The organism is Pseudomonas phytophila, assembly GCF_025643095.1.
Lineage (GTDB): Bacteria > Pseudomonadota > Gammaproteobacteria > Pseudomonadales > Pseudomonadaceae > Aquipseudomonas > Aquipseudomonas quasicaspiana.
On the sequence record NZ_CP081201.1, the window covers coordinates 4,015,839 to 4,073,509 of the forward strand.

Annotated in this window: 43 protein-coding genes and 1 pseudogene (2 of these 44 cut by a window edge); 24 read left to right on the top strand and 20 right to left on the bottom strand. The window is 56.0% G+C overall.

The window, feature by feature from the left end; genetic code table 11:
• Positions 1–725: the 5' portion of a LysR family transcriptional regulator gene (locus tag K3169_RS18120; protein WP_263267313.1), read on the bottom strand. Its footprint begins 181 nt before the window's first position; 725 of the gene's 906 nt are visible here — the first part of the coding sequence; its start codon is at positions 723–725; its stop codon lies off the left edge, out of view.
• Between the two features lie 117 nt (positions 726–842).
• Here K3169_RS18120 and K3169_RS18125 point away from each other — a divergent pair, with 117 nt between their 5' ends.
• Positions 843–2,273 (top strand): mechanosensitive ion channel family protein, encoded by a 1,431-nt coding sequence (locus K3169_RS18125; protein ID WP_122396778.1) that lies wholly within the window; start codon positions 843–845, stop codon positions 2,271–2,273.
• A 149-nt stretch (positions 2,274–2,422) separates the two neighbouring features.
• On the opposite strand, the gene K3169_RS18130 is transcribed toward K3169_RS18125, so the two are convergent.
• Together K3169_RS18130 and K3169_RS18135 are read right to left on the bottom strand one after the other, a co-directional pair.
• Positions 2,423–3,460, bottom strand: coding sequence for a histone deacetylase family protein (locus tag K3169_RS18130; RefSeq protein ID WP_255885356.1), 1,038 nt, complete (start codon positions 3,458–3,460; stop codon positions 2,423–2,425).
• A gap of 30 nt (positions 3,461–3,490) precedes the next feature.
• Positions 3,491–4,816, bottom strand: a complete 1,326-nt coding sequence (locus K3169_RS18135; RefSeq protein ID WP_122706370.1) for an MFS transporter — start codon at positions 4,814–4,816, stop codon at positions 3,491–3,493.
• 157 nt (positions 4,817–4,973) lie between these two features.
• Here K3169_RS18135 and K3169_RS18140 point away from each other — a divergent pair, with 157 nt between their 5' ends.
• The gene (locus K3169_RS18140; RefSeq protein WP_099268264.1) at positions 4,974–5,915 is read left to right on the top strand and encodes a LysR family transcriptional regulator; all 942 of its coding nucleotides are present in this window, start codon (positions 4,974–4,976) and stop codon (positions 5,913–5,915) included.
• Between the two features lie 63 nt (positions 5,916–5,978).
• Here K3169_RS18140 and K3169_RS18145 read toward each other — a convergent pair whose 3' ends face one another.
• A complete protein-coding gene (locus K3169_RS18145) occupies positions 5,979–6,308 on the bottom strand; it encodes a DUF2790 domain-containing protein (RefSeq protein ID WP_099268263.1) in 330 nt (109 codons plus the stop codon).
• Positions 6,309–6,561: 253 nt separating this feature from the next.
• Between K3169_RS18145 and K3169_RS18150 the strand changes: the two genes are divergently transcribed.
• Positions 6,562–6,771 carry a hypothetical protein gene (locus tag K3169_RS18150; protein ID WP_027902780.1) on the top strand — a complete coding sequence of 70 codons (210 nt, stop codon included), beginning with the start codon at positions 6,562–6,564 and terminating at the stop codon, positions 6,769–6,771.
• Between the two features lie 316 nt (positions 6,772–7,087).
• Here K3169_RS18150 and K3169_RS18155 read toward each other — a convergent pair whose 3' ends face one another.
• The 3 genes from K3169_RS18155 to K3169_RS18165 all read right to left on the bottom strand — a co-directional run bounded on the left by K3169_RS18155 (position 7,088) and on the right by K3169_RS18165 (position 12,983).
• The gene (locus tag K3169_RS18155; protein ID WP_263267314.1) at positions 7,088–10,231 is read right to left on the bottom strand and encodes a CusA/CzcA family heavy metal efflux RND transporter; all 3,144 of its coding nucleotides are present in this window, start codon (positions 10,229–10,231) and stop codon (positions 7,088–7,090) included.
• Positions 10,232–10,255: 24 nt separating this feature from the next.
• The gene (locus K3169_RS18160) at positions 10,256–11,611 is read right to left on the bottom strand and encodes an efflux RND transporter periplasmic adaptor subunit (protein ID WP_263267315.1); all 1,356 of its coding nucleotides are present in this window, start codon (positions 11,609–11,611) and stop codon (positions 10,256–10,258) included.
• Between the two features lie 67 nt (positions 11,612–11,678).
• Positions 11,679–12,983, bottom strand: a complete 1,305-nt coding sequence (locus tag K3169_RS18165) for a TolC family protein (RefSeq protein ID WP_411567007.1) — start codon at positions 12,981–12,983, stop codon at positions 11,679–11,681.
• A gap of 458 nt (positions 12,984–13,441) precedes the next feature.
• Here K3169_RS18165 and K3169_RS18170 point away from each other — a divergent pair, with 458 nt between their 5' ends.
• Positions 13,442–14,116, top strand: coding sequence for a heavy metal response regulator transcription factor (locus K3169_RS18170; RefSeq protein ID WP_122706379.1), 675 nt, complete (start codon positions 13,442–13,444; stop codon positions 14,114–14,116).
• Positions 14,113–15,504: a heavy metal sensor histidine kinase gene (locus tag K3169_RS18175; protein ID WP_263267317.1), complete on the top strand. Its 1,392-nt coding sequence runs from the start codon at positions 14,113–14,115 to the stop codon at positions 15,502–15,504. The genes K3169_RS18170 and K3169_RS18175 overlap by 4 nt, the downstream gene beginning before the upstream one ends.
• 27 nt (positions 15,505–15,531) lie before the next feature.
• Here K3169_RS18175 and K3169_RS18180 read toward each other — a convergent pair whose 3' ends face one another.
• Positions 15,532–16,341, bottom strand: a complete 810-nt coding sequence (locus K3169_RS18180; RefSeq protein ID WP_263267318.1) for an NADPH-dependent oxidoreductase — start codon at positions 16,339–16,341, stop codon at positions 15,532–15,534.
• A 623-nt stretch (positions 16,342–16,964) separates the two neighbouring features.
• On the opposite strand from K3169_RS18180, the gene K3169_RS18185 reads away from it, so the two are divergent.
• Positions 16,965–19,628, top strand: a complete 2,664-nt coding sequence (locus tag K3169_RS18185) for a TrlF family AAA-like ATPase (protein ID WP_263267319.1) — start codon at positions 16,965–16,967, stop codon at positions 19,626–19,628.
• Between the two features lie 287 nt (positions 19,629–19,915).
• Here K3169_RS18185 and K3169_RS18190 read toward each other — a convergent pair whose 3' ends face one another.
• Together K3169_RS18190 and K3169_RS18195 are read right to left on the bottom strand one after the other, a co-directional pair.
• Complete coding sequence (locus tag K3169_RS18190; RefSeq protein WP_263267320.1) at positions 19,916–20,809, bottom strand: hypothetical protein; 894 nt, start codon at positions 20,807–20,809, stop codon at positions 19,916–19,918.
• A gap of 138 nt (positions 20,810–20,947) precedes the next feature.
• Complete coding sequence (locus K3169_RS18195) at positions 20,948–21,877, bottom strand: hypothetical protein (protein ID WP_263267321.1); 930 nt, start codon at positions 21,875–21,877, stop codon at positions 20,948–20,950.
• Positions 21,878–22,443: 566 nt separating this feature from the next.
• Here K3169_RS18195 and K3169_RS18200 point away from each other — a divergent pair.
• The 7 genes from K3169_RS18200 to K3169_RS18230 all read left to right on the top strand — a co-directional run bounded on the left by K3169_RS18200 (position 22,444) and on the right by K3169_RS18230 (position 30,761).
• Positions 22,444–23,373 carry a helix-turn-helix domain-containing protein gene (locus tag K3169_RS18200; protein ID WP_263267322.1) on the top strand — a complete coding sequence of 310 codons (930 nt, stop codon included), beginning with the start codon at positions 22,444–22,446 and terminating at the stop codon, positions 23,371–23,373.
• Positions 23,374–23,519: 146 nt separating this feature from the next.
• Entirely contained in the window at positions 23,520–24,416 is an 897-nt protein-coding gene (locus tag K3169_RS18205; protein WP_263267323.1) for an arginase family protein, read from the top strand.
• Positions 24,417–24,855: 439 nt separating this feature from the next.
• On the top strand, positions 24,856–25,275 hold the full coding sequence (locus tag K3169_RS18210) for a GFA family protein (RefSeq protein ID WP_027902769.1): 420 nt from the start codon (positions 24,856–24,858) through the stop codon (positions 25,273–25,275).
• 284 nt (positions 25,276–25,559) lie between these two features.
• The gene (locus tag K3169_RS18215) at positions 25,560–26,867 is read left to right on the top strand and encodes an OprD family porin (RefSeq protein ID WP_411567054.1); all 1,308 of its coding nucleotides are present in this window, start codon (positions 25,560–25,562) and stop codon (positions 26,865–26,867) included.
• A gap of 351 nt (positions 26,868–27,218) precedes the next feature.
• Positions 27,219–28,505, top strand: coding sequence for an MFS transporter (locus K3169_RS18220; protein ID WP_263267325.1), 1,287 nt, complete (start codon positions 27,219–27,221; stop codon positions 28,503–28,505).
• Between the two features lie 141 nt (positions 28,506–28,646).
• Positions 28,647–29,600: a 2-hydroxyacid dehydrogenase gene (locus K3169_RS18225; protein WP_263267326.1), complete on the top strand. Its 954-nt coding sequence runs from the start codon at positions 28,647–28,649 to the stop codon at positions 29,598–29,600.
• A gap of 336 nt (positions 29,601–29,936) precedes the next feature.
• Entirely contained in the window at positions 29,937–30,761 is an 825-nt protein-coding gene (locus K3169_RS18230) for an HDOD domain-containing protein (protein WP_095098957.1), read from the top strand.
• A gap of 369 nt (positions 30,762–31,130) precedes the next feature.
• Here K3169_RS18230 and K3169_RS29810 read toward each other — a convergent pair whose 3' ends face one another.
• The 4 genes and pseudogenes from K3169_RS29810 to mrdA all read right to left on the bottom strand — a co-directional run bounded on the left by K3169_RS29810 (position 31,131) and on the right by mrdA (position 38,081).
• Positions 31,131–31,925, bottom strand: a complete 795-nt coding sequence (locus K3169_RS29810; protein ID WP_411567055.1) for a methyl-accepting chemotaxis protein — start codon at positions 31,923–31,925, stop codon at positions 31,131–31,133.
• 63 nt (positions 31,926–31,988) lie between these two features.
• Positions 31,989–33,038: pseudogene (locus K3169_RS29815) on the bottom strand (cache domain-containing protein); the annotation flags it as partial.
• A gap of 448 nt (positions 33,039–33,486) precedes the next feature.
• Positions 33,487–35,205 (bottom strand): ubiquinone-dependent pyruvate dehydrogenase, encoded by a 1,719-nt coding sequence (gene poxB / locus K3169_RS18240; RefSeq protein ID WP_263267328.1) that lies wholly within the window; start codon positions 35,203–35,205, stop codon positions 33,487–33,489.
• Positions 35,206–36,191: 986 nt separating this feature from the next.
• On the bottom strand, positions 36,192–38,081 hold the full coding sequence (gene mrdA / locus K3169_RS18245) for a penicillin-binding protein 2 (RefSeq protein ID WP_027900207.1): 1,890 nt from the start codon (positions 38,079–38,081) through the stop codon (positions 36,192–36,194).
• Positions 38,082–38,529: 448 nt separating this feature from the next.
• On the opposite strand from mrdA, the gene K3169_RS18250 reads away from it, so the two are divergent.
• Genes K3169_RS18250 through K3169_RS18260 form a run of 3 tightly spaced genes read left to right on the top strand, consistent with a single transcriptional unit; the run spans position 38,530 to position 42,271 of the window.
• Entirely contained in the window at positions 38,530–39,279 is a 750-nt protein-coding gene (locus tag K3169_RS18250) for a gluconate 2-dehydrogenase subunit 3 family protein (protein ID WP_231677847.1), read from the top strand.
• Between the two features lie 5 nt (positions 39,280–39,284).
• Positions 39,285–41,048, top strand: coding sequence for a GMC family oxidoreductase (locus tag K3169_RS18255; protein ID WP_263267329.1), 1,764 nt, complete (start codon positions 39,285–39,287; stop codon positions 41,046–41,048).
• Positions 41,045–42,271: a c-type cytochrome gene (locus K3169_RS18260; protein WP_099269965.1), complete on the top strand. Its 1,227-nt coding sequence runs from the start codon at positions 41,045–41,047 to the stop codon at positions 42,269–42,271. The genes K3169_RS18255 and K3169_RS18260 overlap by 4 nt, the downstream gene beginning before the upstream one ends.
• Before the next feature lie 416 nt (positions 42,272–42,687).
• Here the strand turns inward: K3169_RS18260 and K3169_RS18265 are convergent, their stop codons facing one another.
• The gene (locus K3169_RS18265; RefSeq protein WP_231677844.1) at positions 42,688–43,104 is read right to left on the bottom strand and encodes a winged helix-turn-helix transcriptional regulator; all 417 of its coding nucleotides are present in this window, start codon (positions 43,102–43,104) and stop codon (positions 42,688–42,690) included.
• Between the two features lie 85 nt (positions 43,105–43,189).
• Here K3169_RS18265 and K3169_RS18270 point away from each other — a divergent pair, with 85 nt between their 5' ends.
• The 4 genes from K3169_RS18270 to K3169_RS18285 all read left to right on the top strand — a co-directional run bounded on the left by K3169_RS18270 (position 43,190) and on the right by K3169_RS18285 (position 47,411).
• Positions 43,190–44,047 (top strand): SDR family oxidoreductase, encoded by an 858-nt coding sequence (locus tag K3169_RS18270; RefSeq protein ID WP_231677843.1) that lies wholly within the window; start codon positions 43,190–43,192, stop codon positions 44,045–44,047.
• A 157-nt stretch (positions 44,048–44,204) separates the two neighbouring features.
• Complete coding sequence (locus K3169_RS18275; protein WP_027900212.1) at positions 44,205–44,516, top strand: RcnB family protein; 312 nt, start codon at positions 44,205–44,207, stop codon at positions 44,514–44,516.
• A gap of 425 nt (positions 44,517–44,941) precedes the next feature.
• Positions 44,942–46,372 carry a PLP-dependent aminotransferase family protein gene (locus K3169_RS18280; protein ID WP_263267330.1) on the top strand — a complete coding sequence of 477 codons (1,431 nt, stop codon included), beginning with the start codon at positions 44,942–44,944 and terminating at the stop codon, positions 46,370–46,372.
• A gap of 217 nt (positions 46,373–46,589) precedes the next feature.
• Positions 46,590–47,411 carry an AraC family transcriptional regulator gene (locus K3169_RS18285; protein WP_263267331.1) on the top strand — a complete coding sequence of 274 codons (822 nt, stop codon included), beginning with the start codon at positions 46,590–46,592 and terminating at the stop codon, positions 47,409–47,411.
• A 4-nt stretch (positions 47,412–47,415) separates the two neighbouring features.
• Here K3169_RS18285 and K3169_RS18290 read toward each other — a convergent pair whose 3' ends face one another.
• On the bottom strand, positions 47,416–48,003 hold the full coding sequence (locus K3169_RS18290) for a LysE family translocator (protein ID WP_164581481.1): 588 nt from the start codon (positions 48,001–48,003) through the stop codon (positions 47,416–47,418).
• A gap of 191 nt (positions 48,004–48,194) precedes the next feature.
• On the opposite strand from K3169_RS18290, the gene K3169_RS18295 reads away from it, so the two are divergent.
• Together K3169_RS18295 and K3169_RS18300 are read left to right on the top strand one after the other, a co-directional pair.
• Positions 48,195–48,395 (top strand): hypothetical protein, encoded by a 201-nt coding sequence (locus K3169_RS18295; RefSeq protein WP_027900216.1) that lies wholly within the window; start codon positions 48,195–48,197, stop codon positions 48,393–48,395.
• A 116-nt stretch (positions 48,396–48,511) separates the two neighbouring features.
• Complete coding sequence (locus K3169_RS18300) at positions 48,512–48,724, top strand: hypothetical protein (protein WP_231667230.1); 213 nt, start codon at positions 48,512–48,514, stop codon at positions 48,722–48,724.
• Position 48,725: 1 nt separating this feature from the next.
• On the opposite strand, the gene K3169_RS18305 is transcribed toward K3169_RS18300, so the two are convergent.
• A complete protein-coding gene (locus tag K3169_RS18305) occupies positions 48,726–50,198 on the bottom strand; it encodes an MFS transporter (RefSeq protein ID WP_263267332.1) in 1,473 nt (490 codons plus the stop codon).
• 148 nt (positions 50,199–50,346) lie between these two features.
• Positions 50,347–51,654, bottom strand: coding sequence for an Nramp family divalent metal transporter (locus K3169_RS18310; RefSeq protein WP_231677850.1), 1,308 nt, complete (start codon positions 51,652–51,654; stop codon positions 50,347–50,349).
• Positions 51,655–52,581: 927 nt separating this feature from the next.
• Between K3169_RS18310 and K3169_RS18315 the strand changes: the two genes are divergently transcribed.
• Positions 52,582–54,021: an MFS transporter gene (locus tag K3169_RS18315; protein ID WP_122397773.1), complete on the top strand. Its 1,440-nt coding sequence runs from the start codon at positions 52,582–52,584 to the stop codon at positions 54,019–54,021.
• A gap of 76 nt (positions 54,022–54,097) precedes the next feature.
• On the opposite strand, the gene K3169_RS18320 is transcribed toward K3169_RS18315, so the two are convergent.
• Complete coding sequence (locus K3169_RS18320) at positions 54,098–54,322, bottom strand: DUF6555 family protein (RefSeq protein WP_027900221.1); 225 nt, start codon at positions 54,320–54,322, stop codon at positions 54,098–54,100.
• A 158-nt stretch (positions 54,323–54,480) separates the two neighbouring features.
• Entirely contained in the window at positions 54,481–56,037 is a 1,557-nt protein-coding gene (gene norR, locus K3169_RS18325; protein ID WP_263267333.1) for a nitric oxide reductase transcriptional regulator NorR, read from the bottom strand.
• A 512-nt stretch (positions 56,038–56,549) separates the two neighbouring features.
• On the opposite strand from norR, the gene K3169_RS18330 reads away from it, so the two are divergent.
• Positions 56,550–57,671: the 5' portion of a UbiA family prenyltransferase gene (locus K3169_RS18330; RefSeq protein ID WP_263267334.1), read on the top strand. Its footprint extends 342 nt past the window's final position; 1,122 of the gene's 1,464 nt are visible here — the first part of the coding sequence; its start codon is at positions 56,550–56,552; its stop codon lies beyond the right edge, outside the window.

The following is a 57,671-nucleotide window of genomic DNA, read 5'->3' on the forward strand; positions in this document are numbered from 1 at the left end:
ATGAATAGCGGCAAATAGGTGATCCCCAACCCGCCAATGGCAGCATCGCGCAACAGTTCGCCATTGTTGGCGCGCATCCTTCCGCACAGGCTGACCGCCAACGGCTTGCCATTTCGCTCGAAGCGCCACTGCACCTGACGGCTGTGACCATAAGGCAAGCAATCATGATGCTTGAGCGCTTCCGGTTCGGCAGGTGCGCCGCGTCGCTCAAGGTAGTCGGGACTGCAACAGAACACCCGTTCGATATTGGCAATATGACGGGCGATCAGCGTCGAGTCTTCCAGCACACCGATACGCAGCGCCAGGTCGTAACCTTCGCCCAGCAAGTCCACGGCGCGGTCACTCAGGTCCACTTCTACCGACACCTCGGGATAGCGCTGCAGGAAAACCGGCAACAAGGGCCCCAAATGCTCAATGGCAAACGACAACGGTGCAGTGATGCGAATGGTGCCCCGCGGCTGAGTGTTCTGCCCGGCTATGCTCTGTTCGGCCTGTTCGAGATCCGCTACCAGCCGCAACGCCGATTCGTAATAGGCCTGGCCCAGCGGTGTAACGTCCAGCCGACGGGTTGAACGGTTGAGCAAACGTACGCCAAGACGCTCTTCAAGCTGGATCAGACGGCGACTGATGAATTGCTTGGAAAGCCCCAACTGCTCGGCGGCAGCGGTGAAACTCCCGGATTCCATCACCTGGGTAAATATGCGCATATCTTCGAAAGGGTTCATTGTCGCTCACCGGTTGACAGTCCAACGCTTTCTACCAGCTTTATCGGCCCAATGCATGGGCTTAATCTGCGCTGACTGTATTCCCTTTGCTGAACCGACCTCCTACAGGATCAGATCATGCCCGCATTCATTCAAAGCTATCCGCTGATCTGCAGCCTGTTGCTGGTCTTGCTGGATCTGGCCAGCTGGAATCTGGTGCCGTACCCCTACCGATTGCAAAAAGTTGCAGTACGGCTGGCGTTGTTTCTGGTTTATAGCGTAGTGATTATCAGCGCTGGCCTGAGCCCACTGGACAGTGCCCCTTGGGAAGAAGACAGCGCCCGGCATCTGGCGGCTACCGCACTGGAAATCATCTGGTGGATTCTGGCGGCCAGGACCCTGACTGAAATCATCGGCACGTTATTGATGCGGCGCATCGGTCACAGCGGTCGCTTGTTGCAGGAAGTGATCGGCGCCGTGATCTTTCTGATCGCTATCGTGGCAGCCGCCGGTTATGTCATGCAGCTTCCCGTCAAAGGCTTGCTGGCGACGTCCGGAGCAATGGCCATCGTGGTCGGTCTGGCGTTGCAGAGCACGTTGGCCGACGTGTTCTCAGGGATCATCCTCAACACCACCAAGCCTTATCAGGTTGACGACTCGATCAGCATCGACGGGGTTGAAGGCAAGGTCGTCGACATCGACTGGCGCGCCACTCACTTGCTGACCGGCACGGGCAGCACGGCGGTCATCCCCAACTCGGTAGCGGCCAAGGCCAAAATCGTCAACCTCAGCCGGCCCAGAGACATGTTCGGCGTGTCGATCAACATCATGGTCTCACCGCACATCCGCCCGCGCCGCGTACTGGATGCACTGGACCGAGCCCTCCAAGGCAGCAGCGCCTTGCTGCCATTCCCCAAGGCCCGAGCGGTGGTCAAGGAAGCCAGCCCGACCACCATCGAATACACCGTCACTGGGTTTATCAGGGATCTGGACAAGAAAAGCGAAGTCCGCAACCTGCTGTTCGACCTCGCCTACCGTCACCTCGAAGCCGCGGGCATTGCGTGGCAGTCCGACGTTACGGCAGAACCGGTGTCCCGTGCCCGGACCTTGCTGGACGAAGTGAAGGTATTCCGCGCGCTGAACATCGAAGAGAAAAACCATCTGGCGCAGAGCATGTCTGCCAGGGAATACGCTGCGGGTCAGGTGATCATCGAAGCCAATGAAGTCACCGACAGCCTGCTGGTGATCGCCACCGGCGTGGTGTCGGCCGAAGTATCCGACGGCAAGGCCTTCATCGAAGCCGGGCGCATGGGTCCGAGCGAAGTAATGGGCGAACAGAGCATTCTCGACGACACACCGTCCGAAGCCCGTTTCACCGCCCTTACCTCGTGTGTGGTCTACAGCATCGACAAAAGCGTGGCCCGGGAAACCATGGAGCATGAAGGTCAGATCAAAAATGCCCTGACGAAACTCCAGGCCGTGCGCCAGCACAGCAGCCAGTCATTACTGACCGAGAAACCGGCAGCCATCAAGAAAGGCAGTTTTCTGGGGTGGTTGCAGAAGCGGTGATATATGACAACACTGTCAAGCAACACACATTTACCGAAATGTAATCTTTGTGGGAGCAGAGCTTGCTCGCGATAAGGCTGGATGCGATTTGCTCTAGATCACGTTCAGCCTTATCGCGAGCAAGCTCTGCTCCCACGGGGTTGGAGGTGTCAGCCCCTGACAGCATCCTTCCAGACCTGCGCCCCATCAAAAAACGCATGGGCATTGCTGACCAGTGTTTCCAGGTGGTAACCGCCCTCCTGCACGATCACGCACGGCAGCCCCAGGCTGCGAATCCGCTCGCCCAGTTTCGCGAATCCTTCCCGGGTGACCGCGACCTGGCTCTGCGGGTCATGCTCGTAGATATCGAAGCCCAAGGACAACACCAGCACCTGCGCGTCAAAAGATTTAACGGCATCCAGAGCCTGTTCAAGCTTGTCCATGAACACCGATTCAGGCGAACCGTGAGGCATCGGGAAGTTCACGTTGCAGCCAGCCCCGGCACCTTCACCCTGCTCGTCTTCGAACCCGGCAACGCCTGGATAAAAGTTCTCCGGATCGCCATGAATGGAGACGTACAGCACATCATCGCGATCGTAAAAAATCTCCTGGATACCCTGACCGTGGTGCATGTCAGTGTCCAGCACTGCGACCCGCTCAAAGCCGTCACGCAAAACCTGAGCAGCCACTGCGGCGCTGTTGACGTAGCAGAACCCACCTGCGGCTTCTTTGCGAGCGTGATGCCCGGGCGGACGGCATAGCGCATATGCTGCAGGCTCACCATCAAGCACAGCCTTGGCAGCCGCCACCGCGCTTTGAGCAGACCAGTACGCAGAGCGCCAGGTGTTCTCACCCACCGGGCAACTGCCATCGGCCAGATAGCGCGCGGCCTGGGCCAGAATCCCACGCAAGGCATTGGGCTCGCGGACGAAGATGTTCGACATCACTTCATCGCCCCAGTCTTCGGGCATCTTCTTCCATTCTGTATGTGCGCTTTTCAGGAACGTCAGATATGCATCGCTGTGGACCGCCAGCAAAGGAGCGAGGCCAAAATCAGCCGGTTGCTGAATATCGAACGCCAGCCCCTGAACCGCTTGCAGCAGATTCTGTGCCCGCTGCGGGACCTCCTGTGGCGTGCGCATCTGCCCACGGGAGTAATAGCTTTTGGGAAAGTGCAGAAGCTGTTCCGGATGAAAAAAACTGAGCATGGGTGTTCCTCATTCAGTAGGTCGCGCCAATCAGGCTTCGCGAGCGGTTTCCAGTTCGAATGCCGTGGCATGTCGCTTGGCGAGTGCCAGCACGCAGATCAGTGAGGTGCCTGCGATCAGGCTGTAGAACAACGCCATCGGCCACCATTGGCCGGGGTAGGAATGCGCCAGCCAGGTGCCGATCAAGGGCGTCAGACCGCCTGCCAGCGCACCGCACACCTGATAGGCCAGGGAAATCGCGGTGTAGCGAACCCGGGTTTCAAACATGCCGCTGACGTAACCGGCGATTACTGCGTAGAACGACGCCATGCAGACCACCGCCAGGGCGATGCCGAGAATGATCAACGGTGCCTGACCGCTGCTGACCAGGATGAACATCGGATACGGCGAGGCCATCGCCAAAATCGTCACGCCACACAGGAAGCGCGTGGCGCCGACCTTCTCCGCCACCCATGCCGCAATCGGCTGGATGCAGAACTGAATGATCGCCACCACGAACAGACATTCCAGAATCAGCGACCTTGGCAAATTCAATTGCTGAGTGGTGTAAGCAATCATGAAGGTGTTGGTGAAATACACCCCCGCGATGCCCAGCGTGTTTGCGCCGATGCACAGCAGCAAGGGCCGCCATGAAGTCTTGAGCACCTCGAATACCGGAGCCTGTGCCTTGCGGCCAGACTTGGCGACATCCAGCCGTGCCTGCTCTTTGTCATTGAGGAATTCAGGTGACTCGTTGACACCCAGGCGAATCGCCAGACCGACCACCAGCAACGCGGCGCTGGCCAGAAACGGCAGACGCCAGCCCCAGCTCATCAGGTCTTCTTCGGGCAGACGGGTTACCGCGCTGAACGCCAGCAGCGAAAGGATCAACCCCGCAGGGCTGCCCAACTGCGCAAATGAGGCGAAGAAATTACGTCGGCCTTTGGGCGCATGTTCACCCGCCATCAATACTGCACCGCCCCACTCGCCTCCAACAGCAATGCCCTGGACCACACGCAGGAGGATCAGCAACACCGGCGCCGCTGCGCCAATTTGCGCATAGGTCGGCAGCAAACCGATACAGACTGTGACCACGCCCATCATCACCAGGGTGATGACCAGCGATTTCTTGCGGCCGATACGGTCGCCGATGTGACCAAACACGATGCCGCCCAACGGTCGGGCAAAGAAGCCCACGGCAAAGGTGCCGAAGGCCGCCATGGTGCTGAACAATTTATCTTCGGAAGGGAAAAAGAGCTGACCGAATACCAGCGCAGCGGCGGTGGCATAGATATAAAAGTCGTACCACTCGATCATCGTACCGATGAACGCGGCGGCGGCAGCCCGGCGTGGCTGCGCAGAAGCAGTGGGCTTCATGAATCAACTCCATTGGTTAGTATTTTTGGCAGGAGAAAATGATCTTGCTGAGGCCGCTCTGTTGGCGACTATGGACGGATTTTTTGCTCGACAGGCATAATCAGTCAAATTTCTATTTATTATTCGAACTATAAGCCGCAATTATAGTGAGGTTGCCGTGACCGACTCTTCCCGCGATATATCTCCCTTGCTCAATGACCGCCTTGACTGGAATCTGCTGCGTACCTTCCGGGTGATTGGCCAGGAGCTGAGCATCAGCCGGGCCGCTGCCAGAATGCACCTGACCCAACCCGCGGTCAGTCAGGCCCTCAAGCGTCTGGAAGAACAACTGGGTTGTCAGCTTATCGCCCGTCGCGGGCCACGGTTCGACCTGACCGAAGCCGGTGTGAAAATCTTCGCCCTGGCGGGTGAGATTTACGGCCAGGTCTCGCAAGTGAGCAACACCTTGCAGATGCCGGGGGATGAAGTGATCGGCAAAGTCCGCTTGCTGATGATCAGCCGGATCGTGTCGAGCAACTTTGATAATTTCCTGACGGAGTTCCACCGCCAACACCCCCGGGTTGACCTGGAAGTGGACGTGATGCGCAGCTCCGACATCGTCAGCGCGCTGCTGGAGAAAACCGCCACCCTGGGCTTGAGCCTGAATCGCCGCCCACAACCCCGGCTGGAACAACGCCTGTTTCAACGTCAGCGTTACGTGTTTTTCTGCGGCCGGAACCATCCACTGTATGGTCGCACCGACCTCAGTCAGAGCGATCTGCAGTCGGAAAACTTCGTCAGTTTCACCAGTGACCAGATCGGCGGGATGCTTTCGCCCCTGACCATCTTTCGTGACCAGCAAGGTTTTGGCGGTAGGATTGTGGCGTCATCTTCAAGCCTCGAAGAAATCAGGCGCCTGGTCATTGCGGGGATTGGTCTGGGATGCCTGCCCGAGCATGTCGTGGTTGACGACGTTGAACAGGGGTTACTGTGGCGGGTGCCGCCGTTGGAGGGCGTTGCGGACGTCGATATTCATTTGCTGTGGAACCGTGAACAGCGCATGAGCCGTGCTGAAACGGTGTTTATCGAAGGATTGGCAGCGCGGCTGGAAAATACATGAAGTTTTTATCTTCATGATTAACCCGCCGCGCTTTAATACAGAACTGAAACAGGTAATTCCCAATCAGTTTTTATTTCGGCAATCATTCAATGCTTGATACTTAACAGTCTTCAACGCACCGTTGGAATCTTCGTAGGTCATTAGCTGCGGGTTGACGCCGCACACTTTGGAAGCCGAAGACATACGCACAACTTTCTCAACGTCAAGTTTCATACCGTACTCATACTTCACGATGCCGGGAAGAGCCTGATTTTTATCGGCGGCATAATCCGCAACAAACGCCTGGTGCTCTTTGATAATCTTGCTGGCGACCGGTTCATGATCGCTGGAAGCAAAAGAAGTAACAGGAACAAGTACGGCCAGCGCAAGCATCAACGATTTAGCGATTTTCATTTTCTCTGTCTCCGTTTAGTGGGTGATTGAAAGATACCAGTCCATCGCTAACAACGAGGTGGCGCAAACATGACGATTTGGAAATCTGGAAAAAGTCTTGAGATCTTCCCCGTGCACTTAATAACAACATTGTCATTATTCACTCACCGTCCTGTTAGCTTGGCTATTTATACTCATCGCTAACACTGAGGAGCACGACGCAGCTTGCTTCAAGACTCCGCAGTCACTGCCCTTAAACAGAATGGTAACTACGATGACTACAATCAAAGCAATCGCCTTCACACTCGTCGCCCTCTCATCCACCGCGGCAATGGCCCACGATGGAAGTGAACGCGCCAGCCCGGCCGCTGAAAAAATCAAGGTCGCTCAGGAGCAGCGCTTCAACGATCAAATCAATGGCGAATCATCGCGTCTTGTGAATACCGAGAAAAAGACCTCGGTTAATGAACCTGAAAAAGGTTAAGGATTAACTTCGGTTCCACTCTATTCACCTTTAGCAGCTGACAAGCTCCTTTGGTCAAGGTGAATCTTTAGCGCCCTTCGGGGCGCTTTTTTTATTTCTGATAAACACATAACCGTGACTCCCTCTCTCAACACAACTAATACGGTAGTTGTAGGAGTGAGCTTGCTCGCGATAGCAATCTATCCGTAAAGAAAGTATCGCCAGAAGAAATGCATCGCGAGCAAGCTCACTCCTACAGGAACCGCGTGCTACACTTGACACATAAAAAAACCCGCAACAGTTACCTGTCGCGGGCTATTTATTTACAACAATGACGTTATGTCTGCTCTTCTTCCCGACGGTGCGCCCATTGATAGAGCGCAGGCAGAACCAACAAGGTCAGCGCGGTGGACGACAATATCCCGCCAATCACCACGGTGGCCAGCGGACGCTGAACTTCTGCCCCCGTACCGGTCGCCAGCGCCATCGGAATAAAGCCTAACGACGCGACCAACGCAGTCATCAACACCGGGCGCAAGCGGGTCAGCGCACCTTCGTTGATCGCATCGCCCAGCGAACGCCCTTCCTCGCGCAGGTTACGAATGAACGAGATCATCACCAGGCCGTTAAGCACCGCCACACCCGACAAGGCGATAAACCCTACCCCCGCCGAGATGGACAGCGGAATGTCCCTCAACCACAGCGCCATGACGCCGCCGGTCAAGGCAAAGGGAATACCAGTGAAAACCAGTAAGCCGTCCTTCAGGTTATTGAACATCATGAACAGCAGCGCCAGCACCATCAGCAGCGCCACTGGAACCACGATCTGCAAGCGCTTGGCAGCGGACTGCAACTGTTCAAACTGGCCGCCCCAATTAGTCCAATATCCCGCCGGAATCTGCACGTCGCGTTCGATGGTCTCGCCCGCCTCTTGCACAAACGAGCCGAGGTCGCGACCGCGTACGTTAGCGCTGACGATGACCAGACGTTTGCCGTTTTCCCGGCTGATCTGGTTCGGCCCCAGTACGAGATCCAGGCTTGCCACCTGGGACAGCGAAATGAAGCTGATCTGCTGATTGACGCTGCTCGCCGTCGCAGGCACGGGGATCAGCAGGCTCGACAGTCCGGCCACGTCTGTACGCAAGGTTTCCGACAGTCGCACTACCATGTCAAAGCGACGATCACCTTCATAGAGAGTACCCGCCTGGCGCCCGCCTACTGCGATGGCAATGGCGTCCTGAACATCGCCTACATTGAGGCCATAACGCGCAGCCTTGTCGCGGTCAATGTTGATGGTCAGCACAGGTAAGCCGGTAGTTTGTTCAACCTTGACCTCAGACGATCCCGGCACCTTCTGCAAGGTCGCAGCGATTTTCGCGGCAGTCTGGTTCAGTACCGCCATGTCATCGCCAAACACCTTCACCGCAACGTCGCTGCGCACACCTGAAACCAGCTCGTTGAAGCGCAGCTGAATCGGCTGTGACAGTTCATAGTTACTGCCCGGCACTGTCGCAGCGGCCTGCTGCAATTCGGCAATCAGCGTTTCGCGAGACTTGCCAGGATCTGGCCATTCACTTTGCGGCTTGAGCATGACGTAACTGTCAGAGATGTTCGGCGGCATCGGGTCCGCAGCGATCTCTGCGGTGCCTGTTCGGGCGAACACACGCTCGACTTCCGGCATTTTCTCGACGATGGCTTTTTCAAGACGCTGCTGCATGTCCACTGATTGAGTCAGGCTGGTGCCTGGAACCCGAAGTGCCTGCAACGCAAAGTCGCCCTCACTCAAGCTCGGGATGAACTCACTGCCCATGCGGCTGGCGGTGAACCCGGACAAGACAATCAGTACCACAGCGACGGAGAACGCTATCGACCGATGGCTCAATACCCACTTCAAAACAGGTGCGTAGCGCAGACGCGCGGTACGCATCACCACGCCCTCTTCTTCCTTGACCTTGCCGGTGACAAACATGGCAATGGCCGCCGGTACGAATGTCACCGACAGGATCATGGCGCCCAGCAGCGCGATCACTACGGTAAAGGCCATCGGGTGGAACATTTTACCCTCGACCCCCGTCAGGGCGAAGATCGGCAGGTACACGACCATGATGATCAACTGGCCGAAAATCAGTGGTCGACGTGCTTCTTTGGCGGCTGCAAACACCTCATGAAAGCGCTCCGAACGGGTCAACATCCGTCCGTACTTCTGCTGTGCGTGCGCCAGTCTGCGGATCGCGTTTTCGACAATTACGACTGCGCCGTCAACGATGATGCCGAAGTCCAGCGCGCCGAGACTCATCAGGTTGGCACTGACTTTGTTGGTGAACATACCGGTGAAGGTGAACAGCATGGCCAAGGGAATCACCATGGCGGTGATCAACGCGGCACGGATATTACCGAGGAACAAAAACAGAATCGCGATGACCAGAATGGCCCCTTCGATCAGGTTCTTCTTGACCGTGGCGATGGCTTTTTCAACCAGCGTCGTGCGGTCATAAACCGTGATCGCTTCAACACCTTCCGGCAATGAACGGTTGATATCAGCCAGCTTGGCAGCCACGGCCAGGGAAACCGTGCGGCTGTTTTCGCCGATCAGCATGAACACGGTACCGAGTACCACTTCCCGGCCATTTTCGGTAGCAGCGCCAGAGCGTAGCTCCTGACCAATGTCCACGTCGGCCACGCTGCTGACCCGGATAGGCGTTCCCTGGACATTAGCGATGACGATGTTGGCAATGTCCTGCACCGTGCCCAACTGACCCGGCGCGCGAATCAATAACTGCTCGCCGCCGCGCTCAATGTAGCCTGCGCCAATGTTGGCGTTGTTGCGCTCAAGGGCAGCCACCAGATCATTCAACGTCAGCTTGTACGCGGCGAGTTTCTTCGGGTCGGGCGCGATCTGATACTGCTTGGCGAAACCACCAATGGTGTTGATCTCGGCGACGCCAGGCACGTTGCGCAGCTGCGGCTTGATGATCCAGTCCTGAATCACCCGCAGATCGGTCGAGGTGTAAGGCGTGCCGTCTTCCTTCAGCGCGCCCTCTTTAGCCTCCACCGTCCAGAGGAAAATCTCGCCAAGCCCGGTAGAAATTGGCCCCATGACCGCATCGACACCTTCGGGCAACTGATCCTTGGCGATTTGCAGACGCTCGCCGACCAACTGGCGGGCGAAGAACAGGTCCGTGCCGTCTTCAAAAATCACCGTGACCTGTGAGAGGCCCGAGCGCGACAGAGAACGTGTCTGCTGCAGACCCGGCAGGCCTGCCATGCTCGTTTCAATCGAGAAGGTCACCCGCTGTTCTGTCTCCAGGGGCGAAAAACCGGGCGCCGAAGTATTGATCTGTACCTGCACATTAGTGATGTCAGGCACAGCATCAATGGGCAGTTTCTGGTAGCTGGCAATGCCGAGCCCTGCCATGAGCAACACGGCAAGCATCACCACGATGCGCTGCTCGATTGCGAATTGGATCAACCGTTCAAACATGACGTTGTACTCTTGCGAGGCAGATCAATGGGAGTGCTCAGCGGAGCCTTTACCCAGCTCGGACTTGAGAATGAAACTGCCAGCGGCGGCCACTTGAGTGCCCGCCGTCAGGCCTTGAACGATTTCCACATAACCGCCGTCGCGTCTGCCGACTTTCACCGGACGCACTTCAAAGCCTTCGGTACTGCGCACGAACACCGACGTCTGGTCTTCAACGGACTGAATGGCAGACTCAGGCAGGCTGACCGCCGCATTGGCTTTGTCTGCTGTCACATCAACCGAGACAAACAGCCCCGGACGCCACGCGCCCTCGGGGTTGGCCAGTACCACGCGCACCGCAGCCGCGCGGGTTTGCTCGCCCAACAGATTGCCTACGTAGCTGATGCGGCCTTCAACCTCGGCATTGAGATCGGGCGCACTGACCGTGACTGCCCTGCCTACCACGACTTTGTTCAAATCCTTGGGCGCAACGCCAAAGGTCGCCCAGACCCGCGACAAATCGGAGAGTGTGAAAGCTGAAGTGCTGTCGTTAACCACCTCGCCTATGGCCAGGTGCTTTTCGACGACCACTGAATCAAAGGGAGCGATCAGTTCGTATCGATTGCCCGCGGAGGATTTCAGACTGGCGCCGATAGCACTCAACTTCTGCCGACCGTTGGCGTAGCTGATGTCTGCTTCCTGATACGCCTGACGCGCCAACAGATAATCCTGCTCGGCGGAAATCTTGTCTTCCCAGAGCTTTTTCTCGCGCTGCATGGTCAGCCGTGCGAGTTCAAGACGGCGCTGCGCTGCGTTAAGTTCGCTGCGCTGATCGGAGATTTGCTGACTGGCGATCACGGCCAGGACCTGGCCTTTTTTCACCGACTGGCCGAGGTCAACCTTGACCTCTTCCACGATCCCGCCGACCCTGGGCACGACGTGGGTGGTGCGGTCTTCGTCGAATCGAATTTCGCCGGGGAACGTGACTGAAGTGCTCATCGACCGAGGTGCCGCGACGGTCAGCTCTATGCCCGCAGACTTGATCTGCTCAGCGTTTAGTTCGAGCTTGCCTTCTTCCGCGTGCGAGTCGCCAGATTCTTCATGGCCGCCGCCAGACGCTTCGGCACCATGACCTTTTTCGCCATGCTCTTCATCACCATGGCTTTCCTCACCGTGCGCTTCGTCAGCGTGGCCTTTGTCATCCACCTTGCCGTCGCTGTGGCTGTCATTTTCGGCGTGCCCCTTCTCGTCCGCATGCCCTTCTTCTTCCGTGTGTTCGTGCTTCGCGTCCTTGGCCGCTTCCGCTGCAACAGGAAGCCCCTGATTACCCAGCGTCAGGCTGCCAAGTCCAATGATTGCAACCACCGCCAGGGCAATGGTCATACTTCGTTTGTTATCCATGGATGCTCCCGGCGATCACGTACGGATGTACACAGCGATGCGCCCGATAAGTGCGAAAAATGAGGGGTTAAGGATTGGCAGTGAATGGGCTGATGTCGCCGTAGATACGCTCGACCGTCACTCTGGCGTCCGTAGCGATGGCCAGCGATTCGAGGTATTGGCTGCGGGCAGCAATCAGGGTGCGCTGTGCGTCGAGAACTTCGAGAAAGCCGAACTTGCCCATCTCGAAACCACGGGTCGCCGCATCCACCGCGCTTTTCGCCGAGGGCAAAATCACCTGATTGAAGGACTCGACTTCTCTGCTCGCCGTCGACCATTGATCGAGTGCGGCCTGGGTCTGCGTACGTAACCTGAGTTCTACGGCGTTGCGTAAATCACGGGCCTGATCTGCGCGACGCGACGCGGCCAGAACGTTGCCTTGATTGCGATTGAACAGAGGAAGCGGTGCCGACAAGCCGATGACATTCACCCGCTCACGGTCTTCGCGGCTGTACTGGCTGCCAATGCTGACGGTGAGGTCGGGGATGCGCTGCGCACGCTCCGAGCCTAGCGCCGCTTCACGCTGCTCGATCTGGGCATGGGCCAGGCGCAGCTCGGCAGCTTGATTGATTGCCGTGAGCATCCTCGCCTCCGACGGGGATTTGCCCGGCGACAGGTCAGCGTATTCCAGTCGATCAAACGACGAAACAGGCGAGCCGGTGGTGCGCGCCAGATCGCGATAGCTATTGGTTTTCAGGGTTTCGGCGCGGCGCACCATCAGGTCGGTTTCAGCCAGTTGTACCTGCGCACGGGTCACCTCAACGGGAGAAGACTTTCCCGCACGCACACGCCCGTCAGCCACTTCCAGGCCGCGCTGGGCAAGGGCATGGGATTGTCGCGCCAGTTCCAGACCGGTTTGCGCACGCATTGCGGTAAAGAAGGCCTGCACGACTTCGGCACGTAACTCGTTGCCCCGTCGTTCCAGTTCGATCTGCGCAGCATCCTGGGACCGGCTGGCTGCTTCAACGCGGGCACCGCGCTTGCCGCCCAGTTCCAGTGCCTGACTAAGCATGACCGTGGTAGTGCTGGTATTGCGCCGAGTGTCTTCCACCTCCCAGGACAACTCAGGGTTAGGCATCAGACCGGCCTGCTGCCTGTCGCCCTCGGCGATGCCAATTTCCCATCGTGCGGCGGCGAGGTCCGGGTTTTCCGCAAAGGCGGCCTCGATGGCCTGGGGCAGACTCAGACTTTGAGCAGTCGCAATACCGGGCGCGGCGAACGACAGCAAAAAGGCATAAAGCAAACCTGTTTTCACGGTGGGCTTCACGTCGGTTAACAAGGAAAAAACTCTGTGCCTCAGCGGGTTTGCACTGCTCCCGTCGCGCCTTTGCATATGACTGACCACCCCATCAAATAACCAGAACAGACTCCGGCTGCGTTCAGCGGAGTTGGATGCGGGGGACTTTATGCAAAGGGAGTTAGCAGAAGGATTGCTGAAAAATTACAATCCTGTCATTTAAGAAAAGTTGCAGTCGCTGGCTATTACACTGCGCGACGCAGTGAAGTTAGCGACACCAAAGACACAAATAGCAATAACTTAAAACTTGCTTTTTTAACACGCTGGCAAAGTGGAAACCTTAAAGCTTTCTGGCTTCAGAACAGTTGAAAAAAATCCGGATATTCAGCCACCTGCGGGGTTGACCCTGAAGTGGCTACAGACTCCAGAATCGCCACAAATCCATGGATCGTGGAACTCTGCCGGTCACCTTGGCAGAGGCGGAACGCGCAACTTTAAAGCCGCCGATAAAATAACAGCGACACTTACCTACCCTATTAATACAGGACACTGATATGCGAATCCTTGTTGTAGAGGACGAGCCGAAAACTGCCGAGTACATGCATCAGGGTTTAACCGAGAGTGGCTACGTTGTGGACCTGGCCGTCACGGGGCTTGATGGGCTTTATCTGGCTCAACATCAAACTTACGATCTGGTGATCCTGGATGTGAATCTGCCCGAGATGGATGGTTGGGAGGTGTTGACCCGGTTGAGGAAAAACAGCAACACCCGGGTCATGATGGTCACTGCCCGTGGTCGCCTTGAAGAGAAGGTCCGGGGGCTGGAAATGGGCGCAGACGATTATCTGGTCAAGCCGTTCGAGTTTCCGGAGTTGCTGGCAAGAGTTCGCACGCTGATGCGTCGCAGTGAGCAGGCCGGTTTGCCCGAGGTGCTGCGGGTAGGCGACCTTGAACTGGACCAGGGACGACACCGAGCCTTTCGCGGCACCCAGCGCATCGACCTGACGACCAAGGAATTCGCCCTGCTCCACCTGTTGATGCGTCACAGCGGTGAAGTCATGTCTCGCACGCAGATCATCTCGCTGGTGTGGGACATGAACTTTGACTGTGACACCAACGTTGTCGAAGTCTCGATCCGCCGTCTGCGGGCAAAAATCGACGAGCCTTTCGAACAGAAACTGATCCACACCCTGCGCGGCGTCGGCTACGTTCTGGAAATACGTGAATGAAACCCACCCGTCTTTCCACACGGCTGGGCCTTGCCGTTACCGCAATGAGTGCCGTGCTGGTACTGGTAATGGCAGCGTTCGCCTACGCGTCCATTTCACATCAGCTGGATTTCCGGGCGAGAAACGGCTTGCAGGAAAAACTGGAGCAAATCGAACACAGCCTGTCAGAGGGCTTCAGCTCGGTAGCTGACGTGGTGCTGGCGCCTCACCACTTGCGAGACCAGATTGTCGGGCACGATGACTTGACCCTGACCATCCTCGATTCGAGCGTCCCGAGAAAACGCTTGCTGAGCCTTGGTCAGGACGAACAGATGGTGCCCCCGATACCCCTGGCCGGGGACAGCCGGGACCATTTCCAGCGGGTGGAATCTTCGGCCGGTCACGAGATATTGATTGCCAGCAAACAGGTGCGCCTCAAAGGCGGCCAGAAGGTGCTGGTGCTGCTCGCGCTCGACAGAGAGAGCGATGCGCTTTTACTCGGCGCCTATGTGAAATCCACGCTCATTGCCTTGCCGCTCATCCTGCTGCTGGTTGGCGGTTGTGCGTGGTGGATCGTGCATCGCGGGTTAAGACCCCTGCGCGCATTTCGCAAGGTCGCGCACAAGGTATCGGCCCGGGATTTGTCCCATCGCATGCAAGCTGCTGGCTTACCTGACGAACTCCGTGACCTGGCCCATGCCGTCAACGTAATGCTCAACCGACTGGCCGAGGATATTCAGCAGTTGGCGCAATTTTCGGATGACCTGGCCCATGAACTGCGCTCGCCCATGAACAACCTGATGGGCAAGGCGCAAGTCACCTTGTCCAGAGAGCGGCCACCCGAGGAATACAAACAGGCGCTGGAGTCGTGCACCGAAGAGCTTGAGCGTCTGTCATTGATGGTCTCCCAGATGCTCTTCCTGGCCAGCGTGACCCAGCCTTCGGCGCTATTGACGTTCACCGCTGTGGATCTTGAAGTAGAAGCCAACAAGGTCGCCGAGCTTTTTGATCAGTCAGCGGAAGAGAAAGACATGACGCTTGTGGTTCAGGGCAGTGCCCAGACCTTCGGAGAACGACTGATGATCCAGCGAGCGATCTCCAATCTGCTCTCCAACGCCATCCGGCACGGCAATCCCGGTAGCACAGTGACCATCACCCTCGAAAGCCATGCCAATGAAGTCTCTCTGGCCGTCAGCAACCTGGGCGAAGGCATCGAAGCCGAGCACCTGCCGCGACTGTTTGACCGCTTCTACCGGGTACACGCCAGCCGCTCCCGACAACAGGGCGGCACCGGTCTGGGGCTGGCGATTGTTCGCTCCATCATGACTGTTCATCAAGGGCGCGTGACGGTGGAGAGTGAGCTGGAACGGGTCACGACGTTCAGGCTGGTTTTCCCGCGAGCGAAGTGAGTGATTCACCGAACTGAGCCCGGCCTGCTAACGCAGGCCGAAGCCCATTTGCTGTAGCGCCCTGACCAACTCTTCACGCCCATGCAGGCTGGAAATACTGCGCAAGCGATTCACAACTTGCTCAGACCAGCCCGCAGCCTTCATGCCCTCCTGCTGATAAAAAGCACCGAGGCGCTGATCATATTGCTCTACCGAGGACTGTTCAGACTCCGCGTTGTAGCGCTCGTGGGGCAAGCGCGGCTTCACCTGCGCCGGGCGCTCAGCATCGGGATAACCCACGCACATGCCAAACACCGGGTACACCTGAGGTGGCAGCTCCAACTCCTTTGCTACACCTTCGATGTCATTGCGTATAGCGCCGATGTAAACGCCACCCAGCCCCATCGACTCCAGAGCCACCACCGCGTTCTGCGCGGCCAGCGAAGCGTCGATCGTGCCCAGTAACAGGCTCTCGATATAAGGCAAGGCTTCAAGCTCAACGCCTGCACGCTCTGCTACTCGGGACACTCTGGAGAGGTCAGCGAGCCAGACCAGAAACAGCGGGGCCTGGCGGATGTAGGCCTGATTACCGGCAAGCTCAGCGAGGCGTGCTTTGCGGGAAGGGTCCTGAACGGCGATCACGCTCCATACTTGTAGATTTGATGAAGTGGCGGCCGATTGCGCGGCTGCGATTAACGCTTCAAGCGTTCCTTCTGGCAGCGGCTTGTCGCTGAAAGCGCGGACGCTGCGATGACTTACCAATTGATCAAGGATCGGGTTCCAGTTTTCGGGGATTTTTGTGTTTGCATCTGCGTCGCCGTAGCGTAGGGCGAGGCCGTTTTGTTTGGCTTGTGTCATGAAATCTCCCAATAGGTTGCAACCGGGTAGAGCCTTTAATGAACGAGGGGCTTTTAACATGGAGATAAATTAGCACGCGAGGAAAAGCGCGGTTAGACGATGTCAGGGGGTGGCGATGGCGAGTGATTGCTGCAGGGTGAGACTGGTTGGGGGATTGCGTTCCGCTTGACCAGCCTTTTGCATTCGACCTTACCGAGCGTTTGTATCGGACTTGAGCAGTGCACTGTGTCTCACTGACCGGCAGGAGTCGGCCAAAAGTTGCGATATACGATCGGCCGCTTTCGGCCAGAAGCTGCCCCTTGAGCATGTGCAAGGCCGCGGCACTTTTTTCAAAGCATTGCACTCTGTGCAATTGCGGAACATCTCCCTGACCCCGCCGCGGGCATAGGCGGGAGCACCGTTTGTACCCCACGACCCGGTTGCAAAAAGAAAGGACGCAAAGCCCGTAGGCGGGAGGGGGATAAGTGGTTTTTCGTGCAGTTTTCTTGTTGAACATATTTTGACATCAAAACCACATTGCACTGATAGTTCGACAGCCCCATTGAGATAGTAGGCAAAACGCCAGTACACGGCTATAGTCTGGGTCTGGCATATACATCTTAAACTCATATAAAGGGAATTTCATGATAGGCTCAGTGTGGAACAAATGGGATCTTCACTTACACTCCCCGCTTACCAACCTTAATAACAATTATGGCAAAACCACACTCCAAGAATATGCACAGGCGATAAAAGCCGCCAACCTCTCTCTTATAGGAATAACCAATTATTTCTATTTCAAAGAAAATGAACTCGAACTTATCAGAGCAGCCCTAAATGAAATAGACTCCAAAACCGTAATCCTCGGAAATATTGAGCTCAGAATAAATCAACCAAACAAAGAGGGAGAGTGGATTAATGTGCACATAGTTTTCTCAGAAAAAATCTCAACAAAAACGATTAATGATCTTTTATCAAAATTCATCGTAACCAATACAACTAATGACGGAAAAAATATTTGGTGCTCTGAAGAGTCATTCAAAACATGCGGCGTAGATACCGGAGAAATAGTTATCGAACCAAGGTCTTTATTAAAGCATCTTGAAGATAGTTTGATTGCTGGAAAAGATTTTATGATCGCTATGTGCCCAAATGGTTACGGCGGTTTTCAACCGGATAGAAAAGAAGGGCGCTCTGTAGCTATGGCCTTGGAAATTGATAAGTTCAGTAATATCATTTTCGGCAGACCTAGAGACCGTGATTTTTTCCTTCTCACCGATCGCTTCGAAAACGCCATTGCAAAACCCGTGTTTAATTGCTCGGATGCTCATGCAATCGCACAGATAGGAGAAAAGTACACTTGGGTAAAAGCCAAACCAAATTTCCAAGGTCTGAGGCAGTCTATTTTCGAGCCCTCAGATAGGGTTCAACAGACTGATGACTTTATAGAAAGATCTTTCATAAAGCCTTACTTCCGAAAAATATCAGTACAAGGTCGAATCTTTGACGAAAGCGATATAAAATTTTCGAGCCAGGAAATACTGCTAAACCCAAACATGGTCGCAATTATTGGAGGCCGAGGGACAGGAAAAAGCTTATTACTAGATGCGGTTTTTTCGAGGCTAGGTAATTGCCAAGGATCAGATAGGGTTAGAGGAGTCAATGTAGAGAATCTTTCCATCACTCTCAATCAGGGTGGTGTTGATGGAGCCGATATCGAGTTTGACAACTTGACCGAGGATGCCTATACCTACTTACACGTATCACAAGGAAATATACACAGCTACAGCAAGGATCCGGTTTCCCTTAGCAACGAGATAAAAAGGATGCTGGGAATACGATCATTTCCATTTGATCCAGTCGTATCACACGAGCTTGTGCAAATTCTGGGAGACTACAGAGCTTTTGTTGAGTATTGGAATGCGAAAGATAATAACGGAGCGTCAGTCAACAAACCAAATTATCAGAAATCGATAATTGAAAAAAACACACAATTAATAAGCACACTGACAAACCCACAGAACCACGCACTTATAGAGCGTTACCAAGCAAATTCGAGCACAATAAATGAGAAAAAAGCATTTACTGGCCGATCAACCGAAATAATCTCAGAGCTAACGCGGACAATAGGAAAACTCAATGAGAAATTGATTGAGTACAATGGCTATCGAGACTCGCTGGCGAAGGTGCCACTCCTAGTGGCAGATGAAATCACAAAAGCGATGAACCTCAACAATACCTCTGCAGATGCGCATATATTAGAACTTACTAGGGACAACGACCAAATACGCGCAGAATTCGCAAAACAAGGTATAAACCAAGACATATCTTCTCTGCTTCATAAAATAACGGAATATCAATACGCCATTGACCAAGCCAAAGAAAAACTCGGGGAGATAGATACAAAAACGAAAGAGTATCACAAATACGTAGTTCGGCGCGGAGAACTGGGAGGACAATATAACTCGTACGTTGAGAGTATGAGACTGGAGATTGACATTGCGTTCGGCCGTCTTCAGCAGTATAACCCAGAGTGGAACGACGAACAGAACGACCTAGTGCAGCACATATTGAGAGACATCAATATTATCGGTACTACCGTATTCGACGCCGAGAAGTTCTACAGTGGATTGGAGCGATGTATAAATAGGGGCAAGTTCAGAGGCTCCGCTGAAAAATCAACTGCCGAAAAACTAGAGTTAACTTTCTGCATACAATCCAAGGAAGATTTCTTTAGGCTATTAACTGGGCAAAAAATTATTAAAATTGAAGAAGAACTCATTTCAATCGAGGAGTTTTTCTGGAAGGACGAGTATTTCAACCAAGGGGGCAGGTACGAATTAATCAATTATCTTTTCTCTCCAGAGAGTATCAAGTCTTTCCTTTATGTCAACGCAGAGTTCACATACAAAGCAAAACCTGTCAGTAAGCTATCAGTAGGCCAGCGCGGCACATTCTATGTATGCCTAAAGTTAGCAACTGACCCTTTTGGAAGTCCGTTCATCTTTGACCAGCCCGAGGATGACCTAGACAATGAATTTATAGTCACCCAACTCGTGCCACTTTTCAACATTATAAAAAAATACCGACAGGTAATCATTGTCACTCACAACGCAAACCTAGTTGTAAACTCTGACGCTGAGCAGGTAATAGTTGCTGACAACGACGGAGAGCTGATCACTTATAGTTCAGGTGCGTTAGAAGACGGAGATGTCAAAAGCGGAGAAGGTGTAAGAGCCAAGGTCTGCTCAATACTCGAAGGCGGGCATACCGCATTTGAAAGAAGAGAGCGAAAGTACGGAATCTGACACTTATTACGGAGTAGGCGCTTAGAGCGCCCGCGCCCTATTTGTGTCAGCGCAACGTGATTGACTATAATGCATAACGTAAATTTTCAACGGTTAATACGATGAAGTTGAAAACTGCGCATTGCTGGCGACCGAGCCTCGGTTATAGCAATGAGTTTACGCAACGGCTGCTTTTGGCCGATTGCTGCCCGTCACCAGCGGCAGAAATCGGCCATTACGTGCCATCCTCAGTTCACAGCTAGAGGACAAATCACGCTTTTCGATTCATCGCATGTGCGAATTAAATTCTATTGAGTCCGGGCTGGCTCATCCTTTTTAGTTGCCTTAGCATTTGAAGCCGCCCGCAAAGAAGCTTTTGCTAGCTTTGTATGTTCCTTAAGCTTCTTAATCGAGTATGGAAGTACTAGTTTAACGGGCGACTTTATAAATTCGACTCCATGAGCCCGCTTGTACGACTCACGAAGAGTGCTACTTATATTCGAACCGCTTATGAGTCTTACTGTCAAGCCAGATCGCTCCATTAATGGTCGGAGCTGGTCGTCTTCCCTTGACACCAGACAGCAATAAAAAATATACCTAGCTTCACCAAACGTGATTTGACTGGAAACTATGTCCCAATAAGGCTTCCTTTCTTGATCGGTTGGAAGATCTCGCTCGATCAATTCCAGAATATTCTGGAGCGTACCAAGATAACGAGCTTGTCGAACAATGTGCTTTTGAATTTCTACGAACAAATGATATTCGTATACGACTCGACCATGGTCGACCTGTAGAAAGCTACTATGCCGTTTCATTGAATCTGTAAATTTCTTGCTATAGTAATAAAGCGCGCCAATACCTTCGTGAGTTTTACCTTCAAAATCTATAACTCTTACGTCTTCCAGATTCCTCCTGCAAAGCTCCAACAAACGATAAAACGAACCCTCGAATCTTTGGATTCTGAAAATCTCTCTCGATTCAGTTAGCTCTTTTCTTTGCAACAATATGGTTAGAATAATACCTGCAAAAGCCAAACCGGAAAACAGATACGTTACCACGCCAAAACTGTCACCAAAAGTTCCAGCCTTTGCAATTGAGTACTCGGTTATTGGCCATGTTTTATAGAGAACGAGGGATCCATAGGAACCGAATATTAAAAGCACGCCTATACCGACTGTGATTGTTATTTTTGTTAGATTCATTGAAAACCCTCAAGTAAATTATTATTGTTACACACAGCCTGCAAACGCTGAATCGAAAAAAATAAATCCGCCCCTATCCTTTCAACTCTGAAGGGGATTTATTCTAAGGACCGAATATTGTCATAAAGCTTTTAAGTTTCAAGCTTCGGAAATATGCAGAACCTCACCTAATAATAAATAGCAGTTCAGAAATAGCGATCTAGCTTCTTCAGCAGACACATCGTTATGTACACCAACAGAAACTCTTTCATAAAGATTCGAAAGATTTTGACGAATCTTGACTTTGCGCGACTTGCTTTCGATTCTTTCGTTAACGAATGCATTGATCCTATTTTGATGCTTGTTGGCGCCAAGAGTAACTTCGTTGCCCCCGATGTTAATTGTTGTTTCTCTCGGAGGAAAAATTGAATCTGCAAAAGAATCAATTATTCGGCGTACAGTTGTCAACGCTTGGCTGATGGATTCCGAATCCCCTTCTGCCAATCTTGATATTACCGATGGTATCTGCTCTAGAACGTCGCCACAATTGGCAGATATTAGGCTGTCAACGTCACTTTTATATTTTTCGAATATGGACTCGGACAAGTTGTCAAATTCCTTTTCATAATATATTCCAGAAACAAATGTATGCAGGATCGAAAGAACGCGACTTTTAATTCCACTTAAGGTCGATATATAGTTTGTCGTATTGGCCAACTGCTTTTCATGCATAGCCATGATACGGTATGCCCAGTCCCCGCTAGTATCGGGAGTGGTAAGAGATTTCAACTTTATGTTCTGGGCTGCCAGTGCTGCCTCCTGCTGTGCAAGAGGACCCCAGTAGCCTTTCTTCTCCTCTCTATTGATCCATCTACCTGTAAGCCCCATGTATTTGAGCGATATTTCATTTGTTCCGTTATACCCTTGCATCTCCAGGCTGATCCAATATTTGATCTGGTCAGAGCCAACCCATCGAGCCAGCCTTGAAGCTTTCAAAAGCAAGGACTCAGCGGGCAGCCTGGTTAGTTCGATGTCGTCCAGTAGCTCTTTGGCTAGGGCTAAAATATGCTCTGATCTACTTCGTTCCACAGAAAGCTCCTAGCGTGTAAGAAAAGTTTCCTTCGCAGTACCATAATGCCACTGCAATGGCGATCATGCGCTTTTGTACTATTGATGGCGATCATGAGTGGCCGCTATTGGCCGATTTCTGCCGCTAAAGGACACATAGCGTGCTGGTCAGAACCAATGCAAACGACTGGTCAAGTCCATACAATTACGCACCTGGCCCCAGAACGAGCAAATTTTCACGCCCCCAACCATGCGTGTTTGCTGGATTCAGCCTCGTTTCGGTCACGGCCCACATCTGGGGAATACCTACTTTCAGCGCGGGCGGTACCTTGCCTCGTTCGCTGAGATATTTGCGGTAAAACATCACCGACGCAGGGACCGCAGACTGCGAAAGAAAATTCTCTGACGCCGTTCGATTTAGAGCCTGCTGAAGTCGCGATGGAAAACGCCTCAATTGGCTGCGTCTCAATGTACTGAAGCAGCCAAGGGCGCATCCAGTTGCATCACGTCGCCGCACGCCTCCACTCCGCCGAATATCTGATACGGTGATTTGCGAAGTTTTGTCGGCTTGTTTACCGGAGCGCCCCATGGCGATTGTCTTCCCCACTGCACACATCGATGCGAAGGAGCGTTTCGATTATTGGCAAGATGTCGTCTGCTCGACCTACACACTCACCAAGAACCGCCAGTTAACAGATGAGCTGTTCGATGGCTCACTGGATGTCACGACCAAGGGCAGTGTGTTATTCAGCCGAATCAGATCCTTGCCGGTGGAGTACAAACGTCCCCGAGACGACCGGGGAAATGGCACGCTCTTCCTGACCCTCACCCTGTGCCCGGAAGCCTACATCAGCCAGTCAGGCAGAACTTCGCGCCAGTTACCCGGGGACATCGTTTTATACGACAGCGCTCAACCCTTCACCTGCACCCTTCCCGCTGGCGACGATCAGATAGTGCTCGCCGTGCCTCGCTCGCTGCTGCTGGCTCATATTCCTCATTACGAAGGTTTTTTAAGCCGAACACTGGAGAGCCAGTCGCCGCTGGGCGGGCTCGCAAAATCAATGCTGATTGAGATGTGGAAGGCCGAGACGCCTGATGCTGCTATCGGCGACCGACTCAATGGTGCGCTGCTGGATGTGTTGTCCAGCGCGTTCGAAACAGCTTATAGCTCCCTGACGCCTAAACAGGCATCACACCGGCACAAGCAGCTTGCCGGAGTAAAACAGCACATTCAGGCAAATCTTGGCCAGACCGGGATGAGCGTGGTAAGCATCTGCGCCGCCGTGCACATGTCGCCCAGAACATTGAACAGACTCTTTGCCACGGAAGGAACCACAGTGATTCGCTGGCTTTGGCAGCAGCGGCTATCGGCCTGCCATGACGCCCTGCTGAAAAAGTCGTTCAATCACGTCAGCGACGCAGCATTGAGCTTTGGTTTCAGCAACCTCTCGCACTTCAGCCGGGCTTTCAAAAAAGCCTATGGCATCTCGCCTCAGCAACTGCTGCATCGGGCCTGATTACACCTGGCATTCTGAGCACAGCATCTGGCACTTCCGGCAAAGCGGCTTATTGCTTTACGGCGCAGTATCAAAAGTGCGCGGCTTAGACTCGCGCCAACGGTGACTAATCAATGATTTAACCTAGCCAACCCGATGGTGAACAGATGGCTAACGCCTCAGATAAAACCCTGCGCCTGTTATTCCCGCAATGGCAAGGTGGCAACAACGCCCCTTACTTCTTCGGCGCCCAACTGCTCTCATGGCTCGCTCCCGAGACGAATGGCCCCGTGGAGGAAGTGCCTGTCGCGAAGCCGGATGGCAAACCGCTGCAAAACGAAAACGGCATCGTCGCTCGTCAGAGCTTGCTTGAGCAATTGAGCCACGCGCGGCAATTGATTGAGAAACATCAGCCTGATCGTATGGTTGTATTGGGCGGTGATTGCCTGGTCGACCTTGCACCATTTGCTTATCTCAATGAACGCTACGACGGCGAGCTGGCAGTACTTTGGGTCGACGCCCATCCTGACGTTTTGACCCCTAAGGAATTCGAGCACGCACACGCCATGGTGCTGGGCAACCTTCTGGGCGAGGGAGATCCGGACTTTGCCCGGGCAGTGAAGCGCCCGCTGAAACCGGCGAATGTCATGTATGCCGGTCTGCAGGAAACCATGGACGTCGAAACCGCCACCATCAAGCGCCTCGGCCTTCGCAGCGCGAGTCCTGCTGACCTGGCGAACACCAGCGAACCGGTGCTGACATGGCTCAAGGAGACCGGGGCCAGGCATCTGGCCATTCACCTGGACCTTGATGTGCTGGACCCGAGCATCTTCCGCTCGCTGCTATTCGCCCAACCCAACGTCCCGGCTGACACCTTTGAAGGGATCGCCCAAGGCAAGATGACCATGGATCAAGTCGTGCGCCTGCTACACGATGTGGCAAACGTCGTGGATGTGGTCGGGATGGGTGTCGCAGAGCATCTGCCCTGGGACGCGCTTGCGCTGAAAAACATGTTGGCTAGCCTGCCATTGCTGGGCAACGTTTACCGGCGAGCTGATACCTGACTTTCATATGGGAGTCGCCCCGGTGTCCCTGACACCACGCTGTCGCGCAGCAAACACGGACCCTGTAGGAGTGAGCTTGCTCGCGATTCGATCTGTTGGTCGATGAATATATTGCCTGTGCTGAAGCTATCGCGAGCAAGCTCACTCCTACAGAAAATGCATTTCAAATCAGGTAGTTATTTCTTGTTTGATAGGAGCAGAGCTTGCTCGCGATGAGGCTGGACGCAATCTGCCTGATATTTGCGGCGCCCTTATCGCGAGCAAGCTCGGCTCCCACAGGTTCTGCGTCGCAATTCACCTTGCGGGCAAACATAGAATCAAGTCCGGCGGTATACCGGCCTCTTGGTAATGAGTTCACGGAAATGGTGCCTGCTGGCCAACATGTGCACCGTTAACTCTAAACGGCTACCCTGTTGAATTACCTCAGGAGGAATAGCCCGTGATCAAGAAAGTCGGCCCCACTGAAATAAAACCCAAACACCGTGCATCGTGCCATTGCGGCGCAGTGGTTCTGGAGCTGGATTTACCCGACGGCATTGTCGACCCTCGGCGCTGCGATTGTTCGATGTGTCGCCGCAAAGGTGCCATCGTTGCGTCGGTCGCGCTGGACGGTGTCAAAGTCATTCAGGGCCAGACCCAGCTCAAGCTCTATCAATTCAATACCCGTACAGCGAAGCATTATTTCTGCGGTAACTGCGGGATTTACACCCATCACCAGCGGCGCTCCTCACCGGATCAATACGGTTTCAATCTGGGTTGCCTGGAAGGCGTGAACCCTTACGACCTGGGCCAGATCAAGACCAGTGACGGCGTCAATCATCCCGCCGACCGCGAGCCACCGACCAACGCCCCCGGCTGAATGCGATATCAGCCTTCCGGCCTCGCTAGACTGGGTCGAAGGCTGATGCATCAAGCGGACGCAGCGATCTCCCGCAAATAAGTCATCAGCAGTGACCGGCAACTTTCAGTCTCCGCAACATAAACGTTTGATTGCACATTTGTAATCTTTCAACCATCTCGTCGTTATCTTCAACTCGTCAAGATTGTGCCCCACTGGCAGCGCTCGAATTTATAAAAAAAGCCAGGTCGACACATAAGAAATCTGCCGATTTGAACGGAGCGACTATGACTCACCTCAACAAAATGACTTTGGCCGTTTTATCCACCCTTGCGAGTGTCACACCGCTTACTGCTTTTGCAGAAGAGCAAAAAGAAGGGTTTATCGAAGGCAGTACGTTGACTGTACTCAATCGAAGTTTTTACATGAACCGTGACCATCGCAAAGGCGAATCAAGCCCCACCGGGAATGGCTATTCCGAAGCATGGGCTCAAGGCGTGATCGGCAAATTCGAATCCGGTTTCACTCAGGGTACGTTTGGTATTGGTGTCGATGCGTTCGCAATGCTGGGCATCAAACTCGACACCGGTGATGGTCGAAACGGCGGACGCAGTTCGTTCGATGTTCTGCCGGTCGATGGGGATGGTGAGGCCGAAGACGAATACAGCAAGGTTGGTGGCGCTCTGAAAGCCAGGGCATTCGATACGGTTGTAAAGGTCGGGGATGTCTTTCCATCCACGCCGGTAGTTTCTTTTGGCGACTCGCGACTGCTGCCTGAAAGTTTCCGCGGTGTAACAGCGACCAACACCAGTATCAGCGGTTTAACCCTTCAGGGTGGCCGCCTTCACTCAATGAGCCAGCCGGCCTCCAGCAGCATGCGCGATAACTTCGCAACGTTTTATGCAGGTTCGGTCAACGCTCCGTGGGTCGCCTATTTCGGAGGTGATTACGCTGCCACCGACAGTCTGAGCCTCAGCCTGTATACCAGCAGGCTGAAAGACGCGTGGGACCAGACTTACGCCTCCACTTCCTACACATTGCCGCTCTCGGACAATCTGGCACTGACCGGTAGCCTGAATTACTACAACGCCACCGACGAAGGCAAAAAGCTCCTCGGTGAATTCGACAACGACATCTGGAGTGCGAAGATCGGCCTGCAATACGGCGCTCATACCCTGGCCGTCTCGCACCAGCGAAATGAAGGCGACGACGACTTCGATTACCTCAGACAATCTGACTCGATTTACCTGGCGAACTCTATCCAGTACAGCGACTTCAACTCACCGAAAGAGCGCTCGTGGATGGTCACTTACAACCTGGACATGACCACGTTCGGGGTACCCGGCCTGTCGTTCATGACGCGCTACGGCAAAGGCACCGACGCGGACTATTCCAATGCGAACAGCACTTACATGCGCCGGGATTCGGATGGCAATCCACTCACCGATCAGAAGCGCTGGGAGCGGGATATCGAAGCGAAATACATCGTGCAGACTGGCAATCTGAAGGACCTGTCACTGCGCGTGAGACAGGCCACCACACGAGCGACTGCATTTGAGTCAGACCTTGATGAGGTCCGGGTGATTGTCGAGTATCCGCTGAGCGTTCTGTGAAGAGCGGCATGAGGTTTTAGCAACACCGCCCTGGAAGCTCCCGCTCTGCAACCAAGGTGTTTCAGGCGCTCTCGCGAGCGCCTTTTTTTGGTCATTAATTTTTGTCTCGAGTAAACAATGGCTCTGTAGGAGCTCACGAGCACCGCGAGGCAGCGATGGCGTCCTGTCTGATACACCGCCATCGCGGCCTCGCGGCCTCGCGGTGCTCGTGCGCTCCTACAGGGACTGCATTTGCTGCGTGAAAGCGCGCAGTCCGATCTCCTGAAACTCCATCCATTGATCCGGCGCAGCTTTCGGATCCCGGAAAGCGACTAGGCTGAGGTCCATCGCCCCTCCAACAAGGCCATCCTCATGCCTCCTGCTTCGTCCGCGCCGTTGTCCGTCCGCTCCGAACCACTGCACATGGGGTTCGTGGTCGCCTGGCTGTTCTGCGCCCTCTTCTACTTTGTGCAATACGCCCTGCGCTCGGCACCCGGCGTGATGATGCCGGAGTTGACCGAAGCGTTTGGCCGCGATGTGGTGGCCGTCAGCGCGCTGGTCGGTCTGTATTACTACACCTACTCGATTTTCTCGATCATTGCGGGCGCGGCACTGGACAGACTGGGTGCCAAGTACGTGATACCGGCGGGCATTCTCATGGTTGCAGCGGGCGCAGCCTTATTCGGCCTGGGTGAGTTGCACGTCGCGCAAATCGGTCGCCTGCTGCAGGGCGCGGGATCGGCCAGTGCCTTCATTGGCGCAGTGTATCTGGCAACGCATGGCTTCCCGCCGCGGTATCTGGCCACTGCCGTCGGTTTCACTCAATGCTTCGGCATGATGGGCGGCTTCGCCGGGCAATTTGCCGTGGGCCCGATCATTCACGGGACTATCCCGTGGCAACAATTCTGGTTCATCGCTGCCGGTTGCCTGTTCGTGATTGCCATTCTGGTGCTGTTAATGACGCCCAAAGGTCACGATCCACGCCCCGCCGGGAGCAGCAACTCACTGGGTTCAGTATTGACGCCCTACAAGCAGGTTCTGAGTAATCCACAGTCATGGTTATGCGGTTTCACGGCGGGCCTGTTGTTTCTGCCGACGACTATCGGCGACATGATCTGGGGCGTTCCATTCCTGCGTGACGGTCTGGCGGTCACGTACAGCGAGGCAGTCAACCGCAGCAGCATGATCCCGCTGGGCTGGGTGATTGGTTGCCCGTTGCTCGGTTATATTTCCGACCGCATCGGCAGACGCAAGCCGGTACTGATCGGTGGCGCGTCGCTGATGTTGATCGCCAGTGCGGCGATTCTGTATCTGCCAGCTGGTATTGCCCCGCCGTATCTGTTCGGTCTGTTGTTGGGGATCGGCTCTGGCGCAGCGATGATTCCCTACTCGATCATCAAGGAAGTCAACGCCGACAACGTCAAGGGCAGTGCCACCGGTGCGATCAATTTTCTGGTCTTTACCTTCAGCGCCCTGCTTACACCGGTATTTGGTTATTTGCTGGCGCGCATGGCAATGGGCGGCGCCTTGACCCTGCCCATATTCCAGGCTGCCGGCGCGTGGTTGCTGGGGGGCATCGTGCTCGCAATCGTGCTGGCGTTATTGATTCTGGAAACGGGACCGAAAGGTCGGCAGGTCGCTGGCTACAAGGTTTTCTGAACACATCGCCAGGCTGTGAATCGAACATTCGGACTTGAATGACGGCACCATGCGTATATGATCAAGCCTAGTTGTACGATGACATATGACGCTAAGCATGCCTTCATGTTTTCCCAACAATAAAATGACGAGCGATCCACTATGACTCAAAGCAAAGCCGAAGTACTGGTCTGGGGCCAGATGCACGCCTCTCTCACTGAAGCGCTGGCCCGGGACTTTACCGTGCACAATCGCTGGGAGATTGCAGACCTGGAAGCTTGGCTCTCCACCCACGGCGAGAAGATTCGCGCCATCGTCACCAGCGCCGTGTACGGCACCGACAATCAGGTGCTGGACCGTCTGCCCAATCTTGAAGTCGTCACCAGCTTCGGCGTGGGTTACGACGCCATCGACACCGACTATTTGTCAGGGCGCGGCATCAAATTCAGCAACACCCCGGATGTCTTGAACAAAGCCGTCGCGGAAACTGCCCTCGCACTGATGCTCTGCGTGAGCCGCAAGATCAGTGAAGCCGAGCGTTTTGTGCGTGCGGGTAAATGGCCAAACGGCAAATTCCCTCTGGGCCGCGATCTGGCAGGCAAAACCTGCGGCATCGTCGGGCTGGGCAAGATCGGTAAAACCATCGCCACTCGTGCTGCGGCGTTCGACATGGAAATCGCCTATTTCCGTCGCGGTGAGGCGTATTCCGATGTGTCCTACACCCATTACGCTGACCTCCACGAACTGGCCAGGGTCAGCGATTATCTGGTGGTGATCGTGCCGGGCGGTGCAGATACCGAGAAGCTGATCAGCGCATCGGTGCTCAAGGCACTGGGTCCGGATTCTTTCCTGATCAACGTGGCACGCGGCACGGTCGTCGACGAAAAAGCCCTGGTCGCCTCGCTACAGGCGGGTGAGATCGCCGGTGCCGGGCTGGATGTATTCGAGGACGAACCGAACGTACCTGCCGAACTGTTGAGCGTGGACCAGGTTGTACTGACCCCGCACATCGGCAGCGGCACCTATGAAACCCGCAAGGCCATGGCTGATCTGGTGTTCGCCAACCTGAGTCGTTATATCGACGAAGGTGAGTTGGTTACGCCGGTATTGGGTTAATCACCCCGGACGGATTGGAACACTCGTTTGGTGGGAGGTAACGCCCCGTCTAAAATGCCGCGTTGTCGTGAAGCAAACACAGGATCTGTAGGAGTGAGCTTGCTCGCGATGACGGTAGACTTTTCAAGAAATTACCGTCAGGCCTGACGCTATCGCGAGCAAGCTCACTCCTACAGGGTCCGTGTTTGCTGCGCGTCAAAGATGGCAGCTCCCCTAAGTTGACCAGCGTAGCTGTTGGATTTGCCTACTGTTTCACGCATTTAACGATCGTTGACCATGCAAGCTCGCCAGAATCACCTATCGTTCTGTTTCAGGACGAAAAAAGGTGAGTCTTCCATGAGTATTGAAACGCTGTTCGCCAATCTGCATAGCCTCCCCAGCATTCCAAAAGTCGCTCAGGATCTGATCCTGCAATTTGACAGCCCTTCTTCCAGCCTGGAAAGCATTGCTCGCAATATCGAAAAGGATCCGGTGATTTCGGCGAAGATTCTCCGCCTGGCCAACTCGGCCCGGTTTCGTGGCTCCCGGGAGTCGTCCAGTATCGAAGACGCAGCCATGCGTCTGGGTTTCAACACGCTGCGCACGCTGGTGCTCGCTTCGGCGGTAACGGGCGCGTTCAAAGCCGGACCGAGTTTTGATCTGAAAGGTTTCTGGCTGAAGAGTTTTCAGGTGGCCGGGATCTGCCGGATGCTGGCGAAACAGAGCGGCGTGGACCCGGAGATTGCGTTTACCTGCGGCGTGATGCATGACATCGGCGAGTTGTTGATCCAGACCGGCGCGCCGGAAGTCGCCGAGCGTATCAACGCTGCGAGCAAAACGGGCACGCCGGGCCGCGCGGCCAATGAAACGGTCCAGTTAGGTTTTGGCTATCCCGAGGTAGGTGAGGAACTGGCCCGTCGCTGGCATCTGCCGGAGGTGATCCAGCAAGCCATTGCGTATCAGGCAAAACCGTTACAAGCGCCAGGCAATGCTCCCCTGCCGCGTATCGTGGCTCAGGCGATGCTGGTTTCCGATGCGCTCGAAGCCCACGGCGGTGCTACGCCAGAAGCGCAACAGGCGGTGGTCGGACCGCTGACTGAAGGGGTCAATCTGGATGCATTGTTTGCCGGACTGCCCGCCGTACTGGAGGCGGACAAAGCGTTCGCAGAATTGCTGAGTTAGACCGAGTCGCCGTTATCGCGGGCAAGCACCGCTCCCAGATGGCATCGCATTTCAAACTGTGGGAGCGGTGCTTGCCCGCGATACATGAGACGAGGCGGGAAGACACACTACATCATCGTTTATCGTCCTGTCCGGATGCGGCTCGGCCAAGGCACCGCTCACAATATTGGTCATCTGTAGGAGTGAGCTTGCTCGCGATGAACGATGACACGGTGTAGCTGAAAAAACGAGTCGTCTGCATCGCGGGCAAGCCTCGCTCCCACAGGTTTGCAGGCCAACATAGAATCTCCCATGGCATTGCATTTCAAACTGTGGGAGCGGTGCTTGCCCGCGATAAGGGCGACCCGGTTTCAAGCCTTACTCTTCACATCAGATCCTGAAAGTCCCCACCAGATGCTGCAACCGGGCAGCCTGCTCTTCCAGATATGAACAAGCGTCCAGCGTCAGCTTCAGGTTATCGACGCCTTCCTGATTGAGCGTATTGATCTGCGTAATATCGACGTTGATCGACTCCACCACCGCGGTTTGCTCTTCAGTCGCAGCGGCTACGGACTGGTTCATGTCGTTGATTTCATCGATACGACGAGTGACGCTGCTTAACCGCTCGCCCGCCTGATTGGCGACGGTCACGCTGCTTTCACTCTGACGCTGGCTTTCGGTCATGGTGACCACCGCTTCCCGAGCGCCGATCTGCAGTTCCTCGATCATCTTCTTCACTTGCTGCGCCGAATCCTGAGTACGGTGTGCCAGGCTGCGCACCTCATCGGCCACCACCGCAAAGCCACGCCCTGCTTCGCCGGCGCGCGCCGCTTCAATCGCCGCATTCAGTGCTAGCAGATTGGTTTGCTGGGAAATACTGGTGATCACCTCAAGAATCTGACCGATGTTGACCGTCTTGCCGTTCAGGTTCTCGATGTTGGCGCAGGATTCGCTGATCTTCGCCGACAGCTCGTTCATCGCGCTGATGGTCTGCTGTACGACTTGCTGACCATCACTCGCCAACTGGCTGGCATCGGCAGATTGCTGAGAAGTACGCGCCGCGTTCTGGGCAATTTCATGGGCAGCCGCCCCCAGCTCGTTGATCGCCGCCGCAACGCTTTCGGTACGATTGGCCTGCTGGTCGGAGTTGGTCATGGAGGAGTTGGAAGCCTTCACTACCCGCATCGCCACATCGCCCAACTGGCCAGCCGTGGAAGCCACCTCGCGTATGGAGCCGTGGATACGCTCAACGAATCGGTTGAACGACTGGGCCAATTCGCCGAACTCATCCTGTGAGGTAATGGCCAGACGCTTGGTCAGGTCGCCGTCACCATCAGCGATGTCACGCATGGCGCGGCCCATTTGATGCAGCGGTTGCATCAGCACGCTGATCAACATGCCCAGCAGCAGAATGATGATCACCACGGAAATGACCATTGCAGTAATCGCTGACGTACGGAATTCGCCGAGCATGGCGTAGGCCGCATCCTGATCCAGTACCAGCGCCACATACCAGTTAGCCGAAGAAACGCCTTCTACCTTGGTCAGCGACATGATTTCCGCTTTACCGGCGGACGCAATCTCGGTCACGCCCGCAGTAATCTTCGGCGTATCGGTCGGATAGGCTTCGCTGATGTTCTTCAGGATGAGTTTGCTGTCCGGGTGAATCAGAATCTTGCCGTCGCCGCTGACGATGAATGCATAACCATGCCCACCGAAATTCAGCGAATTGATGGTCTTGGTAATGCTCTCGAGTGAAATATCAGCACCGGCAACGCCGATGAACTGGTTCTGGTACTTGACCGGCGCCGCCAGTGTCACGACCAACTTGCCCGACGAAGCGGCAATGTACGGTTCGGTCACAACAGTGCCCGGGGCGTTTTGCGCCGCCTTGTACCAGCCACGCGCACGGGGATCATAATCTGCCGGGCGATTACCCGCTGGCACCGAAAACATCACGCCGTCAGTACCACCGAAATAACTGAGCTGGAAATTGTCGGTATAAGCCGGGATACCAATGGAGCTCTGCAGATCCGGAATCGCCTTGCCATCCGCCGCGACCCGCTGCGCCATGGATTGCAGCAGCTGGGTACGGCTCTCCAGCCAGGTCTGAATATTCTGAGTAGTCAGGCCACCCAACTGTTGAAGTTCAGCAAAGACATTGGATTTCAAAGTCTGACGTTGTCGGTAATCGTTAACAACAATAAAACAGGTAAATGCAACCACGACCACCAACGCGGCGGCGAGCAGAATCTTTCTGCTGAAACCCAGACTTTTCATCATTGCGGATACTTCCATTACAAATGAGTTGCTACAGCGCACGGCTGTTCACTGAAACAGTGAACACATTGCGGCGTTTGTACTGGCTCTTTGTGTAAAAGGATAGTGTCCGGAACAAATATATTTATCGGATCCAAATAGTCGGACGTATGACAAATTAATACGCGATGAATGGTTACATATACTGCGTTTTAAGGCCTAAAGATTTCACACACTCTGCCGACTGAAACGAAATATTAGTGCATCAGACAACATGCAGTCGGCGCCTATGTAACCTCTGACAGGTGATGCCGTCTTCCATTGAACCCAATCCTGAGCTCACCGAGGTTACGAGGCCATCGATAGCGGTTTGTCTGATACTCCGTTATCGCGGCCTCGCGATGCTCGTGCGCTCCTACAAATCCGGGCTTGCTGTACGGCAGCGGTGTGTCAGGAATAAGGAGCCACTTCCTGCCACAAGGCAGAATTACCGCAAGTTAGTCTTCACCAACTCAAACACCTCATCCCCTCGCCCGCTCATCACAGCACGCATCATGTACAGGCTGAAGCCTTTGGCCTGTGCCAGTTTGATCTTGGGCGGAATGCCCAGTTCCTGTTTGGCGGTGACAACATCCAGCAATACCGGGCCCGGATGATCGAACGCCTTGCGCAATGCAGCAGGCAACTCTTCTGAACTCTCTACGCGAATACCCAGAATGCCCGCACCCAGAGCGATACCGGCGAAGTTGGTCTCGTACAGATCAGTGCCATGGGGCACGTAGCCGCCAGCTTTCATTTCCATGTCCACGAAACCCAGCGAGCTGTTGTTGAACACCACCATTTTGATCGGCAGGTCCAGTTGGCGAACGCTGAGCAGGTCACCCATCAGCATCGACAATCCGCCATCGCCACACAGGGAAATCACTTGTCGATCCGGATACGCCGCTTTCGCGCCCAATGCTTGAGGCATCGCGTTGGCCATGGAGCCATGGTTGAACGAACCCAGCAAACTGCGCTTGCCGTTCATGTGCAGATAACGGGCAGCCCACATTGTTGGGGTGCCGACATCGACGCTGAAGATCGCGTCAGCGTCGGCCTGCTCATCAATCAACCGGGTCAGGTACTGCGGATGAATCGGGTTGCCCGGCGCCGATGGCGTGGCCAGATCATCCAGCCCTTCCCGTGACTTGGCGTAATGCTTGAGCGCCTTGTCGAGGAAGCGACGGTCTTCCTGACGATTCAGTTTTGGCAGCAGCGCAGCAAGGGTTTCTTTCACGCCGCCGGTCAAGCCCAGAGCTATCGGCGTGCGTCGACCGAGGGCTGTGGGGTCGATGTCGATCTGGACGATTTTGGCGTCCGTCGGGTAGAAGTTCCGGTACGGAAAACTGCTGCCCAGAATCACCAGTGTGTCGCAGGACAACATGGCGTGATAACCCGAGCTGAAACCGATCAGGCCGGTCATGCCGACATCGAACGGGTTGTCATACTCGACGTACTGCTTGCCGCGCAAGGCGTGCACCACGGGCGCGCCAAGACGGTCGGCCAGGGCGACCATCTCGTCATGGGCTCCGGCGCAACCGGCACCGCACAACAAGGTGACTGCTTTGGATTCATTGAGGATGTCGGCCAGCTGCTGGATGTCCGGCTCGCTCGGCGTGACCGTCGGTGGCGCGGTGTCCACCCACTTGGCCAGAGCGTCAGGGGCATCGCTCAGCGCGACGTCACCCGGCAACACGATCACCGCAACGCCACGCTGACCAATCGCGGCACGCATGGCGCGCTCCAGCACCCGGGGAAATTGCTCAGGGGTGCTGACCAGTTCGACAAAGTGGCTGCACTCCTTGAACAGTTCCTGAGGATGGGTTTCCTGAAAATAGCCCAGACCGACTTCCGAAGACGGGATATGCGCCGCAATCGCCAGGACCGGGACCTGGTTGCGATGGCAATCGTAGAGTCCGTTGATCAAATGCAAATTGCCTGGCCCGCAACTGCCCGCGCACACCGCCAGCTTGCCCGTGCTGGCAGCTTCAGCACCGGCGGCGAAGGCGGCGACTTCTTCGTGGCGGGTGTGCATCCAGCGGATGGAGTCGATGCTTTGCAGGCTATCGGTCAGGCCATTGAGGCTGTCGCCGCTCACCCCCCAGATACGGTTGACGCCAGCACTGGCGAGGGTTTGAGCGAGGTGATCGGCAATGGTTTTGGACATGCTGGTTTCCTTGTCGAGACAGATGGAAAACGTAGCCAGTGTCTTGGTACGCATCAGTGATCGACAGGCTGTGCGGCGCACAGTTCAGCTGGTGACAGAACACAGATCAATCTGTGAAGAGCGGATTACCTGCGGGCGGTGCTTGCCCGAAAGACAAGCACGAAAATTCTTGAGACGCACCGCACTGCACTATCCCGAACTCAACGGTAGGAGCGAACTTGTTCGCGAGGCGTCAGACCTGACTCACCGCATCAGCCCTATCGCCAACAAGTTGCCTCCTACCTGACCCAGCGCAAACCGGTAGGAGCGAACTTGTCCGCGAGGCGTCAGACCTGACTCACCGCATCAAGCCCTATCGCCAACAAGTTGCCTCCTACCTGACCCAGCGCAAACCGGTAGGAGCGAACTTGTTCGCGAGGCGGCAGGCTGATCCACCGCATCAAGCCCTATCGCCAACAAGTTGCCTCCTACCTGACCCAGCACAAACCGGTAGGAGCGAACTTGTTCGCGAGGCGGCAGGACTGATCCACCGCATCAAGCCCTATCGCCAACAAGTTGCCTCCTACCTGACCCAGCGCAAACCGGCAGGAGCGAACTTGTCCGCGAGGCGTCAGACCTGACTCACCGCATCAAGCCCTATCGCCAACAAGTTGCCTCCTACCTGACCCAGCGCAAACCGGTAGGAGCGAACTTGTTCGCGAGGCGTCAGACCTGACTCACCGCATCAGCCCTATCGCCAACAAGTTGCCTCCTACCTGACCCAGCGCAAACCGGCAGGAGCGAACTTGTCCGCGAGGCGTCAGACCTGACTCACCGCATCAAGCCCTATCGCCAACAAGTTGCCTCCTACCTGACCCAGCGCAAACCGGTAGGAGCGAACTTGTTCGCGAGGCGGTCGACCTGATTCACCGCATCAAGCCCTATCGCAAACAAGTTGCCTCCTACCTAAAGCAGTAAACAGAATAGACAGTGCCTAAGCTAAAAACCTATACGTGTGGCTCACCCGGTTTGGCCGGTGCCGCATATTGCGGTTTCAGCTTGCCGTCCTTGTCCAGCAGCCAGGCGTCGAGGATTTCCCTGACGACGGGGCCTGCGACCCGGCCGCCTGCCTCGCCGTTCTCGATCATCACCGCCACCACGATCTTCGGATGGTCGGCCGGTGCAAAGCCGACGAACAATGCGTTATCCCGATGGCGTTCGAGGGTCTTGGCGCGGTCATAGCGCTCGCCCTGCTTGATCGCCACCACCTGCGCCGTACCGCTTTTACCGGCGATGCGGTACTGCGCGCCCTGCGCCGCTGCACGAGCGATGCCCCGCGGATCGTGCATGACCATCTGCATGCCGATGTTGACCTGATTCCACTCGTTGGGATCATGCAGCACGATGTTCGGCATCGGATGCTCGTCCACCGGAGCACTGCCGCCGACCTCCATGGCCAGATGCGGACGAATCCACACGCCCTTGTTGGCGATCAACGAAGTGGCTTGGGCCAATTGCAACGGCGTGACCTGCATGTAGCCCTGACCAATGCCGAGAATCACGGTTTCACCGGGGAACCACGCCTGACGCCGTGTGGCACGCTTCCATTGCCGCGACGGCATCAGCCCTGCTGACTCTTCGAACATGTCCAGCGAGACCTTTTGGCCCAGACCGAACATGGTCATGTAGTCGTACATGCGGTCGATGCCCAGCTTGTGCGCCAGGGTGTAAAAGTAAGTGTCATTGGAACGCATGATCGCCGCGTCCATGTCCACCCAGCCATCGCCGCTGTGGTTCCAGTTACGGTATTTGTGATCGAAGTCCGGCAACTGGAAATAACCGGGGTCAAAGACTTTGGTCGAGGCGTTCACAACGCCGCTGTCGAGACCGGCAATCGCCACTTCCGGCTTGATGGTCGAGCCCGGAGCATAGAGGCCACGCAGGACCCGGTTGAACAGCGGCCGGTCGATGGAATCTCGCAACGCCGCGTATTCCTTGAAGCTGATCCCGGTGACAAACAGGTTCGGATCGAAGCTAGGCTTGCTGACCATCGCCAACACCTGGCCGGTGGCCGGATCCAGCGCCACCACCGAACCACGACGATCCCCAAGCGCGGCTTCCGCAGCTTCCTGCAGGTGAATATCCAGACTCAACGTGATGTTCTTGCCCGGTACCGGGTCGGTGTGTTTGAGCACCCGCAACACTCGCCCCTGGGCGTTGGTCTCGACTTCTTCATAGCCGACCTTGCCGTGCAATTCGGACTCGTAGAACCGTTCGATGCCGGTCTTGCCGATGGACTGAGTGCCGCGGTATTCAACGGAATCCAGTTGTTTGGCTTCTTTCTCGTTGATCCGCCCGACATAACCGATGGAATGAGCGAAGTGCGCGCCCAACGGGTAATGCCGCACGAACTGAGGCTCGACGTCGATACCCGGCAACAGGTACTGATTCACCGCCAGCACGGCGATCTGCTCTTCGTTCAGCTCGTACAACAACGTCACGGGTTCGAACGGGTGACGCACTTGTTTGAGGTCTTTGTCGAAGAGGATCCGCTCTTCCTCAGGCAGCTTGAGCAGCACCATCACTTCATCGATGACCTTGTGCCAATCCCCTGCCCGCTCACGAGTCAGCGTCATGTTGTAGCTGGGCCGGTTATCCGCCAGCACCACGCCATTACGGTCATAAATCAAGCCGCGCTCGGGAGCGATGGGCAGTACGTGCACGCGGTTATTTTCAGAGATGGTCGAGTGATAGGCGAACTCGGTGACTTGCAGGAAATACATCCGCGCAACGAGGCACGCGCTCAGGACGGCCACGAGCAGCGCACAGGCGATCAACCGCTTGTTGACCAGCCGGGCATCTTTCTCGTGATCCTTTAAAGGAATTGGATCGGGCATTTCTACAGCTTCTCGGTGGTTGGCTAATACAGACGCTGGCCGCACAGCAAAAAATCTGTGAGGAGATGTTTCCGCACACGACAGGGTGCGCACGATACCAAGAAGTGGCTGTTCAGTGAGGATTTGTCTTGTTTGACCGGTACGAACGGTCGGCAAAAAACGATAGATTATTACCCAGAGCGCAACAGTCCATTGTGAAATGAGTGCGGCGCAACGTTTGGCAACATATCTATCATGGCGGACGTGCGGAAAAGATGATCGCGGAATTTGGCTTTTGCCTGCCTAGCATGCGCTTCGGGCTTACCGATTTGCCAGAGACCTAATGTCACACCCTCACGTGAGTTTTCAGTGTCCCTCAGTCGGACAAAACACCGTGTATTGACCGCGACACGCCAACTGTCGATGGGACTCGCTCCTGTCGTATGCGTTCGCAGGAGCCTCAAAAAAAATGACTGACCTGCCACCAAAAGGCCTGACCCGCCGCCAACTGCTGGTGTCCTCTGCAACCACCCTCGCCGCCGGTGCCGCCGCCAGCGCCAAGGCCGCCACCCTCACCGGCGTGCCGCAATGGGTGCCTTTCGATCACAACGGCCCGATGCATTACGAAACACCGGGCTGGCAGTTCTTCACCGCCGAAGAAGCCCGTGAAGTCGAAGCCATTGTCGAGCGCCTGATCCCGGCGGATGACCTCAGCGTCAGCGGCAAAGACGCCGGATGCGCCGTATTCATCGACCGTCAATTGGCGGGCGAATACGGTACCTTTGATCGCCTGTACATGCAGGGCCCGTTCGCAAAGGGCACGCCCATGCAGGGTGATCAATCGCCACTGGTGCCCCGTGAGCGCTATCGCCTGGGCATCGCCGCCTTGACCGGCTACTGCCAGAAGCAGTTTCAGAAAACCTTCAGCGCCCTGAGCAATGAAGAGCGCGACAAGGTCCTGACCGATCTGGAAAAAGGCTCGATTGAGCTGGAAGGCATCGACGCGAAGCTGTTCTTCCAGCAAGTGCTGGGCAACACCATGGAAGGCTTCTTTGCCGACCCCGTCTACGGCGGCAACCGCGACATGGTGTCGTGGAAAATGATCGGCTTTCCCGGTGCCCGTTATGACTACCGCGATTACATCGGTCGGCATAACCAGAAACTCGACCTCACACCGATATCGATCATCGGCAGCTCCGCCTGGCAAAAGAAGGGTTAATCGACATGGCTAGAAAACTACCTTCCACCGATGTGGTGGTTGTCGGACTCGGCTGGGCCGGATCTATCATCGCCAACGAACTCGCCGATGAAGGCTTGAGCGTCATTGGCTTCGAACGCGGCCCGTGGCGCGATACGGCGGCCGATTTCAACATCGCCTCCGCCACTGACGAATTGCGCTACGCGCGGCGTCAGGATCTGATGCTGCGTACCAAACAGAACACCTGCACCATCCGCAACAACGTCACGGAAACAGCCTTGCCTATGCGCAGCTGGGGTTCTTTTCACCCTGGTAACGGGACTGGCGGCGCAGGCAACCACTGGGCTGGGATTGCCTTTCGCTTTCAGCCTGAAGAGTTTCGCCTGCACAGCCACCTGACCGAGCGTTACGGCAAAGAGCTGCCCGCCGAGTTGACCCTGCAGGACTGGGGCACTGACTGGGAAGAGATGGAGCCGTTCTACACCAAGTTCGACCGTCTGGCCGGGGTTTCCGGCAAGGCTGGCAACATCAAGGGCGTGATTCAGGAAGGCGGCAATACCTTCGAAGGTGCGCGTTCGGAAGAATATCCGAACCCGCCGACCGAGCAGACCTACGCGCCGGTATTGTTCGCCGAAGCGGCGAAGAATCTGGGTTACAAGCCCTTCCCCGTGCCCTCGGCACTGGTTTCCCGGGCTTACACCAACTCGTTGGGCGTAACCATGGGCGCCTGCACCTTCTGTGGCTTCTGCACCAACTACGGCTGTGCCAACTACTCCAAGGCCAGTGCGATCACCACGGTACTGCCGGTGCTGATTCGCAAGCCTAACTTCACCGCCAAGACCAATTGTGAAGTGCTGCGCGTGACCATGGACAGCACCGGCAAGCGCGCCACCGGGATCATCTTTGTCGATGCCAATGGCGATGAGTTCGAGCAACCTGCCGATCTGGTGGTGATCAGCGCGTTCATCTTTGAAAACGTCCGTCTGATGCTGCTGTCCGGCGTTGGCAAGCCTTACGACCCGGTGACCAACACCGGTACTACCGGCCGCAACTATGCTTACCAGACTGCCAACAACGTGCGTCTGTTCTTCGATGACAAGAACTTCAACCCGTTCATCGGTGGCGGCGCCATTGGCATGGGCATCGACGAATTCAACAACGACAACTTCGACCACTCCGGTCTGGGCTTCGTCGGCGGCGGCAGCACTCGGGTAACCCCTATTGGCGCAGCGCCCATCGAATCACGCCCGGTGCCACCCGGCACCCCGACCTGGGGTTCGGAATGGAAGCAGGCGACCGTCAAGAACTACGCCAACAGCATGTCCATCGGCTGTGAAGCCAGCAGCTATTCGATCCGTGGCAACTACCTGTCGCTGGACCCGACCTACAAGGACCCGCTGGGGCGGCCACTGCTGCGTATCACCTTCGACTTCCCGGAAAACGATCGCAAGATGGCCGCGTACGTAACCGGCAAGGTCCACGAGATCGCCAAGAGCATGAACCCTGTGCAAATGGTCGACAGCGCCCAGACCGGGCACTGGAACAGCTCGCCCTATCAGTCCTCGCACATCGTTGGCGGTTTCATCATGGGCGCTGATCCGAAAACCAGTTCGGTGAACAAACACCTGCAGGTCTGGGATGTACCGAACCTGTTTGTGGTCGGTTCGTCGGCCTTCCCGCAGAACCCCGGCTACAACCCCACCGGCACCGTGGCAGCGCTGGCCTTCAAGGCCGCCGATGCGATTCGTACCCGATATTTGAAACGCCCAGGGGAGATGATCCCGGCATGAAGACTCTTCTCTCTGTCTGTGTGGGCGTATTGGGTCTGACCCTCAACGTCGCACACGCTGCCACCGGTGCCGACTCGTACAACCTGGTGGAACAAGGCCGTTATCTGACCACTTTGGGCGACTGTACCGCTTGCCACACATTGCCTGGCAAACCGGCATTCTCCGGTGGCGTGGTGCTGGATACGCCGTTCGGCAAACTGTTGGGGGCGAATATCACGCCTGACCCGGTCACGGGTATTGGCCGCTGGACCTTCGACGATTTCCAGAACGCCATGTCCAAAGGTCACGGCCTGGACGGCAAGCGCCTATATGGGGCAATGCCGTACACCGCGTACACCAAGGTCACCCGTCAGGATAACCAAGCGATCTGGGCCTACCTGCAAACGCTGGATGCGGTGGACAACAAGGTTGAAACCAACCAGTTGCCCTTCCCGTTCAATGTGCGCACCAGCTTGCTGGCGTGGAACCTGATGAACTTCAAGGAAGGCGAATTCAAAGCCAACCCACAGAAGTCCGAACAGTGGAACCGCGGCGCTTATCTGGTGGAAGGTCTCGGCCATTGCGGCACGTGCCACACGCCCAAAGGCCTGACCGGGGGCGACAAGAACGATCAGTTCCTGACCGGTGCCAACCTGCAGAACTGGGTCGCGCCGAACATCACCGCCGACGCCCACAGCGGCATTGGCAAGTGGACCGAAGAAGACATCGTCAAGTACCTGAAGACCGGCGCCAACCGCTTCGACATTGCCTCAGGTCCTATGGCCGAAGAAGTCGAGCATTCTTCGCAGCACTGGAAGGACACCGACCTCATGGCTGTGGCGGTGTACCTCAAGGACGGCGCGAAACCGGCTGAACCACCCAAGGCGCTGGACGCGAAAGACCCGGCCATGGTCGCAGGCAAAACCATCTATGCCGACCGTTGCTCAGCGTGCCACGTAGGCAATGGCGAAGGTACAGAAAACCTGTTCCCTAAACTGGCCATGGCACCATTGGTCAACAGCGCTGACCCGTCGTCGATGATTCGCGTGGTGCTGGCAGGCAGTCGTGCCGGAGCCACCGATGCTGCGCCCACCGCACCGGCGATGCCTGCACTGGGCTGGGCACTGTCCGATGACAATGTCGCCAACGTGCTGACCTACGTGCGCAACAGTTGGGGCAACGCCGCTCCTGCCGTATCCAGTGCAGACGTGAAAGCCGTCCGCGAGGCGCTGCAACCGAAATAAACGATTCACCTCCCCTTTGCCCGGCCTCTTCATGTCGCCGGGCATTTTTTTGCCCGGGTGAAGCTCAAGGGATGGCGCAGATCCTGTGGGAGCGAGGCTTGCCCGCGATGCATAAGATGCTGCTAGACGACATACCGCGTTATCGTTTATCGCGACCAAGCTCGGCTCCCACAAGTTACTGCCACATCAAACAGTACTCAGGTCAATCTGGCTGAATCCACTTCCTCTCGCACCGCCATGATGCTGCCCGGCCTCGTCATGTCGCCTTTTGCCCGAGTGAAGCTCAAGGAGTTCCGCAGATCCTGTGGGAGCAGAGCTTGCTCGCGATGCATAAGACGCAGCTAGACGACATACCGCGTTATCGTTTATCGCGAGCAAGCTCGGCTCCCACAAGTTACTGCCACATCAAACAGTACTCAGGTCAATCTGGCTGAATCCATTTCCTCTCGCGCCGCCATGATGCGCGGCAGATTATGCTCGATCCAGTTCGCCAGACTTTCGACCTGCTGCGCCACTTCTTCACCCATAGGCGTCAGGCGGTACTCCACGTGAGGCGGCACAACCGGCAACGCTTTGCGCTCAACGAAACCATCACCCTCCAGATGCTGTAACGTCTGCGAAAGCATTTTCTCGCTCACGCCGCCAATCTTGCGGCGTAGTTCACTGAAGCGGTGCATGCCGCTGCGCAGTACTACCAACACCAATACACCCCAGCGACTGCAAACGTGATTGAGCACGATTCGTGACGGACAATCAGCCGCCATCAACTCGCCCGCCCGCGCTTCCATCACTGCTGCGAGCAATGAACGGCTTTGCTGCTCTGATCCACTCATGACACTTACCTTTTTGTACGTACTTACGAAAGGTTAGCATCATGTTTATGCTCTGGCTTCCCTTAATACAGTCAAGGAACCGAGCATGTACGTCATTACTGGAGCAACCGGTCAATTGGGCCGTCTCGTGATTGAAAAGCTGTTGGCCAGCGTTCCTGCAGGACAAATCATTGCGGCCGTGCGCAGCCCGGAAAAAGCTGCCGACCTCGCTGCATTGGGCGTGCAGGTGCGTCACGCGGATTACTCACAAGCCTCGACCCTGGACAGCGCATTCAAAGGCGCCGAGAAAATCCTGCTGATTTCATCCAGCGAAGTGGGCCAGCGTACCGCCCAGCATCAAGCAGTCATCGACGCGGCAAAACGCGCCAACGTCAAGCTGCTGGCTTATACCAGCGTCCTGAATGCCGACACTTCACTGCTGGGCCTGGCGGAAGAACACCGTCAGACCGAAGCCGCACTGCAAAAGTCCGGCGTGCCTTTCGTGCTGCTGCGCAACGGCTGGTACACGGAGAACTACGCGGCGGGTATTCCTGCTGCGCTGGAACATGGCGCAGTGTTTGGCAGTGCTGCCGATGGCCGTATCAGCTCGGCAGCGCGGGCCGATTACGCAGACGCAGCCGTCGCGGTGCTGACCTCCGCTGAGGATCAGGCCGGTAGAGTCTATGAGCTGGCCGGTGACGACTCCTACACGCTAAGCGACTTTGCCGCTGAAGTATCAAAGCAGGCAGGCAAGACCGTGCCTTATACAGACTTGCCACAGGCTGATTTCCAGGCCGCACTGGTTCAGGCAGGCCTGCCAGGCTTTGTTGCTGATCTGCTCTCGGATTCGGATGCAGCCGCCGCTAAGGGTGCGCTATTCGATGCCCGTCGGCAGCTAAGCGCGCTGATCGGCCGCCCGACTACGCCGCTCGCCATCACCGTCGCCGAAACATTGAAGAACTGACGACACAGAGGCTCGCCCTGCGCCGTCAGGGCGAGCACTGGTTCACGGATCGGTTACCCCAACGGCCATCACCGAACAATCAAACCGAATGATTTTTTTCGACGGTTGTCCTAGAGCTACGAACAGAGCATTACGCACTGAGCCCTAGGAGCTGTATATGAAGAGCAAATCACTCGTCGCTTGTCTGGCAATTCTTGGCTGTGTGTCTCTGACCAGCCTGTCCGTCCAGGCCGCCGACGCCCCAGAGCCGACCATCGAGAAGTCCAAGGACAACATGCATGAACTGGAACTCGGCTCTCGCGCCCCGGAAAAATTCCGCCGCCCTGAAGAAGGCCTGAAGGACTGGAGCAAGCGCGGACTGAAAGAGCCCGCCAAAGAATCCCAGTGGGTGCAGATCAACGATAAATATGTGCAGGTACAGCTCACCAACGGGCAGATTACCGAAATCGTGCCGGTGAAGAAGAAGTAAGAGCACTTGAATTGCAGGAGTGGCCCCGGTGTGCGTGACACCGCGCTGTCTCGCGGCAAACACTGGATCCTGTAGGAGTGAGCTTGCTCGCGATGGCGGTCGAACTGATGAGAAACTATCGCCTGACCAAACGCTATCGCGAGCAAGCTCACTCCTGCAAAAAAGTAGCTGAATTCAAATAGTTATTTTTGCTAGACGAGAGCCGCCGAAGGCTGAGAAGCGATGTGTCTGATAAACCGCTATCGCAGCCTTCGGCAGCTCCTACAACAATTTCGCGCACACATCACTCAACCCCTCTTCCAGCAGCATGCTCAATACCTCCTGCCTTTGAAACACTTCTACCAAAGCTGATTGCCGAACCCGGCGCGCCCTGAAAGAATCAGCGGCCTTTCAAACCGTGCGTCGCGGTGGGCCCGGAGCAAGCGATGGAACTGCACATTGTCATCAAAGGCCGCAAGGACCTGGCGAACCAGCTCTACGACCAATTGCGTCACAACATCGAGTCAGGTCGGCTCGCCTCCGGTGTGCAGTTACCGCCCAGCCGTTTGTTGGCCGTACAACTGGGTGTATCACGCAAAACCATCTCCGATGCTTATTCACGCCTGACCTACGAGAACTTCCTGGTCGGCAAAAGGGGCAGCGGCACCTTCGTCAACAGCCTGGCGACCGCCCAGTCTCGCCAGCAGGAAACCTGCGATCTGGCCAGTGCGGCAGTCCTGGAGAAATGGCAGAACCTGGAGCTGGGCCTGCGTCACCCAACTGGTGAAGAAACCCGACGCGGCGACTTCATTGGCGGCGCGGTCAGCCACAGTCATTTTCCCGCTGGTGAATGGCGACGCTGTATTCAGCATGCCTTGCGGCAACTGGCCAAAACACCCGGCCTGTACAGCCAAACACAAGGACTGGAGGTTCTGCGCAAGGCCATTGCCGGGCACATCGCTTTCGCCCGGGGCGTGCGCTGCATGGCGGATGACGTTGTTGTGTGTAACGGCGCGCAACAGGCGCTGGACCTTATTTGCCGGGTCCTGACCGAGCCCGGTTGTTGCGTCGCCATGGAAGAGCCGGGTTATAGACCGGCCCGTCTATTATTCTCCGCCCAAGGCGCAAGGGTGGTTGGCGTTCCGGTGGACGCACTCGGCCTGCAGGTGGACGCGATACCGGATGACGCACGCTTTATCTACGTCACGCCCTCGCATCAGATGCCATTGGGCATGCCCATGAGCATGTCCCGTCGTCAGGCGTTGCTGGATAAGGCGCGACGTATCGGCGCGATCATCATTGAGGACGACTACGACAGCGAATTCCGCTACGAGGGCCAGCCCACCGATTCATTGCAAAGCATGGACCGTCACGGCATCGTCGCCTATGTCGGGACGTTCTCGAAGACTCTGCTGCCGGAGCTGCGGCTGGGTTACGCCGTATTACCCAGCGCCATTCATGCAGCCGTGATCAAGGCCCGGCAATTGACCGACTGGCACACCAGCACGCTGAATCAATGGGCGCTGGCCAAGTTTATCGACGACGGTTTACTGCAAAAACATATTCGTCGCTGCCACGGTGTCTATGTCGGGCGTCGGCAACGTATTCTTGAGCGTCTCAAGACTGATCTCGCGCCATGGTTTGAAGCCATTCCGGCCACGGCAGGCTTTCACATGGCGCTGTGGTGCAAGGTGCCACTGGATGTCGAGCGGCTCATCAGACAGGCTCGCCAGCATGACGTCGGCATCTATTCACTGGCGCCGTATTACCAGTCCACACCTGATCGCGCCGGAATCTATCTGGGCTTTGGTGCCATCGAAACCCTGGACATCGACCCGGCGCTGGACCGGTTGCGGGATTTGCTGCAGACGTTTTGAGTGTTGGCAAAGATACGTGGCGATGCGCTACTCTCGGGAGACGCACGCGCTGTTATGCTCTTACCGAACATGAGACGGTATTTGAACCTGAGTGTTTTTCTGTAGGAGCGCACGAGCACCGCGAGTCCGCGATGGCTTTGGCGCGATGCAGCGCGGCGTCGTGGACACGGAGCCGTTCCAACCGGCTGATCAAAACTTCTGAAGAGATCAACACCCCATGAACCCACAACCACAAGCGCCCTACTTCTGGCGTGACGAGCAGTTGCCTTTCATCGAGGCGCGTTCGGTGGGCGATGGGCGCAAGCTGTGTTATGCCAAGCATTCCCATGAAGTGTTTTCCATCGGGGCGATCACCGCCGGGCAAAGCACATACCTGCACGAGAAAAGCCGCCAGCACGTGGGCGCGGGCACGGTGGTGCTGATGAATCCTGGCGACGTTCATGCCTGCAATCCCATTGCCGATCAGCATTGGTCATACCTGATGTTGTACGTCGATACCCAATGGCTCACCGGCCTGCAACATGAACTGGGTCTGGATGGAAACCATGATTTCCAGCCAATTGCACAAACCCACAGCACTTCGCCAGGCCTGTTCAGGGGCCTGAATAACCTCTATGCCACGCTGATCGACGATCAGGCTGAGGTTCTGCACAAGCAATGCACCGCCATCGCGTTCTTCAGCCAGATGCAGCAAGCCCTGGGCAGCCTATCTATTCGCCCGGAGCTGGCAACGCAGCGGGTCGAACGTGCGGCGCAGTACATCAATGACAATTTCAAACAGCCCATTACGCTTGACGACATGTGTAACGCAGCCAGTTTGTCCGGTTCGTACCTGATCCGCGCTTTCGAACAGCGTTACCACATGACGCCCCACGCGTACCTGATCAACCGCCGCATCCAGCACGCTCGCACGCAACTCAAAAACGGCAGCCTGATTGCTGACGTGGCTCACGAACTGGGCTTTGCCGATCAGGCGCACTTTCAACGGGCATTCAAGAAGCATCTGGCCGCGACGCCAGGGCAATATCGCCTGCAATAACCGATCAGTACGCCATCAAGTACACAGCGCAGCCCACCAGCAACAGCGCCATGCTGCGGTTGAAGACGCGAATGCCCAACGCACTTTTCAAGTACTGACGCAGGAAGGTCCCGGCAAACGCCCAGCACGCCAAAGACAAATAGCAGATCACGAAATAGATCGCCGCGAACTGCCAGATCAGCCGCGTTTCGCCACTGGCAACGAAGGCTCCCATCCCGGCAATACACGCCAGCCACGCCTTGGGATTCAGCCACTGCATAACCGCCCCCACCAGCATCGACGGCTTGTCACCTTCGCGCTCTACATCCAGTTGCCCGTTATCCAGGGCCAGCTTCCAGGCCATATAAAGTAAAAAAGCCACCCCGGCCCACTTGATTGCCAGGGTCAGAAAAGGCAAATGCAGCAGCGTTTCATGCAGGCCGAAACCGATCAGGATCAACAGCAGCGTGAACCCCAGGGTGGCACCGGTGACGTGCAGCAGCGCCGAGCCCAGGCCGTAACGCGCCCCCGAACTCAATGCCACGATATTTACCGGCCCCGGGGTGATTGAAGACGCCAGCGCAAAGGCTGCCATGGACACCAACACACTCATTTGAATACCTTCAACTTGATCTGAAATGACGTGATCAAGGTAAGGGTCGGTCTCTACGGCGTATTGAATAAAATCACCCACTGCGCGGTGCCCACTGACTCTCGCGGCAGGAATCAGGCAGAATGAGCCGCATTGGACAGGCGGCCAATACAAGCCAGCCGTCAGGTGCCTTCATTTGCAGAGCGCAACCCATGAACAGTTTTGAAGAATCGATCATCGCCGCAGCTCAGGACGCGACGCCCAACAACACAGAAGCAGAGCGCGAACAAGCCAAAGCGGCGGCCATTGAAGCCGTCGCTCAAATCATGCAAACCACGACGGGCCTGCAACGCACTCTGGCACTGGCTGCACTGTTGGACTCCTATTCCGAGTCCGATCTGGAAGACGAATAAAAAGCACGCGACAAATGCTGCAAAATTGCGCAATATATCAATTAGCCATCTTTCTACTTTGATGGTTGACCTTGACCTGGACGTCAATGCCATTCGGCCCCTGACTTCCGGAGTCCATGTTGAAAATCGAAGACCTGAAAAACATCCAGAGCGATCTGCAGACTACTGCCAACGATCTCGAAGGTGTGTCCCAGCATTTATCCGGGCATTTGCTGTATATGCAGCATTCCGTTCACGCCCGGGATGCAAACGAAGTTGGCCAACAGATCGACAAGCTGCAAGCGTCGGTAGAAGACTTGCGCGACGTCGCCCAGCGCCTCGATTGCTGATTCAGTCTTTGGCCTGGGATAACGGCCGGGCAACATCCTCCAGCGACTTGCGCTCCGCCGCGACGCCCCAGATAGCCTGCACTCCCGCGGCAATCAGCATCAACGCTGCGCCAATCAGGTAGCCGATCAACACGTTGCTGCGGTCCTGAGTCTGAATCAGCTCACCAAACAGCGTCGGTCCGATGATCCCGCCCAGGCCGGTGCCGAACGCGTAAAACACCGCGATCGCGAGTGCGCGAATCTCCAGCGGGAAGGTTTCCGCCACGGTCAGATACGCCGAACTCGCCGCCGCCGAAGCGAAAAAGAAAATCACCATCCAGGCCACCGCTTGCTGGGTGACGTCGAGCAAACCCTGCTGGAACAGATAGCCGCTGATGGCCAGTAACACACCAGACACTGCGTAAGTCAGGCTGATCATCACTCGCCGGCCTATCACATCGAACAGCCGCCCCAGCAACAGCGGACCGCAGAAATTACCCAGCGCGAGCGGCAATACGTACCAGCCGACTTGCTCGGCGGGCACGTTGTAGAAATCGGTGAGCACCAGCGCGTAGGTGAAAAAAATCGCGTTATAGAAAAACGCCTGAGCGGTGAGCAACGTCATGCCCACCAAGGCTCGCTGGCGGAAGCTGACAAACAGGGTGTGGAAGATTTCCCTGATGGGCGTGTGATTCCGGGCGTGCAGCCGCAAAGGCTTACCCGTTAACGGCGCAAGTTCGTGGCCTTGAGCGCGAAGCCGGTTCTCGATCTGCTCAACAATGCGTGTCGCCTCTGCGGTTTGCCCGTGAATCAACAGCCAGCGCGGACTTTCCGGCAACCACAGGCGCATGAACAAAATCAGCAGACCCAATGCCGCGCCTATCCCGAAACAGAGTCGCCAACCGAGGTCGCCGCCTACCCACTGCGGATCCAGCAATATGATCGAGCCACCCGCGCCCAACGCTGCACCAAGCCAGAACGTGCCGTTGATGGTCAGATCGACCCAGCCCCGATAGCGAGCCGGGGTGAATTCCTGGATCGTCGAATTGATTGCGGTGTACTCCCCGCCAATCCCCATCCCCGTAAGAAAACGGAACAGCAGGAAGCTGCCCAGACTGAATGAGAACGCAGTTGCCGCCGTGGCACCGACATACAGCAGCAAGGTAATGAAGAACAGTTTGCGTCGCCCCAGACGGTCCGTCAGCCAGCCGAACAACAGCGCGCCCAGTACCGCCCCGGCAATGTACACAGCCCCTGCCAGTCCGATGTCGCTGTTGGACATCTGCAGCGCCGGACTGCTTTTCAGCGCGCCGGACACCGAACCTGCCAGGGTCACTTCAAGACCGTCGAGCAGCCAGGTGATGCCGAGGGCGAACACCAGAAGGGTATGAAACCGGCCCCAAGGCAAACGATCCAGCCGTGCCGGGAGATCGGTCTCGAAGATCTGGCCTTGGCGGCTTGCATCAGGAGGCGTCAGTGAAGCTGTGCTGCTCAATAGCCGCTCCATTTTTAGGAGTACACAGGGCAATTCGCAATCAGCAAGGTCATTGTAGGAGCTGCCGAAGGCTGCGAAGAGGGTGTGTCAGATATAACGCTTTCGCAGCCTTCGGCAGCTCCTACAGGATAAAAGTTCAGCCCTTTTATCAACTCACCCAGAACCACATCAACGTCAGATTCGCGGCCGAGATCAAGCCGAACAGGCCCCACGCCGCAATCTTCACCAAACGACTATTGACGAAGGGCCCCATCAATTGCCGGTCACTGGTAAAGCGGATCAGCGGCCACAGGGCGAACGGAAGTTGCAGGCTGAGCACAACCTGGCTGAGCACCAGCATCTTGCCCACCGCGCCGTCGCCCAGCCAGATCACCCCGGCCAAGGCCGGGATCAAAGCCAGACCGCGGGTAATCAAGCGACGCTGCCAGCACGGGATCTTCGCCTGCAGAAAGCCTTCAAGCACGACTTGCCCGGCGATGGTGCCGGTGAACGTCGAGCTCTGCCCCGCCGCCAACAATGCAATGCCAAACAAAACGCTGGCCACCGCACCGCCCACCAGAGGATCCAGCAGGTGGTAAGCGTCCTGAATTTCCACCACATCGGTGTGCCCGCTCTTGTGGAACGCGGCCGCTGCGAGAATCAGGATCGCGGCGTTGATCAACAGCGCCAGACTCAAGGACGCAATGGTGTCCAGCCGCGCGAATTTGATTGCGCTGGCTTTGCTGGCGTTATCGTCACCGTTGACCCTTGTCTGCACCAGTGACGAATGCAGGTAAAGGTTATGAGGCATGACCGTCGCGCCGAGAATACCGATGGCCAGGTACAGCGGCTCCTGATTGCTCAGTACGTCCCAGGTGGGCTTCAGGCCTGCGGCGACGTCCGGCCAGAACGGTTTGATCAGCACCAGTTCTACCGTGAAACACGCCCCGATCGTGGCGATCAAGCCCAGGACGATGGCTTCCAGTCGGCGGAAATTGGCACCTTGCAGCGCCAGCACGATCACGGTGTCGAAAGCGGTGAGGACGACACCGGTCGTAATCGACACGCCTAGCAGGAGATGAAACGCCAGGGCCGCGCCCAGCACTTCAGCCAGGTCAGTGGCGAGAATCGACAGCTCGGCCAGCAGCCACTGCCCTTTGGCGACACCAGGGCTGTAACGCGAAGCGGATAACTGCGCCAGGTCTCGACCGGTGGCGATGCCCAATCGCGAGCATAGATTCTGCAAGACCATGCCTGACAGACTCGCCAGCACCACCACGAACAACAGCGCATAACCAAAGCGCGACCCCGCCTCGATGGCCGTGGCCCAATTGCCGGGGTCCATGTAGCCAATGGAAACCAGCAGGCCAGGGCCAAGGAACAGCAGCAGCTTGCGCGCCAGGGAGGCATTGGCCGGAATGGCAACGCTGTCAGTGACAGCCGATGGGCAAAACGGAGCGGTGGCAGTAGTGGGCAGTTTGAACTTCACAAGGAACCAGACTGGAAGCGGAGCGGAAATCCAATATTAAAGATTCGTGACACATCTTGATACAGCCGACCTAGTAGATCAGGTGCACAGCGTTATCGTTCTTCGCGGGCAAGCCACGCTCCAACAGGATCTACGCAAATCTGAAGGACATCTCAGGACCTGTGGGAGCCGGGCTTGCCCGCGAATCAGCCGACCGGGCAAATCAGGTGCTCAGCGTTATCGTTCTTCGCGGGCAAGCCACGCTCCCACAGAATCTACGCAAATCTGAAGGACAGCTCAGGACCTGTGGGAGCCGGGCTTGCCAGCGAATCAGCCGACCGGGCAAATCAGGTGCTCAGCGTTATCGTTCTTCGCGGGCAAGCCACGCTCCAACAGGATCTACGCAAATCTGAAGGACATCTCAGGACCTGTGGGAGCCGGGCTTGCCCGCGAATCAGCCGACCGGGCAAATCAGGTGCTCAGCGTTATCGTTCTTCGCGGGCAAGCCACGCTCCCACAGAATCTACGCAAATCTGAAGGACTGCTCAGGACCTGTGGGAGCCGGGCTTGCCCGCGAATCAGCCGACCGGGCAAATCAGGTGCTCAGCGTCATCGTTCTTCGCGGGCAAGCCACGCTCCCACAGAATCTACGCAAATCTGAAGGACAGCTCAGGACCTGTGGGAGCCGGGCTTGCCCGCGATAATCTGTAAACCCAATCGCAGGCCCACTGTTCTGCGTTCTAACTGGTGGTTCCGGGATGATCTGCAAAGCCTTTATTCAAGCTGACAACCTCTACAAATAAGTCTAAAAAACCAAAAAACTAAACTTTCCAGCAATTTTCCACCAAATAAAATCCAAACCAAGCCAAAACCGACAAACATTACAAATTGTAAAACCGCTACCATAATCCATCAAAAATAAATGGAAGCCTGCGTATGTCCTCCCCCACTATCGCCAGCTCTTCGGCGGGCGATGCGAATGTCGACGGTCCCGATCCGGTCCGGGCCGCTCAGATCTCAGCTCGAATAGACCGTCTGCCCGCCGTTGCTACCGTCTGGAAACTGGTAGCGCTGCTGTCTATCGGTGGTTTTTTCGAGCTTTATGATCTGTTTCAGACGGCTTACATCAGCCCAGGCCTACTGCGCGATGGTATTTTTGCCACGGGTGCCCAAGGGGTATTTGGCTTTTCCGATCAGGCTGCGTTTGCCTCGGCGACTTTTCTGGGCCTGTTTCTGGGGGCCAGCCTGCTGAGCCCCATCGCTGACCGATTTGGTCGTCGGGCGATTTTTACCTTCGCGTTGATCTGGTACACCATCGCTACCGTATTGATGGGCATTCAGACCGATGCACTGGGCATTATCTGCATGCGGTTTCTGGTGGGGATTGGTCTGGGGATCGAGTTGGTCACCATCGACGCTTACCTGTCAGAACTGGTGCCAAAACGCATGCGCAGCTCGGCATTCGCATTTGCCTTCTTTATCCAGTTTCTATCGGTGCCCGCTGTTGCGCTGATGTCATGGTGGCTGGTGCCGCAAGCGCCGTTCGGCATCTCCGGCTGGCGCTGGGTCGTGCTCGCCAGCGCGGTGTTTGCGTTGTTTATCTGGTGGCTGCGCTCACGTTTGCCAGAGTCGCCGCGCTGGCTGGCGCAACACGGGCGCTTTGACGAAGCCGAACGCATCATGGATGACATCGAAGCACGCTGTGAGCGCGACCATGGCAAGCCACTGGACGTCCCGGAACCCGAAGTGGTTGCCGTCTCGGGCAAAGGCCGCTTCGCCGACATCTGGCAGCCGCCTTATCGTCGTCGCGCGTTGATGCTGATCGTGTTCCATGTCTTCCAGGCCATCGGCTTCTTCGGCTTCGGCAACTGGTTACCGGCGTTACTGTCCGGTCAGGGCGTCAGCGTCACTCATAGTCTGGGTTACGCATTCATCATCACCCTCGCCTATCCGCTGGGCCCGCTGCTGTTTGTCAGGTTCGCCAACCGTTTCGAAAACAAATGGCAGATCGTCGGTTCAGCATTGGGATCGATGATTTTCGGCACCCTGTTCGCCTTTCAGACTTCAGCGGCAGGGTTGGTCTTTTGCGGGGTGATGATCACCTTCTGCAATGCATGGCTGAGCTTCAGCTATCACTCGTATCAAGGGGAATTGTTTCCCACCAACATTCGTGCCCGCGCCGTAGGTTTCTGCTATTCATTCAGCCGTCTGTCGACAGTATTCAGCAGCTTGTTGATCGGTTTCTTTCTCGATCAATTCGGCACGCCGGGGGTTCTGGCGTTCATCGTCAGCAGCATGTTGATTGTGATCATTACCATTGGCAGGTTCGGACCGAAAACCCGCAATCTGGCGCTGGAGAACATTGCACACCGATGATTCCAGCGGCCACAGGGTGCGCCCATTGCAGGCGCACCGGGCCGGCGTGTCGATCAGACAACGCCGGCCAGGGTCTTCAACTTTGCAGCCATTCCACGTTAGTAATACCGAAGTGTTCCGCGTAAGGCTTGGAAACGCGAGGTACTTTTTCGGTTCGATATTTGGGGATACGTGCAATCCCTGCATCAACACTGGCATGATGCCATGCTTCGGAATTATCCATGTGCTCAGCACTGATGTAGAAAGACTTGAACGCGCCGTTTAGCAAATAATCGATTCTGTAATGTTTGTACTGTGACATCCAGGCAGCGCCTCCTTGTTGGTTTGCTTAGTGCAATAGAGGACCTCCCGACTTTCCAAAAAATTCACTCTTTTTTCACAAATCGCGACCAATAACAGTTCGTCCGGCTTTACACCATTTGATGTGCTCATGCGCTTGATCTGACGCCAAAAAAGTGATTAGCGAATACCCAGACGTCTGGCCAATCGGCTCAAGTTCGCGCGATCAATACCCATTTCCCGGGCCACTTGGGCCCATTTGCCGTCGTGGCGTAACAGCGCCAGTTCAATCAAGTGTTTCTGATAAGCGTCCATCGCCACTTTCAATGTAGCCCCGGTCTGCGGGAGTGAAGGCATATCTTCTTGTAGATTTGTGCTCACACTAATGGCTTCGTTTTCCAGCCCCAAAGCTTGCGCTTCCAGGGTGAGAATACGCGGTCGCCCGGCACTCGACGAAAGCGACTTGAGCACTGCACGACTGATTAAATGCTCCAGCTCCCGCACGTTACCTGGCCAGTGATACCCCAGCAGCAGCCTCTGCGCCTCAGTGCTGAGACGCAAACTGCGCAGGCCCATACGGGCACGGTTTTCTTCAAGGAAGTAACCCGCCAGCAACAGGACATCGCGACCACGCTCGCGCAATGGCGGAACCAATAGTGGATAGACGCTCAACCGATGGTACAGGTCGGCTCGAAAGCGACCGGCGCGCACTTCTTCGGCAAGATCACGATTAGTGGCGGCGATGATCCGCACATCCACATGATGCTCCTGATCAGAACCAACCCGCTGCACCTGCCCGCTCTGCAATACACGCAGCAACTTGGATTGCACAGACAACGGCAACTCGCCGACTTCATCGAGAAAGATAGTCCCGTTATCGGCCAGTTCAAACTTGCCGCTGCGCCCGCTTACTGCCCCGGAAAACGCCCCTTTGACATGGCCGAAGAGTTCGCTCTCCACCAACGTTTCCGGCAGCGCCGCACAGTTGAGGCTGATGAGCGGTTTGTGCGCACGAGGCGAACCCAGGTGTATGGCCTCAGCGACCAGTTCCTTGCCGACGCCGGTCTCGCCCGTGATCAGCACCGACAATGGGCTATTGCCCACTAACTGGATTTCCTGGAGCAGTCGCTTGTGGACCGCACTCTGGCCAATCAACTCGCGAGGCCCGCGCCCACCGGCGGCACGTTTATACACCTCAGCCAGTTGCCGTTGGTCTTCGAATCCTTTTGCCAACTGGTTGATTCGTTCACTGGCGATCACCGTCGCGGCGGCCAGGCTGGCGAAGGCTTCGAGGTTATCCATATCGACCTGTGCGAAACTCGACGACTCCAGAGAATCGAGGGTAATCAGCCCCCATGGCTTACCCTGAAAATAAAGCGGGCACCCCAGGCAATCGTGAACCTCAAGCTGGCCATCATGACCATCGACCAATCCGTCATAGGGGTCGGGCAAGCTGCAGTCCATGGAGAAACGCGTCGGTCCGGGGTTTTCCAGCAGGATCTTCAGCCGTGGATGCTCCTGAACCCGAAAGCGCCGTCCAAGGGTGTCTGCACTCAGGCCTTCAACCGCCAGAGGGATCAATACATCGTCTTCAAATTTGAGCAAGGCCACCGCGTCGCATGGCAAGAGTTCGCGCAATGCACTCAAAAGGCGTCGATAGCGCTCCTCGTCGGGCAGCTCACGGCTCAGGTCTGCCACCAGCGGCACAAGGGCACGTAACAGCGGATTGCTCATCATGACGGCGTTCCATCGACTAAAAACGTGGTCATTATGACTCGCGGGCGCATGGAATAGACAGTGGCACTTCGGCGACTGTCGAGCAAATGCACAGGCCTGTAACCTCGTAAAGCCCTTGTCAAATAAATGTAATTCACTGACTCAAGGGGTGGTTTTCGTAGGACTGGCTTTAGCCGGGAGGGGGCCGGTACATTCGCCCAGTATTGTTCGTCAGATATAAAGCCCTCCCGGCTAAAGCCGGTCCTACGGTTCCGGGTTGCAGGCCAAAGCTCGTCAAGCGACTACCACACGGTGAACTGCGGTCGGAATAACGGGATCTATTCCGAGGAGGGAACATCCAACAAGTTGTAATCCGGATGAAACACCGCCTCTATCTATCAAGCATTACAAACTCAGGGTAGTTTCTGACGCCAGCCCACTGGCGATATAAACACACCTGTTTAGTTTTATTGAGGTGGCGAAATCGCTCTTCCGTTTCATAGTGCGCTCACCCCCGGCAGGAGTGCACCGACATGGCCAGAATTCAGGGAAGAGTTCAACAAACGACTCCCCAAACTTTCCTCCCCTTAGTTGTCGATCTCGACGGCACGTTATTGCAGTCCGACTTGTTGATGGAAACCGCGATGACATTCGTTCGAAGTCATCCGCTGAAAATCTTTAAACTGTTCGGATGGTTGTTAAAGGGTAAAGCGGCGCTTAAAGAAGGTTTGGCGCTGAATACCCAGATTGACGTGACGGTATTGCCCTACGACCCGCAAGTGATCGAGTTGATCGAAGCAGAGCGGGCTGCCGGGCGGATGATCGTTCTGGCCACTGCCAGCCACGACAGCCTGGCAAAACGCATCGCCGAACACTTGCAGTTGTTCGATCTGGTGGTCGCCTCCAACGCCGACCGCAACCTGTCAGCTCACACCAAGCGTGATCTGTTGGTGGGCCATTACGGTCAGAACGGTTTCGATTACCTCGGCAACTCCATGGACGATCTGCCCATCTGGGATGCAGCCCGCGAAGCCATCGTGGTCAATCCTTTATCGGGGGTGGAGAAAAAAGCCAAGGCGCAAGGCAACGTCAAAAACGTCATCCATTCCAATACCTCAAGCCTGCGCGACTGGCGCAAAGCGTTGCGCATGCACCAGTGGATGAAGAACGCGCTGATCTTCGTTCCCCTGCTCGCGGCGCATCAGTTTGGCAGAGCAGACCTTCTTCTGAACGGTGTCCTGGCCTTTCTGTTTTTCGGCCTGTGTGCCTCCAGCGTCTACGTGCTCAATGACCTGCTGGACCTGGCTGATGACCGTCATCATCAGAGCAAACGCAAGCGCCCGTTCGCCAGCGGCAAGCTGTCGATCAAGTCCGGGTTGATCATTGTTCCCGTGTTGTTGATCGGCGCATTTGTCGGGTCCGGCCTGCTGTTGCCCTGGCAGTTCTCGGCCGTCCTTGCGGCTTATTACGGGTTGACCCTGGCCTACTCGCTGAGCCTGAAGCGGCAGATGGTGCTGGACGTAATCGTTCTCGCGATGCTTTACACCGCCCGCATCCTCGCCGGTGCTGCCGCCTTCAGCCTGCCTCTGACCTTCTGGATCCTGGCTTTTTCGATGTTCATGTTCCTTAGCCTGGCGTTGGTCAAGCGCTACGCC

What these genes read in the sequence shown, in the direction of transcription:
- K3169_RS18265 (WP_231677844.1), bottom strand. Translation starts at nt 43,104, where the DNA reads ATGAGTGGATCAGAGCAGCAAAGCCGTTCATTGCTCGCAGCAGTGATG.
- K3169_RS18215 (WP_411567054.1), top strand. Translation starts at nt 25,560, where the DNA reads ATGACTTTGGCCGTTTTATCCACCCTTGCGAGTGTCACACCGCTTACT.
- K3169_RS18300 (WP_231667230.1), top strand. Translation starts at nt 48,512, where the DNA reads ATGTTGAAAATCGAAGACCTGAAAAACATCCAGAGCGATCTGCAGACT.
- K3169_RS18275 (WP_027900212.1), top strand. Translation starts at nt 44,205, where the DNA reads ATGAAGAGCAAATCACTCGTCGCTTGTCTGGCAATTCTTGGCTGTGTG.
- K3169_RS18220 (WP_263267325.1), top strand. Translation starts at nt 27,219, where the DNA reads ATGCCTCCTGCTTCGTCCGCGCCGTTGTCCGTCCGCTCCGAACCACTG.
- K3169_RS18255 (WP_263267329.1), top strand. Translation starts at nt 39,285, where the DNA reads ATGGCTAGAAAACTACCTTCCACCGATGTGGTGGTTGTCGGACTCGGC.
- K3169_RS18320 (WP_027900221.1), bottom strand. Translation starts at nt 54,322, where the DNA reads ATGTCACAGTACAAACATTACAGAATCGATTATTTGCTAAACGGCGCG.
- K3169_RS18150 (WP_027902780.1), top strand. Translation starts at nt 6,562, where the DNA reads ATGACTACAATCAAAGCAATCGCCTTCACACTCGTCGCCCTCTCATCC.
- K3169_RS18155 (WP_263267314.1), bottom strand. Translation starts at nt 10,231, where the DNA reads ATGTTTGAACGGTTGATCCAATTCGCAATCGAGCAGCGCATCGTGGTG.
- K3169_RS18205 (WP_263267323.1), top strand. Translation starts at nt 23,520, where the DNA reads ATGGCTAACGCCTCAGATAAAACCCTGCGCCTGTTATTCCCGCAATGG.
- K3169_RS18200 (WP_263267322.1), top strand. Translation starts at nt 22,444, where the DNA reads ATGGCGATTGTCTTCCCCACTGCACACATCGATGCGAAGGAGCGTTTC.
- poxB (WP_263267328.1), bottom strand. Translation starts at nt 35,205, where the DNA reads ATGTCCAAAACCATTGCCGATCACCTCGCTCAAACCCTCGCCAGTGCT.
- K3169_RS18190 (WP_263267320.1), bottom strand. Translation starts at nt 20,809, where the DNA reads ATGAATCTAACAAAAATAACAATCACAGTCGGTATAGGCGTGCTTTTA.
- mrdA (WP_027900207.1), bottom strand. Translation starts at nt 38,081, where the DNA reads ATGCCCGATCCAATTCCTTTAAAGGATCACGAGAAAGATGCCCGGCTG.
- K3169_RS18130 (WP_255885356.1), bottom strand. Translation starts at nt 3,460, where the DNA reads ATGCTCAGTTTTTTTCATCCGGAACAGCTTCTGCACTTTCCCAAAAGC.
- K3169_RS18315 (WP_122397773.1), top strand. Translation starts at nt 52,582, where the DNA reads ATGTCCTCCCCCACTATCGCCAGCTCTTCGGCGGGCGATGCGAATGTC.
- K3169_RS18135 (WP_122706370.1), bottom strand. Translation starts at nt 4,816, where the DNA reads ATGAAGCCCACTGCTTCTGCGCAGCCACGCCGGGCTGCCGCCGCCGCG.
- K3169_RS18230 (WP_095098957.1), top strand. Translation starts at nt 29,937, where the DNA reads ATGAGTATTGAAACGCTGTTCGCCAATCTGCATAGCCTCCCCAGCATT.
- K3169_RS18225 (WP_263267326.1), top strand. Translation starts at nt 28,647, where the DNA reads ATGACTCAAAGCAAAGCCGAAGTACTGGTCTGGGGCCAGATGCACGCC.
- K3169_RS18125 (WP_122396778.1), top strand. Translation starts at nt 843, where the DNA reads ATGCCCGCATTCATTCAAAGCTATCCGCTGATCTGCAGCCTGTTGCTG.
- K3169_RS18145 (WP_099268263.1), bottom strand. Translation starts at nt 6,308, where the DNA reads ATGAAAATCGCTAAATCGTTGATGCTTGCGCTGGCCGTACTTGTTCCT.
- K3169_RS18170 (WP_122706379.1), top strand. Translation starts at nt 13,442, where the DNA reads ATGCGAATCCTTGTTGTAGAGGACGAGCCGAAAACTGCCGAGTACATG.
- K3169_RS29810 (WP_411567055.1), bottom strand. Translation starts at nt 31,925, where the DNA reads ATGCGGGTAGTGAAGGCTTCCAACTCCTCCATGACCAACTCCGACCAG.
- norR (WP_263267333.1), bottom strand. Translation starts at nt 56,037, where the DNA reads ATGATGAGCAATCCGCTGTTACGTGCCCTTGTGCCGCTGGTGGCAGAC.
- K3169_RS18260 (WP_099269965.1), top strand. Translation starts at nt 41,045, where the DNA reads ATGAAGACTCTTCTCTCTGTCTGTGTGGGCGTATTGGGTCTGACCCTC.
- K3169_RS18285 (WP_263267331.1), top strand. Translation starts at nt 46,590, where the DNA reads ATGAACCCACAACCACAAGCGCCCTACTTCTGGCGTGACGAGCAGTTG.
- K3169_RS18270 (WP_231677843.1), top strand. Translation starts at nt 43,190, where the DNA reads ATGTACGTCATTACTGGAGCAACCGGTCAATTGGGCCGTCTCGTGATT.
- K3169_RS18165 (WP_411567007.1), bottom strand. Translation starts at nt 12,983, where the DNA reads ATGCAAAGGCGCGACGGGAGCAGTGCAAACCCGCTGAGGCACAGAGTT.
- K3169_RS18290 (WP_164581481.1), bottom strand. Translation starts at nt 48,003, where the DNA reads ATGAGTGTGTTGGTGTCCATGGCAGCCTTTGCGCTGGCGTCTTCAATC.
- K3169_RS18280 (WP_263267330.1), top strand. Translation starts at nt 44,942, where the DNA reads ATGGAACTGCACATTGTCATCAAAGGCCGCAAGGACCTGGCGAACCAG.
- K3169_RS18175 (WP_263267317.1), top strand. Translation starts at nt 14,113, where the DNA reads ATGAAACCCACCCGTCTTTCCACACGGCTGGGCCTTGCCGTTACCGCA.
- K3169_RS18250 (WP_231677847.1), top strand. Translation starts at nt 38,530, where the DNA reads ATGACTGACCTGCCACCAAAAGGCCTGACCCGCCGCCAACTGCTGGTG.
- K3169_RS18180 (WP_263267318.1), bottom strand. Translation starts at nt 16,341, where the DNA reads ATGACACAAGCCAAACAAAACGGCCTCGCCCTACGCTACGGCGACGCA.
- K3169_RS18160 (WP_263267315.1), bottom strand. Translation starts at nt 11,611, where the DNA reads ATGGATAACAAACGAAGTATGACCATTGCCCTGGCGGTGGTTGCAATC.
- K3169_RS18295 (WP_027900216.1), top strand. Translation starts at nt 48,195, where the DNA reads ATGAACAGTTTTGAAGAATCGATCATCGCCGCAGCTCAGGACGCGACG.
- K3169_RS18185 (WP_263267319.1), top strand. Translation starts at nt 16,965, where the DNA reads ATGATAGGCTCAGTGTGGAACAAATGGGATCTTCACTTACACTCCCCG.